The sequence below is a fragment of the Cytobacillus sp. Hm23 genome, assembly GCF_051842895.1.
GTDB lineage: Bacteria > Bacillota > Bacilli > Bacillales > SM2101 > Nanhaiella.
Map to the genome: position 1 here is coordinate 1 of NZ_JBPXRQ010000030.1, position 54234 is coordinate 54234.

Here is a 54234-nt window from a genome sequence, read left to right on the forward strand (position 1 = left end):
CGTATCCCCATTTCATACTTGTTTCTCGACAACTCAAGTATAAAAGAATGGGTGATATCGTGCTCTTTTTTATGCACTCAAATTGTGTATAAACCCCAACATTTATTATAGAACCTAAATAAAAAGGCAGAACGATCATTTTCTGATCGTTCTGCCCCTTGTATATGAAACTTTCGGTTGGCCCCTGCTAATTTTCAACAACGATTAAGCTCTTTGCTTACGAGTCATGACATCAAAGATAACGGCAAGAGCTAAAACGCCCCCACGGATAATATATTGAGGTGCAATTCCAACCCCCATTAAATTCATACCGTTTGTTAAGGAAGCCATAACGATTGCACCGATAATTGCACCTGTTACTTTTCCGACCCCACCTGCTGCAGATACACCTCCGACGTATGCCGCTGCAATGGCATCAAGCTCGAATAATGTACCAGCTGTTGTTGTAGCTGATTGTAGACGAGCGGTGAACAAAATTCCTGATAACGCTGAGAGCATACCCATTGAACCGAAGACGAGAAAAATAATTTTATTGACGTTAATTCCGCTAAGATGTGCAGCTTCTGGGTTACTACCAACCGCATAAATATGGCGTCCTAGCACTGTCTTAGTCGTAAAGAAATGATACAGAATAACAACAAGCAGCATAATGACAACCGTCCAAGAGAAGCCGTTATAGCCTGCTAAAATCCATGTAATATACGCAATAATAGCTGAAACAAAAATTAATTGTAAAATGAAGATTTCCTTAGAAACAACTTCAAAATTGTACTTAATTTTGTTTTTGCGGTTCGAAATAGCGCTATAAATATAAAATATGATACCTAAACCACCGACAAGTAATGAAAGAAAATGTAACCCGTTAATTTGCAAAATAGAGGGAATATATCCATTACCAATTGCATTAAAAGCATCATTTTGAACGATAATTGTACCAGATTTTTCAGTTACGAGTAGGATTGCCCCTCGGAAAATGAGCCATCCTGCTAATGTGGCAACAAAGGAAGGAATTCCTACTTTAGCTACTAGAAAACCTGTACTTAAGCCTGCTAAAATTCCAAGTACTAGAATAATAGGAATGACTACATATACTGGTAACCCAACTTCCATGAGGAGGATGGCTGCGATAGCACCAAGAAATCCCGCCAAGAAGCCGATCGATAAGTCAATGTGACGAATGACGATAACAAGCATAACACCGACAGCTAAAACAGCAATATAACCAGCTGAATCTAGTAGATTACTAATATTTCGAGATGACATAAATAAGCCATCTGTTAGAATGGTGAATGTTACCATAATTATAATTAAGGCAATATACATACCGTAATCACGAATGTTTTCTTTTATTAAATCCTTTGCTTCATGGAATAACTTCATACACTTAACCTCCTATTGCGTAGCAAGCTGCATAATTTTTTCTTGATCGGCTTCATTTGCTGGCAGCTCTCCTTTAATTTCTCCTTCTGCCATTACATAAATGCGATCACTCATTCCTAAAACCTCGCCGAGCTCAGAAGAAATCATAATAATACTCATTCCTTCCTTAATCAGTTCGTTCATGACGGAATAAATTTCAAATTTTGCTCCAACATCAATACCTCGTGTCGGTTCATCTAGAATAAGAAGCTTAGGACCAACAAACAACCATTTACCTAATGAAACCTTTTGTTGGTTACCACCGCTTAATTTACCGACAAGCTGTTGCACGGATGATGCTTTAATTCCTAAAGAATCTTTATATTTTTCTGAGACTTTAATTTCCTCGTTGTCATTGATAATACCTTTTGAAGAGATGCCTTTCATATTTGCCGCAGAGATATTATTCTTAATGTCCTGAAGTAAGAAAAGGCCATCACCCTTACGATCCTCAGTGACATATGCAATTCCTGCTTTGATTGCATCACTCGTGTGTTTAAAATTTTGTGGCACTTCGTCAACGATTAAATCCCCTTGTAGCTTATAAGATTTAGAGTTTCCGAAGATGCTAAGTGCTAGTTCAGTACGGCCGGATCCCATAAGACCTGCGATACCGATAATTTCCCCTTGTTTGACATGAAGGTTGACGTTTTTAGCAACATCTCGACCAATTTTCGGGTCATACGCAGACCAGTTTTGTAATTCGAGAATTTTCGTACCGAATTTTTGCTTACTTCTCTTCGGATAAATATCTGTAATCTCTCGACCGACCATGTTCTTAATAATAGTGTTTTCGTTCATTTCTCCCTTAGCTGCATCTAATGTACAAATTGTTTGTCCATCACGAATGACAGTTGCTTTATCTGCAATTGAAATGACTTCTTTTAACTTGTGTGAAATCATGATGCAAGTAATGCCCTGTCCCTTTAACTCTCGTAATAGATTCAGTAAGTTTTCGCTATCGTCCTCGTTAAGGGCAGCAGTTGGCTCATCTAAAATAAGAAGCTTTACTTCTTTACTTAACGCTTTTGCAATTTCAATTAACTGTTGTTTTCCTACGCCCAAATCTTTAATTAACGTTTCAGGATTAACTTTTAAATTTACCTTTTCTAGCATTTTTTTGGACTCGACAATTGTTTGATTCCAATCAATTACACTTCCACGGTCCACTTCGTTGCCAACGAATATATTTTCATAAACTGATAAATCAGGAAACAACGCAAGCTCTTGATAGATAATAGCGATTCCGGTATCGACACTATCGTTAATTTTGTTAAACTTTTGCACGTTACCATTAAAAACAATATCACCATCGTACGTTCCGTATGGATACACACCGCTAAGCACCTTCATCAGTGTCGATTTTCCCGCACCATTTTCACCGATTAAGCAGTGTATTTCCCCTTTTTCTACTTTAAAATTAACATCACTGAGCGCTTTGACCCCTGGAAATTCCTTCGTAATCTGATGCATTTCTAGAATATACTCGCTCATGATTAACCTCCCTTACGAAAACAACTAAAATAATTAGAAATAGTGACAGACGTATCTATCACTATTTCCATAAAGCATGCGCATTTTATTTTAGACCTTCAAATTCGCTCTCTTCATAGTAACCAGAATCAATGAGCTCACTCTTAACGTTAACGTCCTCAACGACGATTACATCAGTTTGTTTTGCATTTACTTCTTTCTTACCATTGTCGTAAGAACCAGTTGTATCAGGCGTACCACCGTCTAATATATCAACTGCCATTCCGATTGCATCTTTTACAAGTGTACGAACATCTTTAAATACAGTCATTGCTTGCTTACCATCAATAATATATTGAATAGAAGCTACTTCAGCATCTTGACCAGTTACTAAATAGCTTGAAACTTCAGGATCTGATTCAAATACATCAGCGATAGAGCGTGCTGTTCCATCATTTGGCGCAAGAACTGCAACATCACCCTTCATATCTGCTCCAACAGCTGTTAAATGTGTTTGAGCTTTGTTTTTCGCTTCATTTGGATCCCAGTTTGTCGTAACCTGTCCTAGTATTTTACCCATTTCATCACGTGAAAGCTCAGCTTTATCTTTTAAAGCTTCTGCTTCGCTAGAGTTTGCGATGACAAAAGTGCCATCAGCGATCTTTGGTTGAAGTACGCTCCATGCTCCTTCAAAGAACAAGAATGCGTTATTGTCAGAAGCAGCACCAGCATATAAATATAAAGGAGTGCCTGAGCCGTTAGCATTGTCAATTAAAAATTGTCCTTGAGCTGCACCTACCGATATGCTATCAAATGTAACGTAATAATCTACAGCCTCAGTTTCAGTAATTAAGCGGTCGTATGCAATAACTGTAACATCATCTTCTTTAGCCGCCTCAACTGCAGATCCTGCAGCTGCCCCATCGTGTGGAGCGATAATTAAGACATCGATTCCTTTGTTAAGTAATGTTTCAACATTTTCTTTTTCCTTAGCTGATGATCCTTGGCTAAATAAAATCTCTGTTGAATAGTCTGAATCTGCTAATGCATCTTTAAACCTTTGCTCATCTTGTACCCATCTAGGTTCATCTTTCGTAGGTAAAACAATACCGATACTTACATCGTTACCACTTCCTGTAGTAGCACTACCACAGCCTACAGCTACTAGTGCAAGCATCATGACAACGATGGCCGCTATAATTCTCTTTTTCATCAAAAATCCCCTTTCGAATTAAAGTTGTGTCTTAATAACTCCAATATAGCAGTCAGACATTATGATGAAAACGCTTTCTATTAGCACAATTTTAATATTATCTGTATTTTTTTAATATTAGTTTAGTAAGTTGCTAGCTTACTTATAAAAATGCGTATCTACTGGAAGTGTAAAAAACCGCCAGGATGCATCCAGGCGGTCTGTGAATAATAAATTCTTTTGTTATCTGTCGTATACCTCTTCAATAGAATGAAAATCGTCAGCGATAATTGTTTCATCGATATTATGCTTATTTACTGCAATTGGTGAAAGGAGAACAGAAGGCACCTCGAATTTCCCATTATTAATGGTAGTCTGAACATCAACAACTTGACCTTCTGCTAGCTTAACAGCAAGCTCAGCCGCTTGTTTTGTTAAATCAATAATTGGCTTATAAACAGTCATTGTTTGTGTTCCATCAACGATTCGTTGAACAGCAGCAAGCTCGGCATCTTGACCAGAAACTGGAATTTCACCTACAAGCCCTTGTTCAGCGAGTGCATGAATGACAGCTCCAGCGGTTGCATCATTAGCAGCAATGACAGCATCAATCTGATTATTATTCGCTATTAAAGCTGCTTTCATATTTTCATAGGCATTTTCAGGTAACCAATCTTTTGTCCACTGGTCATATACAATCGTAATATCTCCTCTGTCAATGAATGGCTTGAGGACGTTAAATGCACCTTTTCTAAATAAATGGGCGTTATTATCTGTTTCTGCTCCGCCGATATATACATAATTTCCTTTTGGAACCAATGATGTAATTGCTTTCGCTTGAAGCTCACCTACTTGTTCATTGTCATATGATACGTATAAATCAAGCTTAGCGTTTTTCACTAGTCGATCATAGGAAAGCACCTTAATACCAGCTAAATGGGCCTTTTCAACGATCATTGCTGTTGATTCTGCGTTGTGCGGAACAACGACGAGTATGTCGATGCCTAGACTAATTAGTTTTTCTGCTTGTGAGATTTGCAAAGCATCGTCACCATTTGAAGCAAAGATTTCTACTTCTGCGCCAAGTGCCTCTACTGCTTCTTTGAAGCGATCTCTATCCCTTAACCAACGCTCCTCTAATAATGTATCCATAGAAAAGCCAATTTTAAGCTTTTTTTCTTCGTCTGCAGAATCAAATGTCGTTTGTTCTTGTTCTGGCAGAGTTGAATTTGTGGTCGAATCTCTTTCATTTACGCATGCTGTAGTCAGTGCAAGCATAGCAAAAAAGAACAATAGTAGACTTCCTTGACAAAATAACCGTTTCATAGGAATAGTTCGCTCCTTTTCTACTGAAAGGAAAACTCTTATTAACAGTTTTAGCTCCCAGCGATACAGGTGGATATGTCAATCAGATGGAGCATACCTCCACCGATAAAGAAAATGTTGAAGTTTTTTAACGACTTGGTTATTCCTTCATTCCGATAAGTGATTTACGATATTCGGTCGGTGAAGCGCCACACAGCTTTTTAAACACTTTACTGAAATAGTTTGGGTCGTGATAACCGACTTCGAATGTAATCTCTTTTAAGCTTTTGTCAGGGTTAATCATCAGCTTCTTCGCCTTTTCGATGCGACATTCTGTTAGGAAGCTGATGTAGTTCACCCCAAGCTGTTCTTTAAACATTTTACTAATATAAATAGGGCTTAGCCCAACTTTGTGTGCGATTTTATCTAACGAAATTTCTTTATGGGAATGTTCAATAATGTACTGCTTAATTTGTTGAATCGTGTCATCTTCTAATTGACTACAATAATCTACGTAGGACTGCCACATATAATCAAGTAAATAACTTGTCTCAGCTTGAAGCTGTCGAAAATCATGTATTTGTGTCGAGAACAATGGGGTATATGGCTCAACTCCCAGTTCAGTTAACACGCGAGATGCAATCCAAAGCAACTCTAGTACACGTTGCTGTGATTGCATTACGTTTGTTTTTTCACTCTCATAGCGGTGGATTAAATTTATCACATATGAAGAGAATTCCTCCCATTTCCCATTTCGAACTTGATCAAATAGCTTCTTTTCCAGTTGTTTTAAATTTTGATCGTCTGAGTTCATATCATGTGATGGTAAATCGGCATAAAAACGGAATCTTACATGAGGCTTAGCCTCTTTAGTTGCTATTAGTGACTCCTGATAAGAATGGCGTATTTTGTCTAAAGAATGACATACATTTCCTATACCGATAAACCAACTACTGTTATTAGTAGATTTCGGAATAGATAGAATGGATTGAGCAAGAGAAACTGCTTGTAAACGAAATGATTTCTCTTGTTGTCTGAACACGATAATTGGCAATTGGCGACCATATAAGGCTCCAACCCAACCTCGTTCTGTCTTTCTTACCTTCTCTTTTATAGCCGAATAGAAACGTTCTGCTCCTTTTGGAAGCAGGACGCTCATTACAAATTTTTCGTTTGACATTTGAATGTCTAATAGCTGAATTAACTCGTCTAAATGTATGTCATGCATATGATCGAAGAGCAATTGTGTCACTACATCGGTTTCAACGATGGGTAATGTTTTTTGAAGAGCATGTTGTTGAAACGTACTTATTGCCATGGATTGTCTTTCTTGTTCGAGTAGGCTCAGTACTTTTCCGACCGTGTCTATAATTTCACTCGTCTTGCTTGGTTTCAGTAAATAGTCCTTCACTCCGAGCTTCATTGCTGTATGGGCATAATCAAACTTGGCGAAAGCAGTGATCATAATAAATTTAATATGTGGGTGATCTTTATTAATTCGCTCAATCGCTTCAAGTCCATTTATTCCTGGCATCTGAATATCCATTAAGACTAAATCTGGTGAAAATTCTTCTACCATCTCGATAGCCGCTTGTCCATTTTTTGCTTGCTCAATAACAAGACCTGAGAAGTTTTTTTCTAAAATGTATTTTAGACCTTCTCGTTCTACTTGTTCATCATCAACGATTAGGAGTTTCATCATGTTTTTCGATTCTCCTTTTCTTCGGAATTTTCAACACAACCTTTGTACCTATTCCAAGCGTACTTTCAATATCCATGATATTTTCATAGCCATAGAAAAGTCGTAACCGTTTACCAACATTACTCATGCCAATCCCAGTTGAGTGTCCTTCGGTATCGATACTGTTTCCCTCTAATATTTGCTTCCTTTTATGTTCGTTCATCCCAGGGCCATCGTCCTCAATTTCAATTGTCACTTCGTCAATACTGTTGATTGCACGGAACCAGATGATGCCACCTTCTTCTTTTGGCTCAATAGCATGTATTACCGCATTTTCAATGATTGGCTGTAACGTTAGCCTTGGAATTTGTAAATCTAGACATTTTTCGTCTATATTTATATGAAATTGTAAGCGATCGGTAAATCTTGCTTTTTGTATATCAATATATTGCTTAAGAATGTTAACCTCTTCAGCAAGAGTAGTAGATTTGTCTAAGCTTTTTAAATTATAGCGCAATAAGCTGGCAACGCTTACTATAAGGTCACTAGTCTCTTCAGAGCCTTCCATATATGCCTTCTTGGAAATTGTATTAAGGGTGTTATACAAGAAATGAGGGTTCATTTGGCTTTGTAAACTATGGAGCTGGCTTTCTTGTAGTAAGAGCTTGTTCTCCTTCAGTTCATTTTCGAGTTGTGCATTTTGTTGTACTTCCAGTAGAAAGTTATTAATATTTATTCGCATACGATCAAACATCTTAGCAAGAAACGAAATTTCATCATTGGAATCAACTTCAATTTTAGAATTGAATCGTCCTTTTGATAATTCAATAGCGGCTTGGGTCAACTTCTTTACTGGTCTAGTAATTCTCAAGGAGAACCAGTAAGTGAATTGAACGAGCAACAAGGTAATTAACAATAACAGCCAAATTCCAAGCTTTTTCAGTTCTTCTGATTGTTCAATAATTCCACGATAGAAACGATCATATGTGTTTAGCTCTTTGTCAATTAATGTGAGTGTCATCTCAGATATATATTTAGATATGTGTGTAGCCTCTGTTAATACTTCTAAATAATCTTCTGTTTCTTTCTCTGTACGAAACAGAAGTGAGCGTTCCGTTGCTTCAACGAGACTATCTATTAAATTTTCATAATTGGTTAAGGCAAAATCATTTTGGTTATTTCTAAATTTAGACACTTCATCTTTTTTATTTTGAAGTTTATTTATATTTAGTTGAAGCGCTTCCAAATTTGCTAATGAAGGATTGAGTAAATAGTTGTTCAAATCTGTGACCATTTGCTGACTGACACTTGACACCTCATTCATACTTAAATAGCGTTCAAGGATATCATTATATTGATTTTGGGTTTTTTGATTATAATAGGTGAGTGAAATCCAAATTGCTACCATGATGAATAGAATGACTGTGGCTAGTGCCCATATTTTCTTTTGTAGACTGTTCATCGCACATCCATTGCCTTTACAACTTTTATATCTGTGAAATAGCCATCTAAATTAAGTTGTTCTTTCTCATCCTTTAGCCATTGCGTAATAAGGCTTACACTCAGTTTTCCCATCTCGTGAGGTGATTGTTCTATCATTCCATCGAGCTTTCCTTCTTTAAGAAGTGATAACGACTCTCGGTCGTCATCAAAAGAATAGATATAGTAAGGTTCGACTTGAGATCTGCTCTCTATCTCAAGAACCATTGTTTCAGAAATATTGGCATTCACAGCAATAAAAGCATCGACATGAGGGAACTTATTCAACATATCTTTTGTTGTCGCATTAACGCTCTCCCTAGTTAGAGAGGTTTCTGCTTCGATAGCCTCTATGTGTGGAAACAAGCTTAAAATATCTTTAATACCTTCTAATCGTTGTTCCTGATAATACTGATGCTGACGGTCAAACATGAGTATCACTTCCCCTTTGTCTCCCATGTCTGATATTAACTGCTTAGCTATTAGCTGCCCTGCTAAGTATTGGTCAGAGCCGACATATGTCCGTCTTAGGCTCTCATTCATCGGAACGTCATTAGCAACTGTAATAACTGGAATGCCATACGATGCAGCTTTGATCTTCGTTAAATTCTTAAAATCATCTGTATCAAAGCCTTGAACAATGATGCCATCAACTTGTGAATAGATAGCAAGTTCAATTTGCTTCAAGAAATCCTCATTGTTATTACCATAACTGCCCCAAATCTCAAGACTTGCCTCTTCATTTTGTGCTTGTTCAAGCGCACCTTCTCCAACCTTAACCCAAAAAGGAGTATCTAGATCTTGGGTAATTAGAACTAGTCTATAGTCTGACTCTGCCTTAGCTAATGTCTCTGGTAATTGCCAATCAGTTCGAAACACTTTACTTGCCGAAAGAAATGTGAAATAGAATAGGACGACAGAAACAAAACTAAGTATGAAAACAACGATTTTCTGCAAGAGAATAATCTCCTTTGTTTCTTATTCTTTGGCTATTTTCGTAATAATTGTTGAGTTCATGGCACATTTTTTCTGTAACTTGAGGACTAACATAAAAAAGCACTTCTTATGGTACAAATTTGTTGATAAAGAAACAAAGTACGAAAAAAGCCTATTCTTTTAATCATCTTATCACAAGTAAGTAAAAATCTACTATGCTATTTTTCGTAATCTTATTGGAGGAATATGGTGATAAGGGATTATTCAGATGTAAAGATTTGTGTTATTGGGGTACATAAGTAAGTTATGCATGTAGATTACTTTACTTGATGGTAAGTGAGAATCGAATGTTTAAACAATCTATATAGGAAACTTAGATAGAGAGGTAATGAGAAAAAAATAAGAAATGAAGGTAAAAGCAGGGGACTAGCTGTAACAAAAAAGGGGGGCCATTTTTCCCCCTGTTGAGTCTTTCAATAAGTTGTGAGCACACTCTCCACATTTTACACGATTTTATTTCGATTATTTTAAGCTTACAACTTCTAATCCTTCATTAAGTAAATAACTGATTATACTTGGTAGAGCATCTATGACTGCTTGAGATTCATGCAGAAGAATAATAGATCCAGAAGGGTTCGAGTTTTGAATATAACTGATGATATCATTTGGGTTTTGTACCTTCCAATCCTTTGGATCCTTGTTCCAGAGCACCATTTTATTTTGATGTTTATTCATGAGCTCAATGGATGAATCATTTTTAGAACCGTAAGGAGGCCTAAATAGAGTTACGGGCTCTTTTGTTATCTCTTCAATGAGTAGATTTGCCTGAATAATTTCATTTTCTTGCTTGTGTAGAGAAAGATTTATAAGTTCTGTATGGTGCATCGAATGACTACCGATTGAGTAACTGTTAGCTTGTACGTATTTTACATGTTCAGGATATTTCTTAACATTCACACCTGTGAAAAAGAACGTACCACCAACATTATACTCCTTCAAAATGTCAATAATCTTAGTTGTATATGTAGAAGGACCGTCGTCAAACGTTAATGCAACTTTTCCATCCGGAATACTATAGGAAATTTCTTCATTAAGCTGTACGAATGGAATTTCGGATAAATCAGTATGGGTTTCCTTAATATGTTCTGTTACAGGAGGTTCATGAATTATAGGAAGCGATTCAATAGTTGCTTTGTCAACATTTTCTGCTAAAACAGGTGTTTTTTTAGATAATAAATTAATATTAAAATATGATTTGTCGGAAAAACCTAGCAATAGCGTCGAAATGAAAATAAATGCCACTGCAGTTATCCATGTAACCTTATGTAGTTTATGACTAAGATTTATGCCTTTTGGTTGTTGTGTGTTTTCTAGTAATCCTTCGTCAATGGCTGCGGGTATCAGTTTATCGTTAAAAACTTGCTTGATTTGTTTGGATTGTTTAATAGCTTTTAGCAATTGTACATATTCATTAGAGCAAGAAAAATAGACTTTATCACTATGATTTCTATACGTTCGTGTGATGTAGCTTATATGTTGCTGAATATTTGAATTCCAAGAGTTTTGAAAGGATAATCTATATTTGCAATTACCAGAAAAATCAGTTGATGATTTTAAGCTCATAGCTGTTTCATTATCAACTTCCCAAAGGAGTTCAATATCTTGTTCAAAGGAATATTTAACTCGTAAAAAAGATTTGTTCAGCTTGCTTTCTATTGATAATAACTCTAATAATTTACCGTGATAGACTGACATATTGTCCCCCTCTCTCCTAGCGATAAAGAGCTACATGCTCGCGTTTACTCTGTTGTATTAGATGTAGTTGCTTTTGGAGAGAACGAAAAAGACAGACGATCTGTAAAATCACTAATCGTTTGCATTAACTCTGCTTTTTCATCTTGGCTTTTCTTGTATTGCTCAACATACTTGTGGTTCTCTACTTCTAAATCTCTAATTTTTTCCTCAAGCTCTTTGATTAGCATCATTTGTTCATACTGCTTGTTAGTCGTTTCCTCTTTGAGCTTGTTGTACTTATTCATTTCTTTTTCTAGTTGATTTGTTATGTTGTCAAATTCTATTTTTGATGAATTTTGATAGTCTTTAAAATCTTCGAGGAGCTGATCATAACTCATTTGTTTATTCGTAAGGTTTGACTCTAACTCGCGAATTTCTTTATCTTTATCTAATAAAATTTGTTCCTTCTTTACTTGGCTATGTTTTAAACGACCTATCATTTCATTCGCTGAAAATAACTGGCTTTCAAGCCCTTTGTTTTTATAGACAGTTAATTGTCTGTCATGTAGCATGTTTTCCAAAGAAACAATTAAATCTAAAGCTACTTTGTCTTGCTCATCCTTCAATAGTAAATTATTCTTCTTTTTTTTGTCGTATTGCTCCAATTTATCGTCATTAAGTGATTTTTCAACCATTTCCTCTGATACATTTTCTTCTTTATCTTTATTATTTTGTTCAGGCTGGTTTTGATTAGATAGGACGCCTTTTAACCAACCTCTTGAATTGCTCTTTGTATCCTTGGCCATCATTTTCTCTCCTATCTCAATATATAAATGATTAGTATGGTATGAATACTGACTAGATTTGCATTTTATGATAATAATAACTAGAGTGGTAAATTCTAATCTTATTGTACGATTATGTAAAAGGATGTCAATGTATGGCGAAAAAATTTGACATTTGTAGAAGAAAAAGCTACTTAAGTTACGGGCTAAAAATACTATAGATAAAATAAAAATACGACTAATTAACTAATTTTATCGTGTTTAGTAACAAAATGATTCATGTTTTAATTGAAGGCTTTTTCATAAATTTGGTTACTAGTTAATAATATTTGAATAGGTAAAAAGGAGGTTGTGGTACTGTTTTTTTATTAGATTTTGATCTTTGTGGTTACGGATGAGGGTGTAACGAAGTTAGAAGGATTTGTTACATTAATGGTTCATAGTAGGGAACGAGCAGGTGTGAAGCCATGTTTCTTTACAACAGTGTTAAGATGCTAATTACATAAATATATTTATAGTAGAAAGATCCTCTTTATGGTAGACTAGTACTACATAAATTTCTTCAGAATTTTTGAAAAATAAGACTCTTTTTGTAAACTTTGTTGCTATTGTTCATAAACTTGAAATTAAGGATGTTGTTTTAATCAACAGTCATCGTTTGATGGAAGCAAAGGTGCGACGGAATCTAGTTTTATTCGTGTTTATTTATTAGTACGAAAAAAAATGCAAAAACAGCAAAAAAACACCGCTTTTCTATAATTTAACGGTGTTCAATTTCTTAACCTTATTATTTTGTACTAGTAATAGACAATACTGGTGGTAAATTCTCATCTTTTGGAGATGCTAGAGCTGTCGACCCTAACGCACCAACAATTATTAGACTCACAGAAAGTGTTAAAATGATTTTCTTCACACGTTTCATAACATATCCCACCTCTCAATAATTAATTATATTTTACTATAGACCGTCTAATGATAAATTTGTCATAAATGAGCATTATGAGAGATTAGGACTATCATGCTCGTAATTTCTTCAGAATTCGTCAATTGATATAAACATATTGATTTTTTTATGGAAAGGGGAATTTGTTTTCATGAATACAGAGAACCTATTACCAAAAATAGCATTAAACCTAAGAGAATTGAGAAAGTTTCAAAAAATTTCTCAAAAAAAGTTAGCTGAAGGTATATGTACTCAGTCTTATATTAGCATGATTGAAAAAGGCGAAATATCCCCATCTGCAACAATATTACATGCCTTCGCTATTCGATTAGGAGTTGATATTAATTATTTCTTTGATGTTCAGGAAAATTTAATGTACCAGTATCAAGACGAATTGATAAAGCTCATAAAAGAGGCAAGGGATAAAAATGATTATAAAGAAATACGTCAGTTACTAAAAAAACAGGAACAAAATCCGTTCATGGGTTCTACTAAAATGCAAAAATTTATGAATTATCATATAGGGTTGTGTTGTTATTTTCTTGACCATGACGCTAAAAAAGCTATAGAAATTTTAAATCAAACTTTATCTACAGATGAACATACTCAAGGATTATATCATTCAGAAGACATTGAAGCATTAGTTGCCATTGCAAGTATTCATACTGAAGAAGAAAAATGGTCCGAAGCAAAACCATATTTTCTACAAGCTTTTAATATTGTTAAGAGGTATCCAGCTGCGATAAAAGTTCAGACAATGCAAAAAATTTATTACAATTATATTCGATTGTTGTATCAGTCCGGGTCATATACAGAAATTATTCAACTAGCTAATAAAGGAATTAACCTTTGTAAGGAAAATGATAGCTTATATCTACATGGACAATTATTATATTATAAGGCTCTTACATTATATAAACTGGAGCGTTATGATGAGGCGATTACATATTTTGAAAAGGCTATTATGGTATTTAGCATTCAGGAAAATGAACAACTTGTCGATTATACTAGAACAATTATAACTAAATTTAAAGTCATAGAAAAAAGCAATAAGTAGCAAGCTACTCTTTGCTTTTTTCTATGTCTTTTTTTGTTTTGATTGTGTAGGAAAGGTTCAAAGTTCTTAGCTAGTCTATAATTATTATTTTCGAAATTATTTCGCGTGGGTAGTTATTTGTAATTTTATTTTTTCCGGTAAAATTACCTAGACTATAAAACACACACGAAAATTTTTTTACTATATTAGGGTTTCTAGGCATATTTTAAAGTGAATCCCATATGTTTTAAATTAATTACACGTTTTGAACATACGATTTCATGAAGCTCAGCGTTATAAATAGTGAATAGTTTCACGAAAAAATTCGTTCTTTAGCATTATTCGACAATTTATGACGAAAGTTGCATATACAAATATGGTGTATTTTGCAATGATATTCATGTAACGGTAATGCGTTTTTTAAACGGTGTAGTTTTTTATAGAGGGGGGGAAACTAGTAAACTTTGTGTTCACTTTAAAGTCTTGTAAATTAAATTTACGAAACATTTAGTAAGTTTAAACTCTTATGATTATTTCACTATATTCTATTAAACGGGGTGTGTTGAGTGAAATTTAAAAAAATATTATCTGTTTTGACAGCGGTTACAATTACTACGTCTATTGTGCTCCCATCTTTACCAGCTACAGCTGAAATTTCAGAAAATGATGTACCCGTTGGTGCAGGTGGATATTCTACAGTTGCCAAAGGGACGCAATTGTATGGGTGGGAACTTCACCCAAGAAGAACGCCACAGGATTTTGACTATTCGACGAGTAATTTAGATGGGAAGCCAATACCTACAAATGACTGGATTAGCTCAGTATTATGGTATCAATATTCAGGGGCATTATATGCACACCCTTTGTCATACCAAGCAACTCCAACTGGTTTTGAAATAAGTAACCCTCCTAAAACTGTTAATACATTATTGGATGGAGAAAATGAACTAGAAAGGGAGCATAGACCTGGACAAATAGATCTCGAGGTTCAAGCGACAACATTTTCTCCAGTAGATGCGCGAGCAGATAAACTTTCTGATTGGGCGGCTGACATTTTAATGGCAAGTCCAGACGGTAGTAAAAATATGAAAGCAACGATTGCTCATGGAAGTCCGTATGCATACTTCACATTTGAGGGTGGAGAGCCTAAAGTTGTTTTTAAAAATCCAACAACGATTTTAAAGCATGATAATGCATATTTACAGTTGTCCGTAGATAATAATGGTCAAACAAACTACTATGGGCTATATGCTCCAGCAGGTTCTACATGGACAGTTAATGGAACTGAAGTAGTTGCAGATTTACCAGATGGGAAAAATTACTTTACAGTTGCTGGCTTACCAGACGGTAGTGAAAATACGTTTAACTTCTATAAAGAGCGTGCTTTTGCGTTTATTACGGATACAAGAGTAGATTGGAATTATCATGAAGCAAGTAGTACGTTAACGACGGATTATACGATTACAACTACACCAATGGAAGGTGCCAATAGAGAGACAATTACAGCGTTATATCCACATCAATGGAGAAACAACCCTCTTATTCCAAACTCAGCGTATTTATACGAGTATGATTCAATTCGGGGAGATATGAAAGCGATTTCTGGAACGGCTTTTAGTACACAATACGTATACAATGGAATATTACCGACAATGCCAGAGCTTACAGATCCTGCTGATATTGCAAAATTAGAAGATTATGTAAGGCAATATTTTGATTATGGAATGTCTTTGAATCCAAATTTTGTTCAAGCTGGAGCAGATGGTGGTAATGGCGGCTATGATACGTATTGGATGGGGAAAAATTTAGGTCGTAATTCTAATATCATGCCAATTGCCGATCAACTAAACGATGAACATAAAAAGGGAGAATTTATTGACTCAATTAAATCAACACTAGAATGGTGGTTTACACCGACAAAATATAATGAAGCTGGGCAACCAATTGAAGACAATTATTTTTATTATGATGATCATTGGAAAACGTTAATTGGTTATAGTGCAAACTACTTTTCAGATACGGAATTAAATGACCACCATTTCCATTGGGGTTATTGGATTTATGCAGCAGCACAAGTTGCTCTACAGGAACCAAACACAGCAAACGCTTGGGATAGTAACTCGCAATGGGGAGGTATGGTTAATGAGTTAGTTGATGACATCGCTACAGTAGATCGGAATTCAACTGATTATCCATTTTTAAGAAATTTTGATCCATATGCCGGTCATTCTTGGGCAAATGGTATGGGGTTCATTGATGCAGATGATTGGAGGTACGGTGGGAACAACCATGAATCTTCATCTGAAGCGATGAATGCTTGGGCTTCGCTCATACTTTGGGGGGAAGCGACTGGAAATTCTGAAATAAGAGATGCTGGTATTTATATGTTCACAACTGAGCAGCAAGCTATTAATAATTACTGGTTTGACATTTATGGAGATGTATTTGAACCAGAGTTTTCAAATGATGATGCAGTAATGGTATGGGGAGGGAAATATAACCATACTACTTGGTGGACAGAGAACCCAATAGAAGCACATGGGATTCAGATGTTGCCGATTACACCTGCTTCACTATATCTAGGCACGGATCCAAATTATGTGAAGCGTAACTACGATAATACGTATGCAGAGTTTCCAAACTACTTACAGAAAAAAGCTCAATATGGTTGGCCTGGTCTAGATAATCCAGATACGTGGCAGGACATTTTAGTGTCATACTATGCATTGTATGATCCAGCGGAAGCGTTAGCAAAATGGAAGGATGAGGATTCAGAAGTAGACCCAGCGGTTGGAGTAGAGTTTGGCGAAACGAGGGCACATACGTATCATTGGATAAGATCTTTAGATGTGTATGGCTTACCAAACTTTGATATTACAGCGAATAGCCCATTATATTCTGTATTCTCCAAAGGTGGGAATAACACATACGTATCTTATAATGCATCAGATGTTGAGCAAACAGTAACATTCTCTGATTGCTTTGAATTAGTAGTTCCAGCTAACGAAATGGCTCAAGAAACTGCAGTTAGCCCAGGTGGTAGCTGCTCTGCAACACCTCCTGGAGGAAATATTGATCCTGACTTAGAAGCCCCTAGCAGACCAGAGAATTTACAGCTAGTTGAAAAAACTGCAAGCACTGTAGATCTAACTTGGACAGAGGCTACTGACGATATAGGTGTAATAGCATATGACGTTTATCAAGATGGGTCTGAAATTGCGAGCACTATTAATACGACATATCAGGTTACTGAGTTGACAGGAGATACTTCATATACATTTGAGGTTTTAGCTAGAGATGCAGCAGGTAATTTGTCTAATCCAAGTATTAGTTTAATCGTAACAACAGATCCTGCTATTGATGATAATGAAGCACCAACGGCGCCAACAAATGTGGACTCTACGAGTAAGAGTGAGACGACAGTTGATTTAACATGGACAGCTTCAACAGATAATATAGCGGTAGAAGACTACGATATATATCAAGATGGTGTATATGTTGGATCGACAGCAGCGACAGCGTATCAAGTAACTGGATTAACAGCAAATACAACCTATACATTTGAGATCATTGCAAAAGACGCAGTAGGGAATGAATCTGTAGCTAGTAATCAATTAATAATAACAACTGATGCAACACCAGGCAGTGGTGGGGATAATGAGATTGTTACAGATAATTATACGATTAATATAATTGATCAAGGAACAGATATCACTTTTAAGTTTACACCAACTGGTAATGTGTCAAATTTCGTTGATTTACATTACAAAATTAATAATGGTGCACAGCAAAACGTACGGATGGTCGAAAATGGTGTGACATGGGAATATACAATTCAAGGATTGAGCGAAGGTGATATAGTAGATCATTCATATACTTACACATTAGGTCAACCTGCATATGAGTCTGGAGAATACAGTTATGTTGTAGGAGCGGATACAGGAAGTTTACCAAATGATGAAGAATCACCAACCGCTCCTCAGAACCTTATTAGCACTGCACAAAGCGAAACGACAATTACAATTACTTGGGATGCTTCTTCTGATAATGTAGGAGTAGTAGGTTATGATATATACCAAGACGGAGTGTACGTTGACAATACAGCATTAACTACCTATCAAATGACAGGACTATTAGGAGACACGGCTTATTCTTTAGAAGTCATTGCAAAAGATGCTGCTGGCAATGAATCAGTTGGAAGTACTATAGATGTTACAACAGAGGCACCACCAATAGATGGTAATCCAGATAACGGAACAATTAGCCATGAAGATTTTACAATCGACATTGAAAACAATGGTGATAGTGCGACATTTCACTTTACACCAACAGGAGAAGATTCTAATTTTGTAGACTTACATTATACGATTAATGGTGGTGCACAGCAAAATGTAAGTACGACAAATATTGCTGGGACGTGGAAGTATACAATTAATGGCTTAACAACTGGTGATATCATTGAATTTTCCTACACATATACGATTGGGATGCCAGCAACTGACTCAGATTGGTATGAATATACACATTAATTGTTGTTTTCCTTGGGATCTGACCGTTATAAACCTTTTATACTGTGAAATAATGTAGATTAGATAAGAGTTGTAATTATTCAATATAGAAGTATGTTGTAGATCTTACATTTCTACGACATGCTTTTTGTTTTGTGGTAGGATAAGATGGCAAAACTTTATTAGCATAAGGATCATAAAAATTTGAAGATAGGATGACACGATGGCTGCTGAGATACGTTTAAAGGTAAAACCAAAATATATAAACAAATTTAAAAATGGTTATCCGCTTATTATGAAAGAAGCAATTGTCAATATCAATGATTTGAAAGAAGAGGGCACAATTGTTAAGGTTGTCGATGATCGAAACTCATTTATCGGAAGAGGTTATTATGGCAAACAAAACAAAGGATATGGCTGGATTTTAACCCGAAATAGTCGTGAACAGCTTAATCAACAGTTTTTTAAGGAAAAAATTAAAGTAGCGCTACATGCAAGAAGTCATTTTTTCGGTAATGAAGATACAACAGCATTTAGGGTTGTTAATGGGGAAGGTGACGGCTTAGGTGGTATAACAATTGACTATTTCGATGGCTACTATGTCATTAATTGGTATAGTGAAGGCATATATACATTTCGTGAATATGTCATTAAAGCGTTAAGCGAGCTTGTTGACTATAAAGCGATATACCAGAAAAAAAGGTTTGCAACAGACGGAAAATATATTGAAGAGGCTGGCTTTGTAACAGGTGAAAGAAGTAAGTTCCCAATTTTAGTAAAGGAAAATGGTGTTCATTTTGCTGTTTACTTAGATGATGGAGCGATGGTTGGTGTTTTTTTAGACCAAAGAGAAGTGAGGAAAACGATTAGAGATAAATATGTAGAAGGCAAATCAGTGTTAAATTTGTTCTCCTACACTGGTGCATTTTCGATCTTTGCGGCTTCTGGTGGTGCATCAAAAACGACGAGTGTTGATTTAGCTAATAGAAGCTTAAGTAAAACAATAGAACAATTTGAAGTGAATGGAATTAACTATAAAGACCACGACATCATCGTAGAGGATGTTTTTAAATACTTTAAGTATGCTGTGAAAAAGGAGAAAAAGTTTGATCTAGTCATACTAGACCCTCCTAGTTTTGCCAGATCAAAGAAATTTACTTTTAGCGCAGCGAAGGATTATACAGATTTAATAAAACAAGCTATTTTAATCACCGAACATAACGGGATTATCGTTGCTTCAACGAATTCAAGTGCCTTCAATATGAATAAATTTAAGAAATTTATTGAAATTGCTTTTAAAGAAATGGGGAGGCGTTACAAAATAATTGAACAATTTTCTCTCCCAGAAGACTTTAGAACGTTGAAAGAGTTTGAAGAAGGTAACTACTTGAAGGTAGTGTTTATTCAAATTACTGGTGAATAACAAAAGGGATGCCGAGGCACCCCTTCGCTTATGTGATATTTTCTCTGTTATATTCTTCTACATATTCATCGTAGTCTAATACTTCAATAGCATTCGACCAATGTAAAACAGTTCCAATAAAATCCCTGGCATTTCATATGTTTCATCCGTATTAACAGTTCCAGTGGCATTTTCAATAAATGTCACTTTTTATCCTCTATCAAAGGCAGCAATAGCCGTAAACATACAACAAAACTCAGTATTAAAGCCAGTTATATACACCTAAGTCATCTAATGTTTTGGAGAGTTCAGTATTGAAGATTGAGCTTGGCGTATGCTTCTCCAAACATAGTCAGCATAGTGATTTAATGAACCGTGTAGTTCAGCACCTTCAGAAAGTCGATATAACGGACTTTCTTTTGCATCATCTAAATGTCTCATAAATATGACAAGATGATTATTATCTTTGAAGTCTTGAATAACATTTTTCATCAATGACAGTTCTTTCTTAAAATTACCGAAGTTAACAATACCGTTTTGTACAGGGATCTTTTCTACATAAAATGATGTCTTTCAGACAAACATCTCTTCTAACTGAGTATTATTTAGTAACTAAGGTGACGAAAAGAGCTTTTTGTTTAAATTACTGTGCAACTTGTTGCTTTAATTTACCTTTTTGAGAAGCTGGCTCTTGTTGCTCTTTAATTTTTTTAATATCCATTCGGATAAGGAAAGAAGTAATTAACGCGATTGTTAAAAATGCTGCGAATATATAAAATGTAGCATTATAACTGTTTGTTGTATCTTTAATATATGAAACGAGCATTGGTCCAAACACGCCTGCCATAGACCAAGATGTTAATAAATACCCATGAATTGCACCTAATTGCTTTGTACCGAATAAGTCTCCAATAAATGCTGGTAAAGAGGCAAATCCTCCGCCATAAATGGTTAAAATAAGGAAAATTAATGTAACAAATATCGCCTGGCTTGAAACTGTTGGTAAGATTAAAAATGCTACGAGTTGAATTGAGAAAAATATCGTAAACACATTTGTTCTACCTACATAATCTGATGCAGTAGCCCAGCCGATACGTCCACCACCGTTAAAGAAGCCCATAATACCAACCATACTTGCAGCTGCTACAGCTGTCATACCTACTTTTTCTTGAGCCATTGGTGAAGCAACTGAAATGAGCATGATTCCTGAAGATATGTTAATAAACATCATTAACCATAACATCCAAAATCGTTTTGTTTTTACTGCCTCGTTAGCTGTAAGCTGAGCAAGGTCAGCTTTGATTTTTACTTTTCCTTTTTCTGACGCTTCCTTCATCCCAGCTGGTACCCATCCTTCTTCAGGTCGAGCTATATATAATGCTCCTGAAATCATGAGGATAAAATATGTGATGCCTAGAATGAAAAATGTTTGTGATAATCCAACGTTCTCAATTAAATAGTTCGCTACTGGGCTACAAATTAATGCACCTGCACCAAACCCCATAACTGCCATGCCGGTAGCTAAACCACGGCGATCTGGGAACCATTTAACTAATGTAGATACCGGTGCTATATAACCTATTCCCAATCCCATTCCACTAATTAATCCATACGTTAAATAGTAGCCATATAATGATTCAAGTTGAATAGCAAATCCAGTCCCTATAAGACCTGTTGAAAATAAAATGGCTGCAACGATAGCTGAAAAACGAGGGCCTTTCTTCTCAACTAGCTTGCCAAAAAATGCTGCAGATGTTCCTAAACAAAAGATAGCGATTGTAAATGCTAGGGCAGTTTCAGTACTGCTCCACCCTAATTCATCATGAATTGGTTTTTTATATACACTGTATGCGTATACAGAACCGATTGAAATATGGATGGCAATCGCTGATAAAGCAATTAACCAACGGTTTTTTTGTTTCATTCGAAACCTCTCCTTTTGTTATGTTAATTGTAAATGAATAAGTTAAGTTTGTGAAAACTATCACAAACTTAATGTAATTTAATTATACTGTGTAAAAAAACGATTGGTATAAAATTATTATGACGACTTTGTGAAACATTGAGCATGATAGCTATTACATTAGGTTTTGCACTAATTGTTGCTTTATCGACTGACAACCTATGCAAGTATACAGCTGGCATGCTTGGTATTTCTTCATTGTTAAAGATGACAAACGTATATAAGTAAGCAACAAAGTTTACTCATAGAGCTAATTACTTTTCTGTTAGAGGGTTATCATGATATGACATTTCAACCTATTATAAGTAGTATGGGGGATATGTTGGTAGGAACTTTTTTTGAGAAAAATAATATGATATAAACGAATGCCTATATAACATAATTCTTTGATTTTTTGTCCATTTTGCTTTAGCACTCTCAATTAAATGGAGGCGATCATTTGTATCCGCAATACCCATATTACGGGTTTAAGCAAGTAACACAACAGGTTCCTATTGCATTTCCGCCACAGCATCAAGAAGTTCATCCTGGGCTTGAATATGAAATGATACCGAGGCCAATTTCCGAAGATCCTCATTATCGAAGTGGCAATAAGCTACACAATAAAGTTGCTATCATCACAGGTGGAGATAGTGGAATTGGTAGAGCTACTGCCATAGCTTTTGCCAAAGAAGGTGCCAACATAACGATAGTTTACTTAAATGAACACCAGGATGCAGCTGAAACGAGGGAAAGGGTAGAGAGCTTAGGAGGAAAATGTTTAGTCATAAGTGCGGACTTACGTAAGGAAGAAACGTCACAGCAAGTAGTCAAGCAAACGATTGAAACGTTCGGAAAGTTAGATATTCTCATCAATAATGCTGCTGTTCAATACGTGCAATCAAGCATTCTTGATATATCATCTGAACAGCTTGAAAATACATTTCGAACGAATGTCTTTGCAATATTTTATATGACAAAAGCAGCACTTCCGTATTTAAAAAATGGAAGCTCAATCATTAATACGGCATCTATTACAGCCTTTCAAGGTCAAAAATTCTTAATTGATTATTCTGCTACGAAAGGGGCTGTCACTACTTTTACACGCTCGCTATCTTTATCATTAGTTGAACATGGAATTAGAGTAAATAATGTCGCTCCTGGCTACATTTGGACCCCGCTAATTCCTTCGAGCTTTTCGGCAGAGCAAGTAACACAATTTGGTTTAGAAACACCGATGAAACGTGCTGGGCAGCCCTTTGAGCTTGCACCAGCCTTTGTATATTTAGCTTCTGATGATTCTAGATATGTGACAGGGCAAACAATACATGTAAATGGGGGAGTGATTTTAAACACATAGCTGCTATATTGTTGGTCAAGGATCGTTATTGGAAAGAGAAGGTCAGCCTTCATATAGCAAAGAGGGGCTTGACCTTTTGTATGTTCTAACAGGCAGATTAATAGAAAATTAGATATAATAAAAACACTATAGTTTTTTTGGGGGGGGAGTAAAAATAAGAGTCTTAGAGGTTCTCATGTTACTATTTGTTTTATTAACAATAGTAGCTATCATATTTAAAAGCTTTGGGAATATGAAAATAGCAAAATTAATACCTTTTCTAGCAATACTTGCGTTTATTCCACATGTGTTATTTGAAGGAATAAGATGGCAGCTTTATCCTGTTTACATTATTATTTTGTTTCAATTTTTAATTACAATATTATTTCGAGTAGGATTATTAAAGAAGCGAAGGTTGGAAAATGACAAAAGACTGATACGAATGAGTATGCCTATTGTCATAAGCGGATTCCTATTAACAGTGTTATTTTCCTATGCATTCCCTGTATACAAAATTCCTACACCATCAGGACCACATGAAATTGGTACGATATCATTTGACTTAATAGATGATAGTCGGGAGGCTATTTATAGTGAAGATATAACCAACAATAGAAAGATAAAGCTACAAGTTTGGTATCCTGCACAAAATGTAGGTTCGTATGAGCAAGTCCCGTGGCTACAGGACGGTAAAATAGTGGCCGAGGGTGTCTCGAAATTAATGGGATTTCCGGACTTTGTTCTTAGTCACACGTCTTTAGTGAAGTCGAATTCCTACCTTAATGCCCCTATTAGTGATGAAAAGGAACAATACCCAGTCATTATTCTGTCCCATGGCTGGACAGGATTCAGAAATGTTCATACAGATGTTGCAGAACTATTAGCGAGTAATGGGTTTGTTGTAGTAGCAATTGATCATACGTACGGGTCAGCTGTCACTGCTTTTAATGATGGTGAAGTAGCTTATGTTAATGATGGAGCATTACCAGATCGTGAAGAAACTCCTAACTTTTTAACTTATGCTAATACGTTAGTAAAAACATTTGCAGGAGATATTCAAGCTACACTTGATCAGTTAGAAATGATGAACACAGAGCAAAATAGTTCTCCTTTGAAAGGTAAATTAGATTTAGCCAATATTGGTGTGATCGGTCACTCTACTGGGGGAGGGGCTGCTGTAGCGACTGCACTACATGATAAACGAATAAAGGCGTTAATTGGATTGGATGCATGGGTTGAACCTATAGAAGAACAAGAGTTGGATAGCGGATTACAAATTCCATCTCTGTTTTTAAGAAGTCATGAATGGGAGCAAGGCTATAATAATGAGCATTTGTATTTATTGTTAAACAGTAGTATGGCTCCTGAGTTATATCAAATTAACAATACAGGTCATCAAGATTTCTCTATGATTTATATGTATTCACCATTAAGCAAGTATTTTAACATAACAGGAAAGCTCGACGGGAGAGAGGGTGCCAGCATTCAACACGACTTTATTCTTACCTTTTTTGAAAAAAATATTTATCGTCAAGTAACTAGCACAATCGCAGATGTGGCAAAGCAATATGAGGATGTACAAATCATAACTTCATATCGTAACGAATAACCTCTGTTAATTAATTTAGCTATTATTCCAAAGACTGTTTTCGCATTGGTTGTTTTTCGTACAAAATTATAGTTTCGTAGCATCATTTCTTCTATATTATGATGATAATCACAAAAGGCTTCTTTTTTACTGTGGTAATTTTGTATAAATAACAACAAAGTTTACGAAATAAATATTCATTTTTGACCTAGGTATACATATAGTGAAGGTGACAAAAACGAGGTATTTGTGTAGTTGGGATAATGTGATAAGAGTCTTTTCTAACCTTGTGGTGGAGAAGACTCTTATTCGTTCCTTTAAAATGTGGTTAGTTTTTCTTCTTCTTTATAAAAGTTAGTATGAAAACTGAAATAATAATTAGTATGCCGAGTGCAACATAGTTAATGTTACTCAATGGGCTGTCAAGATTAACCTGGTCAAGATTATCTGCTGTTGTAGGCTGTTGTATACTATTTAAAGTCGCAATATCGTCTTGCGCAGATCCCATTGATTTTGTTGGACTGCAAATGGATGATACAAGTTTGTTATCTGCATCCAAGTGTGCATACACTAAATAGTCTTGTTGTAATGAAAAGTTAATACCACAGCTTGCTGAGTCTATTGCTGTAAAAACCTTCACTTGTGATTGTTCAATGCCCTTCCAGCTACTAGTTACTTCGAACAATACCTCGACATCGGAAAAATGAGATTGGAGAAATGATTTACTTTTAGAAACATTGATGACTTTTCCTGAAAATATGGCGCCATACTGATCGTAGGCTTCTTCAACTGGGGGTGATGGGACACAAGAGCAGGCATAAGCTTTTGTATATAACATTGGTGTTAATAACATAAAAGCTAGTAACGTTGTGAGACATAGTCTAACGTATTTCATCAACTACCCTCCCCTCAAACTTTAAGTACTATTCACATATATTTGACGATTAAACGAATCAATTTGTTACAAAGGATGCTCTGTTTGGGCGCGCCTTTCTTAATTACATCTTGCAATAGAACATATTAGAGTTGAGATAAATGTCAATGATGCTATATGAATCCATTTTATGAGGATAAATATGTCGAATTGAATAAAACTAATGCTAATAAACGAAATTATGATAGAGAGATGGAGATTGGGGCTGAGTAGTTATGAAAAATGTTGAATGTGATTTTTCACCTATGAAACAACAGTTGAAGGCAGATATGAAGCAGGTAATAACTAACTTAGAGGAAAGTTTAAAGTCAATTGATGATGATAAAAAATGTTTGTTAGGAGAGTTAGAAGATATTAAAAAAAGTTTTGTACAGATTGAAATGAACGCAGCATCATTTTATTTAAATTGTTATTTATCCTCTTATACTGATAAATATGAAGATATTTCACTTAGTATTCAACATATGTCGGACCGTCGACATGGCGGCTTAATTGTTGTACAGCGCCAAGATCCTCTTAGTTCGTTTATTCAATCTAATATACCAATTGAGGCTCAACTGACCTCCTCGTTATTAGAATCTATTTTCTTTCCAGGAAATCCACTTCATGACGGTGCTGTAATTATTCATGGAAATCAAATTGTTTCGGCAGCCAATGTTCTCCCGCTTTCAAATCACTATATAGGCAAAAGCAAATTAGGGACACGCCATAGGGCAGCGCTTGGTTTAACGGAGAGGTGTGATGCGTTAGTTTTAATTGTTTCTGAAGAATCAGGGAACATATCATTTACTATTGGAGGACATCTCTATCCTATCGCTAATGCGAAATCACTGTAGCAGGATATTGCTTTTATTTGTTATTATTATGATTTAATTTACACCTATCATCTCTTAAAATGAAGAGTAGGGATACGATGCTACGAATAACGATGAAATTGAAAAAAATTAGCGAAAAATATATGGCTCTTTTAGTAAAATTTTCAGCATTTTTATTAATAATGGAAAATATGGTGAGTTTTATTAGAGCTTAATAAGGAAAGATACCCAGGTCACTATATGTATACGTGCTTATATTTTGGAACGTATAACAACAATCAATGCGAAAATAGCCAATATAAAGACCCCAGCTCAAGAAGAAACTGGGGTTTTAAAAATGTGTCTTTACATTTAGCCGTGCTCTTTTACACCTTCATTAGCAGTAATTGTTGTTTGTTCCCTGTCAAACTTAGGTAATGTAACCGCGTAATAAATTCCTACTACTAAGACACAAATACCAACGAGCCAATATAAACCTTCAACGGTAATAATTGCTGGGAAAGTTACAGCAATAACACCCAAAGTAATCGTTTGAGAAAACATCATTAATGGGTCAATCCAGCCCTGCACCCTTCCCATCATCTTTGGATCTACAATTTTAGGAAGCCAACCACCCATTGCTATATTAATCATTGGTATATTTAAGGCTACAATGAACATAATTGAGAAAAACAGTACAAGGTTTGTTGCATATGCTGCCATGACAATAAATAAACCACCAAATAACAATCCAAAGATCATCATCTGATATAGCTTGAATTTTTGCGCTGCAATGGAGGCGACGACACTTCCAATTAAAACCCCAACGCCAAATACAATTCCTGAGATTACGGCCATTTCTTCGTACGTGTCAGGTGCTAATTTATATTTAAGTATAAATACTTGCATAACGGAAAAGCCACCATTAATGATCCCAAAGATGAGAAAGCCAATTACTAAGGAAACTAGTAGTCGATTCCCAAAAATATAGCGTAAGCCTGAATTGAAGTCTTTAACAATCATTTTAATTTGCAAGTCTTTAATCGTATGCTTTCCATTAGGTAATCGTACTGATTCTGGAATATTACATGTGTGAAGAAGTATTGCACTTATGATGAACGATATACAGTCAACGATAATTGCACCTTCAATTCCTACTGTCCAATAAGCTATAGCTCCAAGTCCATTTCCAAATAACATAAATAAGCTACCGAGCATTTGATTTAATCCAGCAGCCGTTGTATATTCATCCTCTTGTAAAATTCCTTGAATAATAGCCGTTTCTGCAGGTATAAAGAATTTTGATACAGCACTTCTTAAAAATAGTATTGAAAAAATAAGTGGCATCCACCCCACCCATATTGAAGCCAGGAAAAAAACTGATAATATAGCTCGAATCCAATCACTGTATATGGCTATTTTTTTCCGATCCATGCGATCAGCTAATACACCAACGAAAAAAAATACTACTAATGTTGGAAGAGAATACATCATTTCATTGATTGTGGCATAGGCAGGTTGATTTGAGAAGCGATCTAATAAGTAAAATAGAAAAGCTGTCAAACCAATTACCGAACCCATTTGAGAAGTAAGGTGTGCAAAAAACACTTTCGTATAATTACGGTTTTTAAAAACGGCAAAAGTCTTTTTCATTTTTTTCTCCTTATCGTTTTTTCTTTAGGATCAGTATATTTGATAAAAGGACGTATTGTAACAGTCTGTTGATTGGTTGTAGCTCAGTCCCTAGACCGAGACGGTGAGAAACAAATAAAAGGCTCTTATTAAGTAGAAAAGAAGCCAAAAGCGTTAAATGTATATGTGTTTATATTCTTATTGTGAACTCTATGTAAAAGGTAAAGTATGAATAGTGTTTTTCCTAAAATAAGGATATCATGTTGTAACTTATACATGGAAGTATAACATGAAGACTTGGAGATGATTGAGCTATAAATTGAAATATTTACTAACATATTAGTAGATTTAATAAGGTAACGGATCTAGTAAATTTGGTTTATGATCAGAAAATGAGTTGGTATGAAACTTTTATCTTCTTAGAAGTCTGTTAAAACGAAAGTGTTTCGCTAAACCATGTATTACTAAACTAATCAAATGTTTTGAAAAACAGTAAGATAATGCAAAAAAAGTAGGTCTTTTTATCTGTATGTATGCTAGTCCAGTGTTACAATTCTGTTACAATAAATACATGTATATTCCTATTGTAGTAGTAATTTTTCTCGTTTATTCTAAACATATCCCCATTACGAAACAGGGATAAATTTATTCGAAAAGGAGAAAAAGTATGAAAAAGTTGCTTACAATTGCTTCAGTAACACTCCTTACAGGTTCTTTATTTTCCCCATCTACGAAAGCGTTTTCAGGGGAAGTTAATGCTGGTGCGGGAAGCTATTCGACCGTCAAGCCTAGTAATGTATCTGATGTACAAGAAACGATTTATAAGACTTCAAACATAACTGGAGCGATGCCAACAAATGATTGGTGGAGCTCAACTGCATGGGTGCAATATTCTGACGCGCAATATCCTCATCCGTTAGCCATGATTAATGAATCAGCTGGACTTCGAATCTATAACCCTAGCAATAATATAGAAGGCTTAGGAGGATTTACGAAAGGTTGGATGAATGATATAGATGATTTTGTTCTTGGGCATTCTGGAACAAGCTCATTTGGAGATACGAAAGTTGATGGTTTTAGTGATTGGTTTGTCACGAATGAATCCAAAAGTGGATCAAACGTTTTAAACGTTACGTATGGTCATGGTTCACCGTTTGTTTATGCGACCTATGAAGGGGGCGACCCGAAAATTACACTCCCTTCTATTCCGCCAACCGTTTGGTATGGTGATGCAAATAGTAATGTGCTAGGAATTACAACTGAAAAAGGTAGTCATTATGCCCTATTTGGTCCAACTGGTTCAACGTGGTCAGGTTTAGACACAAAGACGTTAACAAATCATCTAAATGGTAAGAATTACTTTTCTATAGCTGTTTTACCTGATAATTCTTTAGAAACTTTAAAGAAATTTGAACAGTATGCATACTCTCATGTTGTAGATACAAAGGTTGACTGGTCTTATAATGAGTCAACAAGTGAGGTAGAAACAACGTACAACTTTGTAACAGAGGCAAAAGAAGGTTCTAATGAGGGGACGATATTCGCTTTATACCCACACCAATGGAAAAATACAAATCAACCATTGTTAGACTATACATTTGATTCAGTTCGTGGGACGATGAAGGTTGCAGAAGGTAGTTCATTCAAGACAACAATGGCTTTTAATGGTGTATTACCATCATTACCTGATCTAGGGACATATGATAAGGCAACATTAGCAAGTTATATAGATGAGGCACAAACTGAAGTTGACTCGTCAACTGATACGTATTGGTATGGTAAACGTTTAGGTGAACTTGCAACACTTGCGCCAATTGCTGAGCAAGTTGGTGATACAGATGCTGCTAATCAATTCCGCCAAGAAATGAAAACTGGCTTAGAGGATTGGTTAACAGCAAGTGATCAAAGTGGCAATTTAAACAACGAGCGCCTATTTTATTACAATGATAATTGGGGTACGCTGTTAGGATATCCAGACAGTTTTGGGTCAGTTGAAGAAATGAATGATCACCATTTCCATTACGGATATTTTATTAAAGCTGCTGCAGAAATAGCACGTGTTGATAAAAACTGGGCTAGTAATAGCCAGTGGGGACAAATGATCGAGCTGTTAATTAGAGATATTGCAAACGCGGATCGCAATGATGAAACGTTTCCATTTTTAAGAAATTTTGATATGTATGCGGGGCATACTTGGGCTTCTGGTCATGCTAAATTCTTTGATGGTAACAACAATGAATCATCATCAGAAGCGATGAATGCTTGGGCTGGTCTCATTCTTTGGGGAGAAGCTACAGACAATAAGGAATTACGTGATTTAGGTATTTACTTATTTACGACTGAAATGAATGCCATTAATGAATATTGGTTTGATGTTACAGGAGAAAATCATGACCCAGGATTTACTAGAGAAACAGCTAGTATGGTTTGGGGAGGAAAAACTGTCGGTGATGCAGTATGGTGGACGAATAATCCAGAGGAAGTTCACGGTATTAACTGGCTACCTATTACAGGAGCTTCATTATATTTGACACAATATCCAGAATATACGAAACGAAATTACGATGCACTAGTAGCTGAAAATGGCGGCGAAGATTGGAATGTTTGGGAAGATCTTATTTGGATGTATCGTGCCATTGAGAACCCTGATGATGCAATAAGACAGTTTAATGCTAGAGAGGATATATTTGAACCAGAGGCTGGAAATTCTAAGGCAAATACGTATCACTGGATTCACAATTTAAATGCATTAGGAAATGCAGACCCTACCATTACAGCAGATTATCCAATCTATGCAGTCTTTACGAAAGGTAATGTAAAAACGTATGTCGTTTATAATATGACAGATTCAGTAAAAACAGTGACATTCTCAGATGGAGCGACAGTAACTGTGGAACCACATCAATTTAATGTTGGTAACGGAACAGGAACTACAGATCCAGGGGATAACCCAGGGGACGATCCAGTTATTAATGCTTTTGACCAAATTGAAGCAGAGCAATTCACTTCAATGAGTGGCATTGAAACTGAGCAGACGACTGATGTAGGGGGCGGCTTAAACGTAGGTTGGATTGATAATGGAGACTATCTAGTATTTAATCGTGTTGATTTTGGGAATGGTGCTACTGGTGTAGAAGCAAGGGTAGCTACAGAATCAACTGGAGGAACGATTGAATTAAGGCTTGATAGTGTAGATGGAGAGTTAATAGGTACAGTAGGCATTACACCTACAGGTGGATGGCAAAACTGGGTAACAAACACTGATGTTATTACAAATGCTACAGGTATCCATGACTTATATGTAGTATTCAAAGGTGAAACTGATGCAGGAATAGGTAACTTAAATTGGTTGACATTCACTAATGATCCTGTTGATCCTACTGATCCTGTTGATGATAGTAATGTCATTACCGCAGATGATTATACAATTGAAATGATTAATGATGGGCAAAATGCTAAGTTTATTTTTACACCTAACGCAGGATCATCTGCATTTGTAGATTTCCATTACAAGGTTAATGATGAGGTACAACAAAATGTAAGAGCCGTGAAAAACGGAGAAAATTGGGAGTACACTGTTAGTGGATTACAAGCAGGAGACTCAATCAACTTCTTTTATACGTACGAAAAAAGCCAATTAGCGTATGATTCTCCTTGGTATGAGTATACACATTAAAAAATAATATTTTCTTGAAGGGGGGATCAGTCAAATTTAGACTGATCCCCCTTTCTAATAGCAAAAAGTTAACATACGCATCATTTTATTGGATGAAATACTTACTTAATTAATCAAGCTGCTTCCATTTTTTCTTCAATATTGGTCTTGTATAGTTTTGCATCGTATCGATTAACGTTTCAGCATTCGCTGATTTAATCATTAAGTCTAAATGTGAGTCATTAGAAAACCCTTCCTGAACACTGTGCTTGACCATTTCGACTAATGGATCAAAATAGCCGTTTACATTATATAAACCTATAGGTTTTTCGTGTATACCTATTTGCGCCCAGCATAGAACTTCAAATAATTCTTCAAAAGTACCGAGTCCACCTGGTAATGCGATATATCCGTCAGCTAGTTCTCCCATTTTTGCTTTTCGTTCATGCATGCTATCTACTTCAATGAACTCTGTTAATTGTTGATGCACCATCTCACCTCTGAATAAACCAGATGGCATAATTCCAACAACTTCTCCCCCATGGGATAATGCTGCATTTGCAACCTCACCCATTAAGCCGATTTTAGAGCCACCATATATAAGTCTGTAGCCATTTTGGCCTATTATTTTACCTAAAGTTTGTGCCTTTTGTAAATATTCATCACTTCCACCAACATTCGAACCTGCAAATACACAAATCGATTTCATTTTTTCAACTCCAACTCCAAAATAGAAACTATTGTAATTCTACTATACTACATCTAAATAATATTTGTTTGGAATGAATAAGTATAAAATTCTAAACATACTATTGGAAATAAGATGAAAAATGCCTTTTATAGCCAGTATGTTGTCGTATGAAGGTATACAGCCAAAGAGTAGGACAAGCGTAGCGGTAAGTGGTTGATAGAAAAAAATAAAAATTGAGGAGAGGTACAATGAGAAAGCGTTATATTGTATTAATGTTGCTTTTAGTAGTGATATTTTCTACAGCTTGTGGAACGAACGAAACTACCAACAGCAGTGGTGTAGATCATAATTTTGACTTAGTGGAAAAAGGAAAACTAACGTGGGCTAGTAGCGGCTTGTATAAACCTTTTAACTACTCAGAAAATGGAGAATTAAAAGGATTTGATGTTGAGATTGGTTATGTGCTAGCAGAAAAGCTTGGACTTGAGCCAAATCCTGTTACAACACCATGGGAAACAATATTGCAAGGTTTAAAAGGAGAAAAATTTGACATTATTTTAGGAAGTATGGCTATTACAGATGATCGATTAAAACAAGTTAACTTTACAGACCCATATTATTATTCTGGTGGTACAGTTTTTGTGTCAGTAGACAATAATGAAATTAAATCAGCGGATGATTTAATAGGGAAGCGTATAGGGGTAGTGGCACAAAGCACATATGATGAAGCTGCTCAGCAGTATACTGATGATATAAAGTATTATAACAGTGACGTTACAGCGCTCAATGATTTAACAGTGAAAGGTCGTCTTGATGCGGTTATTACTGATTCAATCGTTGGCTTTGAAGCTCAAGCAGCAGGTTTAACTATTAAAGAGGCTGGAGACCGGTTGTGGGTGGAACGCATCGGTATTGCGGTTCGTAAAGATGACGAAGAATTGTTGGAAGCTTTAAATGAAGTGTTAGAAGAAATTGTTGTGGACGGAACGTATGTAGACATTTCAAATGATTTTTTTGGTACGAATCTATTAGATGTCAATCTTGAAGGAGTTGAAATATATAAATAATAGTAGATTTATGATGTGGAAAGGGGATGTGGACAATCGATATTATTGATATGTTTCTAAGAACATTTTCGGGATTTATTGAAGCTAGCTGGATGACTATACGTTTAACAGTCGTTGGTCTTACACTAGGCTCATTGCTAGGTATCGTTTTTGCTTTCTTTAAAATCTCTCAATCTAAGATATTGCAAACAATTGCTTCAATATATATTACACTTATTCGAGGCACCCCTTTAATTGTGCAAATCTCTTTTTTATATTTTGGTATCTCTTCACTTATTGTTTTATCAGGATTTTGGGCAGGGTCAATCGCACTAGCTATTCATAATGGTGCGTATATAGCTGAAATATTTCGGGGAGCCATTCAAAGCATTGATAAAGGGCAACGCGAAGCAAGTAGCTCTTTAGGGATGACAAGAACGCAAAGTATGTATCGAATTATTTTTCCTCAAGCATTTAAGCGATCGATACCACCACTTGGAAATCAATTTATTATTTGTCTAAAAGATTCCTCACTAGTATATGTCATTGGAGTTGCTGAGATCTATTCTTTAGCAAATATGGAGGCAGCACAATCATTCCAACAGTTTGAAGCATTCTTTGTTGCCGGGTTGTATTATTTAGTGTTAGTTATGATTTTTACTTATTTATTACATGTTGTCGAAAACAAAGTCGACGTTGAAAAAGTGAGGTGAATGATAAACAATGCTAATGGCCAAAAATGTGTATAAATCATTTGGTGATCTTCAAGTGTTGCAAGGTATTGATCTATACATTAAGCCTCAAGAGGTAGTAGTTTTAGTTGGAATTAGTGGTTCTGGAAAAAGTACATTACTTAGGTGTTTTAATTTCTTGGAGACAATTGATAGTGGAGAAATATTAATTGATAATAAGAAAATATTTCCCGAAAAAGACAATTTGTCTAAGGTGAGAGAGAAGGTAGGGATGGTTTTTCAGCATTTTAATTTATTTCCACATAAAACAGTTATCGAAAATATTATTGAAGCACCTATAATTGTAAAAAAAGTTGATAAAAGCGAAGCTATACAAGAAGGTTTAGCGTTGTTAGAAAAAGTTGGACTACAGGACAAAGCCCATGCGTATCCTCACATGCTTTCAGGTGGTCAAAAGCAACGTGTCGCAATTGCAAGGTCACTTGCTATGAAACCAAAGGCAATGTTGTTTGATGAGCCCACTTCTGCACTCGATCCTGAGCTCGTGGGAGAAGTACTCCAAGTAATAAAAAACCTTGCCAAAGAAGGAATGACAATGGTGATTGTAACCCATGAAATGAATTTTGCACGAGACGTAGCAGACAGAATTGTTATGCTACACGAAGGAACAATAATTGAGGCGGCTGATCCAAAAGATTTCTTTGAAAATCCAACACATGAGCGCACGAAGCAATTTTTAAAGCTTGTAAATAGATAATGACCATACTACAAGGGTTATCCCTTGTAGTATTTTAATTTGAAGGACTAATATTTTCATGATATTGCATAACAACTGTTACGGTAAATTATGTTACGTAGATGTGAGAGTGTCATATTTGTTAAGAAGCTGTTAATGTTTTTCTTAAAGCTCGGATCATTAACTTTGTGCTATGGACAGCACATAGAGCAGCACGAGGGGTTTTTAAAACGAAGAAATGGTGTTGGGAGGCTAGTTTTTCGGGCTTTTTTCAATGCGAAAGTATCCTCAAGAAAAAACATGAAAGAACCTACGCCATATAATCTCTTGTATGAAAAAGACTATTTCTTACCAATATATATATTGTCAGGTATATGTCAATAAGAACGTCGTTGTCGGTCGCAACTATGTTGCAATTTTACTATCTATTGGAGTAATGAGAGGCTTTATTCAAGCCGCATTACTGAATATTGTAAAAAAGATGAAATGCATAATAAACTGAGTTTTTTTATTAGAAGGCTGTTTTCGCACGAATTGTTCCTTTTCGTACTAAGATATAAGCACGTATACATCTAGTGTACGTGGCGTCTTTTCTACTTTTTATTATCTTTTTATGATCAGGCCCTATCTTACTTTCCATTTTTAATAACAAAGTTTACAAAAAGAGCCTAGCAGAACAAGAATAACTAATGTGAAAACGACGAAAAAGAAAAATAATTTTTAGAATTTGTCCATGATATATAAACATATAATATAATGTATGATAGAATATCAATTAAATAACCCTGTTTTATAACGTTTCAAAAAATATATATGTATTTTTCACAAGGACAACTGTTTTTCTTTAGATGACAACTTACCACAAATATGAAATGGAAACAAGATAACATATTGGAGGGATTGAGCCATGTCAAGTCATGTTTTAGCTTCTTTTTTACAAAATAACTTAGAGGATTTAAAAAACAACGGACTATATAATGTCATAGATCCAATAGAAAGTCCGAATGGGCCGATCATCAAAATTGCTGGAAGAGAATTGATTAACTTATCTTCTAATAATTATTTAGGCTTAGCGACTGATGAACGATTGAAGGAAGTTGCTATAAAAACGATTGAAGAGTATGGCGTAGGTGCAGGTGCAGTCAGAACGATAAATGGAACGATGGATTTGCACGTTAAGCTGGAAGAAGAGTTAGCACAATTTAAACATACAGAAGCAGCAATTGCTTACCAGTCCGGGTTTAATTGTAATATGGCAGCAATTTCAGCTGTAATGGATAAGAATGATGCGATTTTGTCTGATGAGCTAAATCATGCATCTATTATTGACGGATGCCGTCTTTCAAAAGCAAAAATTATTCGTTTTAATCATTCTGACATGGATGATTTGCGTCAAAAGGCAAAGGAAGCGAAAGAATCTGGACTTTATAACAAAATTATGGTCATTACAGATGGCGTATTTTCGATGGACGGAGATATTGCAAAATTACCTGAAATAGTTGAAATAGCTGAAGAATTTGACCTGATTACATATGTAGATGATGCCCATGGCTCTGGTGTTCTAGGGAAAGGTGCGGGAACAGTTAAGCATTTTGGTTTATCTGATAAAGTAGATTTTCAAATTGGTACGCTGTCAAAGGCCATTGGTGTTGTAGGTGGTTACGTAGCAGGGAAAAGAGATTTAATCGATTGGCTAAAAGTAAGAAGTAGACCATTTCTATTCTCAACTGCTTTAACTCCAGCTGATGTAGCAGCATGTACGAAAGCCATTGATATATTAATGAGTAATACGGAATTACAGGATAAACTATGGGAAAATGGAGATTATTTGAAAGAAGGTCTTAGCAACTTAGGGTTTGATATTGGTCATAGTGAAACACCAATAACCCCAGTAATCATCGGCGATGAAGTGAAAACTCAACAATTTAGTAAGAGATTAAATGAAGAAGGTGTATATGCTAAGTCAATTGTTTTTCCGACAGTACCAAAGGGAACGGGAAGGATTCGTAATATGCCTACAGCAGCACATTCGAAGGAAATGTTAGATCAAGCGATTAGTATATTTGAAAAAGTAGGAAAAGAATTAGCTGTTCTCTAATAGTTCGGTACAAAAGGCGGAGAAGAACAAGGGAGAGTAGCTATAGCATGATACCCTTGAGAAACTCCATATCAAAACGATTTGGGGGATGTAAGATGAAAAAAATCATGGTTACTGGTGCATTAGGTCAAATCGGTTCCGAGTTAGTTATGAAAATGCGCGATATTTATGGGGCGAACAACGTCATTGCAACCGATATAAGAAACATTGATAGTGAAGTAGTACACTTAGGTCCATTTGAGATTCTTGATGTAACAGACGATAAGAAAATGTATGATTTAGCTAAAGGATATGAAGTAGATACGATTATTCACTTGGCAGCTTTGCTGTCAGCTACTGCTGAATCAAAGCCATTACTTGCATGGAATCTTAATATGGGTGGGCTTGTTAATGCTTTAGAAGTAGCTAGGGAACTAGGGTGTCAATTTTTTACTCCAAGCTCAATTGGTGCTTTCGGACCGAACACGCCAAAAGAACAAACACCACAGGACACCATTCAAAGACCAACAACAATGTATGGTGTAAATAAAGTATCTGGTGAATTATTATGTGATTATTATTATCATAAGTTTGCAGTTGATACGAGAGGTCTACGTTTTCCAGGGTTAGTTTCTTATATGACTCCACCTGGGGGAGGAACAACTGATTATGCAGTCGATATTTACTATCAAGCAATTGAAAAGAAGCAATATACTTCATTTATTAATAAAGGAACATATATGGATATGATGTATATGGCAGATGCTGTTCATGCAATTATTGCATTAATGGAGGCCGATCCAACACGTCTTAAGCATCGAAATTCTTTTAATGTATCTGCAATGAGCATTGCACCTGAGGATCTAGAGGTAGCTATTCAACAACATATTCCAGAATTCAAGCTATACTACGATGTTGATCCTGTCAGACAATCAATAGCAGATAGTTGGCCTAATGCCATTGATTGCTCGGCTGCTAAGGATGAATGGGATTTTAGTGTGAATTATGACTTAGAAAAAATGACAGTAGATATGTTGGAAAAGCTAAAAAAAAAGCAATTAGTTAACGTATAAGATTCGTATTAAAAAACAAAAGTATGAAAACTGGACATCTTAACATAAATGAGATGTCTATTTTTATTTTTTCTTATTTGCGGGAATAGCCTTTTTTAAAGAATTAGCTAAGGTGCATTTGCTATTTCACTTTGATAGGTTCTGTTAGTAAACTTTGTTGTAATTTTTACTTAAAACGAACAGAATGGTGAGTATTTCGAAACAGGGAAGATACCGACGTGCTTATAAGTTAGAACGAAAAGCAACAATTAAGGCAAAACAGCCTGTTGAAAAGATCATCAGCTGCCACGATACTCTTACTCAAAAAAGAAAACTTTTAAATCTATTTATCAACCATTACTTCACTTTAAATTCTTCGTCTACTAGAACGATAAAGAACTTTAATAGTCATCATGGCTTTTTATCCGTATTTTCCCCCATCATTATACACAAAATCTTTCCATATACTGTTTTAGGACATAATGAAGCTGTGTCTATGGAACTATACTAGCATCAATGCTTCTATCTATGTTTTTACATAAGTTAATGAGATATATATAGCATAAACTAATTAACAATTAAATATAATCTTATATATTAATTTAGTCACTATTATTTCCATACCATTTCTTAATGGATAATTTATTTTAAGGGGGAATCTATTAGCAAGATATTTAACAAAATATAAAAGTCTAATGTGATGCATTTTACTATATTCCTCATTAAAGGAATTTCGTGTCTTCGAAATTAATCATGTCTACGGTCACTTTTATAGGCCATTTAAAATCTACTAAACTACATTCGACTTGAACATTACTTACTTTGAAAATAATAGATAAAGTTAAATTCACTTTATCACTATTATTACTGTTAAAACAGTCTATCTATTAATTAAAACAGTCATGAATATACAATTAATTCTAATTATGTGGGCATAATTACCACTACAAGACATATATTGTATTAGTAGATTTGAATTATATAAATCTGGGGGGATTTGTGTGGAAGAGGTTGTCATGAAAGAGGAAGCAAATGAAATAATTGATAATATGCCTGTTGTTGATATTGCAGGAATAGGTTTTGGGCCATCAAACCTTGCTTTAGCTATAGCACTTGAGGAATCTGATAGCAATTTTTCTAGTGTGTTTTTTGAAGGTAAAGATCATTTTGCATGGCACCCTAATATGTTAATAGACGGAATGCAGTTACAAGTTTCTTTTTTAAAGGATCTAGTAACCTTAAGAAACCCACAAAGTTATTTTTCATTTTTAAACTATTTAAAAGTACAAAATCGTTTAAATGATTTTATTAATTTACGAGATTTTTACCCAACAAGGTTAGAATATAATGATTATTTTCGTTGGGTAGCAGGTCACTTTGCTAGTCAAGTACACTATGGAACAAATGTCAGTAGAATTGAGCCGTATGGTGAAGAAAAAAATCATAGAATTAAATATATTAAAATGACTACAGAAAACTTAAAGACTGGAGATGTTACAGAGTTTTTAGCAAAAAATATTATAGTTGCTACTGGTGGTAAACCAAACATTCCAGAACATCTCGAACTAAACACTCATAAAGTTATTCATTCAAACCAGTTTCTTTATAAACTAAAAGAAAACTATCCAGATACAAATAAGCCATATCGTTTTGTAGTAGTGGGATCTGGTCAAAGTGCAGCAGAAATCTTTTATTATTTAATGAATCATTATAAAAATGCCCATGTAACTGCTGCTTTTAAAAACTATGCATATAGGCAAACAGATGATAGCCCTTTTGTAAACGAGTTATACCATCATTCAATGGTAGATTTTCTTAACAATTTAACACCTGAGCAAAGATCATCTTTTTTAGAAGAACATCAAAATACGAATTATGCTGTAGTAGATGCGCAATTAATTAAGGATATTTATAAAATGATATATATTCAAAAATTATCTGGTTCAAACAGATGTGAAATAAAACCATTTATGGATTTGAAAAATATTGTTGAAAAAGGCGAGGATCTAGTTGGTGAGTTTTTAAATATGAAAAATGAATTTGAAGAGATATCAGCTGATGGCATATTTTTAGCAACTGGCTATCAAAGAAAAATTCCATCACTAATAGATGGTATTACTGAATATATTGAAAAAGACGAGAAAGGCCAAGTCATGGTAGATAGAGACCATAAATTAGTTGTTAAAGACTCCTTGTCACCATCAATTTATGTGCAGGGTTTTAATGAACAAAATAATGGTTTAAGTGACACATTATTATCAATTTTACCTTTTAGAACTGGTGAAATATTAAATAGTTTACAGCTTAATAGTTTTGTAGAATAACAATAATCCGATTATGAAGCAGGAAAACTAAAATAATTGGGAGGCAACAAATTTGAATATACAAAAGCTTAACGAAAATGAGTTTGCTCACGAGTATGGCATACTTTGTAAAAGAATTGCTGCTTGGGAGAATGTTCCTGACCCTCCTTTTGGTTCTTCATATTGTGTTATTAAACCAGGCCATTCTTCTGAACCACATAATCACCATGAAGGCGAATTATTTTATATATTAGATGGTTGCGGAGTTATTGAAGTTGATGATGAGATAGCAGAAGTTGAGAGTGGGGACGTCATTTATTTAAATGCTTTTAGTACGCACTCTTTAAGAAATAATACGAAATATAAAGATTTAACATTTTTGGCAGTATGGTGGGAAGATAGTAAACTACTAGAGGAAGCGTTCGATACAGGTCCTCAAAATAATGCGCATAAGACGTTAATTACTGCCCCTCCACCAACACCTAATGGTGATTTACACCTTGGTCATCTATCTGGTCCGTATTTAGGAGCAGATATTTATAATCGATTTTTGAAACTACAAGAACTTAAGAGCCATTATATAAGCGGGACAGATGATTTTCAAAGTTATGTTCCCCTTAAAGCAGATCAGCTCAAAAGATCCCCAAAAGAAGTAGCTGATTCTTTTGGGAAGGTTATAGAAGATACTTTTTCTTTAGCATCGATAAAAATGGATAATTTTTACCGACCAAACCATTCTGTTGAATATAAAAACTTTATCCAACAATTTTTTATGAAACTATATAACCAAGGTAAGTTAATTGAAAAGGAAGTACCATCCTTATTTTGTGAATTTTGTAATTGTTATTTATATGGTGCTCATGTCAAGGGGAATTGTCCTCATTGTTTAGAAAGCAGTGATGGAAATGGGTGTGAAAAGTGTGGTCAACCGAATGATTGTACAGATATGGTTGATGTAAAGTGTAAGCAGTGTGATCATACTCCATCAATAAAAATGACAAAGCATTTATACTTTCCTCTTCAAAATTATAATAATCAGCTACGTGAGTACTATCAAAAAGTTACGATGGGTTCACATCTACGTTCGCTTTGTGAAAAGCTAATATTAGAGGGGTTACCTGACATTCGAATTACCCATATTTCAGATTGGGGAATACCAGTACCGTTAGATACGTATAATGATCAAATATTGTACGTTTGGTTTGAAATGGCACCAGGTTATTTGGCTGCAACCGATCAGTGCTTAAAGGAATATGAGACAAATGACAGTTGGAAAACGATATGGAAAAATGATCAATCGAAAAATATACAATTTTTTGGTTTTGATAATGGTTTCTATTATGCAGTTCTTATTCCAGCGTTATATATGGCATTTGATTCTGACATGCATTTACCTGATGTTTTTGTAACGAATGAATTTTTACAATTAGATAATTTAAAGTTTTCTACGAGTAGGGGTCACGCTATTTGGGGTCAGGAAATTTTTAGGGGAATTCCAACTGACCAAGTCCGTTTTTTTCTTTCTTACATTCGTCCAGAAAATAGACAAACAAATTTCTCTTTATCAGAATTTGAGCACACGAATGAACAAGTGTTAATGAATGAATGGCAAAATTGGTTGCAACACTTATTAGATAAAGTAAATCACCAATACGGGGGAGTAACTCCACACGTAGGTAATTGGTCAGATAGGCATCTATCTTTTTATGAAATGATAAAAGCCACTGTCGCTGAAGTAACAAAGGCATATGAAGCAGAAAGCTTTTCACCACAGCAAGTAACTAGATTATTAAATGAGTTTGTTCGTAAATCCTCAGCTTTTGGGGAATCCGAGCAATATTTAGGTGATATTACCTCACTAATTGATGATTATCGAACAAGTATATCGCTAGAACTGACATCGGCTAAACAATTAGCAATATTAGTTGCGCCAATTATGCCACAGTTTTCACAGCTACTTTGGAAGTGTCTAGGAATAAACGAACCAATCAAATGGGAATATAAGCCAACTTTAATAGAAGGTAATTTACGAATCTCTAGTTCTCAGGAAACATTTTTTCTTCCTATTAAAGATTGCCTAAGAGAATTAGAGGTGAAGTAATTTGATGGAAAGAGACGTAGTTATAATTGGTGGAGGAGTCATTGGTGCATCGATATTATATTATTTATCGAAAAATGGATATAATAATGCTGCGTTAATAGAGAAAAATCATTTTGCTTGCGGTTCAACTGCAAAATCTGGTGGATTCATAAGAGTCTACCACTCTAATCCACTTTTAACGGAGATGTCGATGGAAAGCTTTTCATCTTTTAAAAACTTTGAAAAAGAAATAGGTAGGTCCTGTGGTTACGTAAAAACAGGATTGCTACATTTAATACCTGACAATCAAGTTACCTACATGTTAGATGAAGTAAAAAAGTTACAACAACAATATGAATATTCAATTGAAGCTTTAACAATAAATGAAGCCAAAAAGCTGTTCCCCTCTCTTGCGTTTGATGGAGTCGGGGCAGTTGCCTATGAACCAGAAGGTGGATTCGCAGATCCAGTTCTAACAACAAAAGCTTGGATTGATGAGGCTAGATCTTTAGGAGCAATAGCAATGGAAGGCACAGAAGTCACAGATATAGTACTTGATAATAAGAAAGTTGTAGGAGTCAACACGACAGCGGGTTTTATCCAAGCTAAGGCAGTTATTCTAGCTACTGGTGCTTGGAGTTCAACTTTTATACATCAGCTTCAACTAAACTATCGAATTCGGAGTAAAAGTATCCAAATCCAATTTGTTAAGAGACCTGAAGAAGCATTGATACAACCAGCTTTCATTGATAATACGACAGAGTTATTTAGTAGACCAGATACTCATGATCTTGTACTAGTTGGTTATCCAACAAATCAGTGGGATATAAACCCCGATGATGTACATGCAATGGATTATGATGAAACATTAAAGGTAAATCAGATCGCTAAGAAGCGTTTTCAATGGTTTGACAACAGCACCTTTTCTGGTGGAAGGTTAAGTTTTGATGGTTATACAAATAATGAAGTTGGAATTTTGGAGGAAGTATCTGGGTTAAAAGGCTTAATAATATCAGCTGGATGGAGTGGGGGAGGGTATAAACTTTCCCCAGCAGTAGGACAAAGAACAGTTGAACTCATTAAAGAAATGGAACAATAAATATTTTATAGTTCTTAGGGAAGAAAAGGTGCTTCGAACATTAGATGTATACGTATTTGTATCTTTGAGCGAAAAGCAACAAATAAATATTATAAAATACTAACTACTTATAAAGAAGGAAGGTCAGTAGATGAAAACTGTAAAAAAAGCAATTATTCCTGCCGCAGGCTTAGGTACTAGGTTTCTACCAGCAACAAAAGCAATGCCTAAAGAAATGCTTCCAATTGTAGATAAGCCTACTATCCAATACATTGTGGAAGAGGCAGTTGCTTCAGGTATTGAGGATATTATGATTGTCACTGGAAAGGGTAAACGTGCAATTGAAGATCATTTTGATACTGCTTTTGAGTTAGAACAGAGCTTAATAGAGAAGGAAAAATATGACCTGCTTCATAAAGTTCAAGCAGCATCTAATATAGCTAATATTCATTACATTAGGCAAAAAGAACCAAAGGGTTTAGGACATGCTATTTGGAGTGCAAGGAAGTTTATTAATGATGAACCATTTGCTGTTTTGTTAGGTGATGACATAGTCGTATCAGATCCACCTTGCTTAAGGCAGTTAATTAATGAATATGAGGAAACAGAAGCACCAATTATAGGGGTACAACAAGTACAAGAGCATGAGACTGAAAAATATGGAATTATAAATCCTATAGAAAAAAATGGACGACGTTATCAAGTTAGTGAATTTATTGAAAAACCAAAGCAAGGTACAGCTCCGTCAAATTTAGCAATAATGGGTCGCTATATATTAACACCACAAATATTTCGATTTTTGGATAAGCAGGAAGTAGGGGCTGGGGGCGAAATTCAGTTGACTGATGCCATTCAAAAGTTAAATGAAATACAACGTGTTTTTGCTTATGATTTTGATGGTGTGAGATATGATGTAGGTGAAAAATTAGGTTTTATTCAAACGACGTTAGAGTTTTCTATGAAAAATGAAGAGATAAAGTCCTCCGTTATTCGTATAATGGAAGATTTACTTCAGAGGGAAAAAGTAAAACCTCAAGCCTAAAGAATACAAAGAACAAGTAATGTAGATCAGTAATATATAGCATAAATAATGTTAATGGTGCGCTGGAATTATTGATTATCTAATATATTCAATGTGACTAAGAAGGTGACATCATATTAAACAAGCAGAAAGACAAAAGAGGCAACCGACAAGCAATATACGAATTCGAAAGTGCTATTTTGAATAAAATATAGGTTAATATGTGTGGTCGGGACTTCCACTTTGACCATAGAATTATATATACTTAAAGTAATGAATACTAATTGAAGAAGGTGGAAGTAATGGAAAGGTTATATGAACTTCTTAAAAATCATTATGATGAGATGGTGGAAATCCGGAGACATTTACATCAGCACCCTGAGCTTTCTTTTAAAGAAGTAACAACGCCTGCATACATTGCCAATTATCATAAGCTCTTAGGCCATGAGGTTAGAACAGAAGTAGGAGGACGTGGAGTTGTTGCTACGTTACGAGGTGGTCAACCTGGCAAGACAGTAGCACTTCGAGCTGATTTTGATGCATTAGCAATCCATGAAGAAAATGATGTGGAATATAAGTCTAAGGTTGATGGAGTAATGCATGCTTGCGGACATGATGGTCATACTGCGACATTGTTAGTATTAGCTAAGGTGTTTAATATGATGAAGGAAGAGTTGCAAGGAAATATCGTCTTTATTCATCAACACGCAGAAGAGGTAGCTCCAGGAGGGGCGATTGACATGATTAATGATGGCTGCCTTGATGGTGTTGACGTAATTTTTGGAACACACTTATGGGCAACTGCACCTGTCGGACAGATTTCATGTAGGGAAGGTGCACTCATGGCTGCGGCTGATAGATTTGAAATTACTGTACAAGGTAAAGGAGGTCATGGGGCAGAGCCTCACCTTACAAAAGACTCAGTAGTTATAGGAGCACAACTTGTTACAAATCTACAGCAAATTGTTTCTAGAAGAGTAGACCCTTTACAATCAGCAGTAATTTCTGTAGGGTCTTTTGAGGCGAGTAATCCATTTAACGTCATTTCAGATTCTGCTGTTCTAATTGGTACAGCTCGATCATTTGATGAGACAGTGAGAGATCTAATTGAACAAGAGTTAGAGAGGGTCGTCAAAGGAACATGCCTTTCTTCTGGTGCAGATTATACATTTAACTTTACAAGAGGTTACCCTCCTGTAATTAATCATCAAGCTGAAGCTCAGTATTTAATGGATATTGCGAAAAATATACCTGGTGTAGATGAAGTTATTACGTGTGAACCTTCTATGGGAGGAGAGGACTTCGCGTATTATCTTCAACATGTACAAGGCGCATTCTTTTTCACAGGAGCAAAGAGCCCTACATGGGAAAAAGCTTATCCTCATCACCACCCTAAGTTTAATATTGATGAAGAGGCTATGTTAATTGCTGCCAAAACACTAGGAGCAGTGACTGTATCTTACCTTGAGCAATATGCTACCATAAACGTATAAGGAAAGTTGTTTAATATTTTTTGAAATTATTAGATTCTAGTTTGATATAAAGAAAAATGGCTACAACATGTTTAACATGTTGTGGCCATTTCTTCGTTCTATTTTTCTAGCTCTAGCGCCTATCCCCTCGAGTCGCTTCACCATTTCTCATGAAGTCAAAAAGCGACTTCAAGTGAAATGCTTCCAGCGCTTGTCAGGGATGATCAAGGCGCTACCGCTTTTCTTAATAAGTTAGGGCTTTGGAGATGACCCAGCCTATTGCTAATGACATTAATAATAAGAATGTACCAACCGCACGGTTATCTTTATCAATGGCTTCTTTAATACTAAATCGAATCGTCACAACTTCAGCTAAAATGGAAGCAATGATTTGTGCAAGTATTCCGATTGAACCCCAAATGATCATGTCAATGATAGAGATCGAGTATTCCATTGCCGACCCAATGACGAAGGCAATACCAAGGAGTTTACCACCAATGACCATAGCTGCGGCTCTGTTCCCCTGTCCTATCATTTTGAATTTTTCATTCTTTGTCGTTAGTTCAAAAACAATAAGTCCAATAATTAACATCAATAGTGCAGTACCAGCATAAGCTAGAAAATTTAAATATAAATTCATTATTGTTCTCCTTTCAACATTTTCATCTTTTAATACCGATTGGCAAATAGTAAGATAGATTATCAGTTATTTTGTTTCCGACACGATAGCCAATGGCACTTGCGCTCCCTTGGAGTAAAAAAGAACCTATAATAATATGGCCTTCTTTCATTCCGTTCACTGTTTTAAAGCTAGTCGTTGGTAACTCGACTAATTGCTGGTACACAGGCAAAGAGCTCGTATAGGACTTATTCTTATCCTCTAGTATTTTTTCTCCTTTTGATGAGAATATTTCAACAGTATCTCCTTCTCGTCCGAAAGAAGGTTTTTTGACATAGTTTAATCCATTTGCTATTAAAGGGTCTGCCTCTAAATAAGTAGGGAGAAAATATTTTGATATTCGATTATGCTCGATTTTTGAAAAAAAGTCACTCTTATCCTCATGTAGCCCCCAAATTGCTGCAAGAATCGCTTTGGACTGTAATAAAAATGCTGAGGGTGGATTGATAATTGCAAGCTTTTGATCACGAACAAGGTCAAGTAACATGACCCCAATATTATTGTTAAACTCATCTTTATCACATACCAAATGCTCTAAAGGATATGTTTGACGATATAACACATCGATTTTACGTCCATTTTCATCGTATAATCCTTCTGATTTTTTTATTTGTAGCTTATGAAGCGGCACGAATCTTGAAGGAATATTTGCTAAGTGTTGAAGGTAAAGTGAGGTGTTTAAATCTTCATCACTTTCTTCATGGGATGTAAATACGACATACGGGTTGCTTATCTCCTGTACATATTTAATACTAGAGAAAATCGCCTGTCGCACAGAATTTGCTAATTGTTCTTCTTCATGTTGATTAGGGTTTTGATACCCGAATGTATCACATACCTTACCGTTGATAGAGAATAGCTCTTTAATAAAGGTAGGTGTATCAGCATTAAATTCTAAAACCTTATAAGTGCTACCTACTTTTACTAGATCAAGTCGTGCAATGATGGTTTCTACGTCGATGGTTTGTAGACGAAGATAAGGAATTGACTCATTGGGGAACCCAAGTTGCTGCAGTGTTTCGTTATTAACGTGCCTTAATAGTCGAGCAACCTTAAAAAAGATGCTCCCAATGTGACTTGTAGCAAGGCGGATGTTTTCCACTTCATCCATAGTGAGAGGATGAATATCATATAATGCGTATTCTTGACCGTACATGTCAGGCCAAAACTTAGGTATACGATCGTAAAATTCTCTTCTGCGAATTTCCCATTCCTTCATCGTAGTAGTTATTACCCTCCGTATGATCCACTGCTACTCTTACCAAATCCAGATGAACTACTTGAACTTGATTGTGACTTTTGAGTGGAAGTTGTTGGTTGTTCAGAATTGTTTGACACAGAATTATTTGAAGATTTAGATTGTGACTGGTTTGATTGAGAGGTGGAATTGTTAGTATTATTGTTTACAGCATTCGTTGAAGTTGAAACAAAACTTTTACTATACTTTCCACTTTTTATGTCAGCTTTTGTTTTGAATAGCTTATTTTGATAAAAGTAATGACCGCGATAATCTGAATCATCATCATCACATTCATACATTTCATCATCAACATCCCAGTCCCATTCATCACAGCCAACTACCGATGGCTCGATTGGAATGGTTCTTGTATCTCCATCTCCAATATCAGTTGTTTCATAAGTATACTCATTCGCCGCACTTGAACAACCAGATAACCCAGTTGCAATCACAGCCGCTGATAAACCTTTAATTAATTTTGTAGTTTTGCTCATAGTACACCTGCTTTCAAAAAATCACATTCATATCGTACCATAGAAACCTAATGTTGTAATTAGGTATATATGGTAAAAAATGATTAATTCGTACTGTCACTATAAAAAGTATTATACGATCATATTTTCTCCCCCTTATCTCTTTTACGTGTAGCGTAAAAAAAAGTTTCATACAGGATGCTTCCTGTTGTTAATTATGTAGCTACTGTAATCGAATTAGCATAGCTTTTTCTATAGTCATCTCTATGTGGAAGGTAGTACGCTACTAACGGTAAATGTAAACATATAATATTTTTTAGAGAGAAAAACATGGTAAAGCATCTATATAAAAAGTTGACAATTACTTTAAAATCTTTATAGTAGGTAGTATAATAACTACTAGAGGGAGTAAGAAGTGGAAGAAATTTATAATGAACTTCAAAAGTTGGGTTTTTCTAAATATGAATGTAAAGCTTATATAAGCTTGCTAAAGAAATCTCCTAGTACAGGATATGAAATTAGTAAGCTTTCAGGAGTTCCACGATCGATGATATATGAAGTGATAGGTAAATTGTTGGATAAGGGTGCGGTATATAAAGTGCCTTCTGATCCAGTGAAATATACTCCTGTACCTGCTAAGGAATTAATTACAAGGTTTAGGAGTCAATTTGAACAGTCATTTGATTACCTAGAAAAAAATTTAATGACATTAGAAGGCGAACGCGAAGCAGATGTTATTTGGCATATCCGTAGTGACGAACTAGTTATAGCGGAAATAGTTGATTTAATTGGCAATGCTGAAGAAGAACTATGGTTATCAGTATGGGAGCCACAAACTCCTATGATACAAGAAGCTGTCGATCAGCGTCATGAAGAAGGCGTTAAAATCTTTACTATTTTATTCGGTAATCAACATTTACAATTAGGTTCCACTTATCATCATAACTACATGCCACCAGAAGTTGTGAAAGAAAGAACAGGTGGTCATTTAACAATTGCTGCTAGAGATGGAGAAGAGGTAATCATAGCAAATTTTTCTGAAGAAACACCTGCTTGGGCAGTCAAATCGAAAGATCCTGCACTTATATTAGTCGCAACTGAATATATTAGGCATGATATTATGATTGAAGAAATCACGCGTAAATTTGGGGAGGATAAATTAGATTCACTATGGAGAAAGGACAATGACCTTCTGCATGTTGTAACAGGAAAGCGGTTCAAATGAATTGGGCCGCCTTTTTTACACACGAATTATTAGTAGTTAGGAAGATAACAGCTAATATTAAGTTGTTATATAAACTTGTGAAAGGAGAAATGTGATGCCTAGCATAAATGTTGAACAAAAAAACATATCCCAGAGAAAAAAACTCCAAAATAGTAACTTGTTCTTAAAAGGGTCAAGGGTTGCTCTACCAATAGCGATTGGTTATTTTCCGATAGCAGTTACATTCGGAATGATTGCTGTTCAATCAGGTTTGTCGCTATGGCATTCAACCTTTATGTCAATCGCAGTCTTTGCTGGTGCGAGTCAATTTATGGCAGCCAGTATGGTGATGGTTAATGCAACTGTAATCGAAATTATTGTAGCTACATTTGTCCTTAATTTTCGTCATTTCATTATGAGTATGTCATTCATAAATAGACTGAACCATATTCCTATTAAGTGGAAAGCTTTGTTATCTTTCGGTATAACAGATGAAACATTTTCAGTATTTTCATTACAAGGGAAAGAAAAAGATGCCACAAATCAATTTTTTATTCTAGGCATATTTGCAACAGCGTATTTATCATGGATAGCAGGGACTCTAGTTGGTGGACTTTTTTCAAGCATTTTTCCACCGGTTATTAGTCAAGGTATGTCCGTCGGTCTCTATGCAATGTTCATTGCGCTAGTAGTACCAGTAGCGCGGAAATCAAGGTTAGTATTAAGCATCGTTGTAATAAGTATGGTCATTTGTACATTTGCGTCAATGATTGTAAGCTCAGGTTGGGCTATTGTCATAGCTACACTTATAAGTAGCCTCATAGGTGTATTTTTCAAAGAACGAGAATCTATACAACAAAATAGCTAGTAAACTAGTATTGATCAAAGCATACCCAATCACAATAGGGTAGGTTTATTAATGTTATCAATGATAGAAATGAGGTTTGTAGATGATATGGAGATATTATTAATCATTATTGGTATGGCAATTGTTACATTTATACCTCGTGTTATCCCAGCATTTGTAATTAATTTTGTTACATTTCCCGATTGGGTTAATCGTTGGTTATCATATATCCCATATGCAGCATTGGGGGCATTGATTTTCCCAGGAATTTTAACAATTCAAGAAGATAATATATTTATTGGCTTAACCGGAGGAATTGTTGCTGTATTATTGTCGTTATTACGTTTACACATTTTGTTAGTGTTAACAGGTTCAATCATAGCTGTCGTTTTCATGTTAATAATGATGTAGTCTCATTTCGGAAGTTTTGTGGCTAATTGGCAGGGTGATGAGGTTTTATCCGAGCCCTATAATTTAAAAGTAAAATCATAGTAAGACAACGCAAAAAAGGTGGATACAATCTTGTTCCACCTTTTTGTCGTTTTCAAGTAGTTATTTTACAACACGTAATACTACATCTATATTACCACGAGTAGCTTTTGAATATGGGCAAACGTGATGAGCTTCTTGAATTAATTCCTTCGCCACATCAACTTCTACACCAGGAATCTTCACATCAAGTTGAACTGCTAATTTAAATCCGCCAGCTGGATCGTTTCCAATGGATACTTGTGCAGTTACTTGAGTATCTCCAATCGCCATCTTTTTATTACGAGCAACTAATTTTAATGCACTTTCATAACAAGCTGCGTATCCTGCTGCAAATAATTGCTCTGGGTTAGTTCCACTTCCACCAGGACCTTGAAGTTCTTTCGGCATGCTTAAATCTAATTGAATAGCACCATCACTTGAAGAAACCTTTCCTTCTCTTCCACCTTGAACTGTAGCTTTTGCTGTATAAATTGCTTCCATTTTTCATTCTCCTTTATATTAAGTGTCGCACAATTTAGTTGTGTACAATTTAATTTTGTAATACTAATATAACTGTAAAAATTTTATTTGTCAACAGTTTTTATTTATATTTTGGAAAGGGTTAGTGTGTCATCAAGAATCATTATGTGCTGTTCAACATGTAAATATTCAATATGTTTCTAAGATATAAAATAAGTAAGTTATTCTGAGTAGTTGACAATTAATGTTTAAAAAGATAATTTTATTTGTAAGAAATAAATTGTGCACAACTTTTTTGAAATGTAGGTGGGAAAAAATGAACAATGATGATTTACTTAAATTAGATAATCAACTCTGTTTCTCTGTTTATGCCTTATCTAGAGAAATTACTAAAATGTACCGACCATTATTAGATGAGCTTGGCATAACATATCCTCAATATCTTGTTTTACTTGTACTGTGGGAAAGTGGAGAGAGCACAGTGAAAGAGTTAGGTGAACAGTTGTTTTTAGATTCTGGGACTTTAACTCCCCTATTAAAAAGAATGCAAGATGGAGGGTTGATCGTTAGAGAAAGGTCAAGTGTAGATGAAAGAAGAGTGTTAATTAAATTAACCGAGGACGGGAAACTTTTGCAAGAAAAAGCTATTTGTATACCAATGTCATTAATTGACAATGGTGAGATGTCTTCTAATGAATTGGTTAGTATGAGGAAACTAGTTCAACAGCTACTTAATCAAGTACATCAAATAAATACAAAAAAGTAGTAATCACTAAACACACAATTTTATGAAATGTTTAAATTAAAATGTAATGATATTTAACCACTTGCATTAATGTAGATTTTTGATAAAATAATTTTCAAACTTATATATTTATTAAACGATGAAGGATCAATAGTAACTGATAATGTTTTAAGCGAATCAGGGATGGTGGAAGCCTGATAAAAAATCAGTGAAACGGCAATCTGGAGTTAATTTTCCAAAGAGGGTACTTAATTATTAGTATCAACTAGGGTGGAACCGCGGGAGACAAACTCTCGTCCCTAGGCGCTATTCGCCGAGGGATGGGGGTTTTTTGTTTTTTCTCTATCTACAGGAGGAATAGTAATGATATAAAATATGGGCGTTATGAAGTGTAAAAGCTTATTAATTTCCATAGAAAAACACATTTTTTGAAGGAGTGTCTAACTATGTCTGTAACAATGGATCAAGTTGTAGCACATGCAAAGCATCGGGGGTTTGTTTTTCCAGGTTCAGAAATATACGGAGGTTTAGCTAATACATGGGATTATGGACCACTAGGTACAGAGTTGAAAAATAATATTAAAAAAGCTTGGTGGAATAAATTTGTTCAGCAGTCACCTTATAATGTAGGACTTGATGCTGCCATCTTAATGAACACAAAAACATGGGAAGCATCTGGTCATTTAGGAAATTTCAATGATCCGATGATTGATTGTAAAAAATGTAAAGCAAGACATCGTGCCGATAAGTTAATTGAAAATGCACTTGAAGACAAAGGGATTGAGTTGGTAGTTGATGGGCTTCCATTTGAAAAAATGGAAGAATTGATGACTGAGCATCAAATTACATGTCCAGATTGTGGAAGTGATGATTTTACTGATATTCGTCAATTCAACCTTATGTTTAAAACACATCAAGGGGTTACTGAATCAAGTACCAATGAGATTTATCTACGGCCTGAAACCGCTCAAGGGATCTTTGTTAACTTTAAAAACGTTCAGCGGACAATGAGAAAAAAGTTACCTTTCGGTATCGCTCAAATAGGAAAAAGTTTTCGTAATGAAATTACGCCTGGTAACTTCACGTTCCGTACAAGAGAATTTGAACAAATGGAAATTGAGTTTTTCTGTAAGCCGGGTGAAGAAATTGATTGGTTTGACTATTGGAAGGAACAGGCTGAACAGTGGCTACTTTCTTTAGGAATGACGAAGGACCACATTCGTTTGCGAGATCATTCTGATGAAGAATTATCTCACTACAGTAATGCTACAACTGATTTTGAATATAAATTCCCATTTGGCTGGGGTGAGTTATGGGGAATTGCATCTCGTACGGACTACGATCTTAAGCAGCATATGGAACACTCAGGTGAGGACTTCAATTATATTGATCAGACGACAAATGAACGCTATATTCCATATTGTATTGAGCCTTCACTTGGTGCGGACCGTGTAACATTAGCATTTTTAATTGATGCTTATGAAGAAGAAGCATTGGAAGATGGGACTTCTCGAACAGTGATGCATTTTCATCCGGCTTTAGCACCTATTAAGGCTGCAATTTTGCCATTATCAAAAAAACTATCCGATGAAGCAAAACAAGTATTCCAAGACCTTGCTAAAGACTTTATGGTTGATTACGATGATGCTGGCTCCATTGGGAAACGTTATCGTCGACATGATGAAATTGGAACACCATACTGTATCACATATGATTTCGATTCGAAGGATGATAACATGGTGACCGTTCGTGATCGCGATACAATGGAACAACAGCGTTTACCGATTAATGAATTAAAAAGCTTCCTAGAAGCAAAAGTTAGATTTTAATAGAAAAGCGAAGCCGACTGACCAGCCTCGACAAGCACTGGAGGTATTTCATTAGAAGTCGCTCTTTGACTTTTGATGAAATGGCGAAGTGACCTAGAGAGGCTAGGAGGCGTAGCTAGACAGTTAGAAAAGCGAAGCCGACTGACCAGCCTCGACAAGCACTGGAGGTATTTCATTAGAAGTCGCTCTTTGACTTTTGATGAAATGGCGAAGTGACCTAGAGAGGCTAGGAGGCGTAGCTAGA

The 54234-nt window shown here is 35.4% G+C and carries 40 protein-coding genes and 1 pseudogene; 22 read left to right on the forward strand and 19 right to left on the reverse strand.

Going from position 1 to position 54234, the window contains the following annotated elements; genetic code table 11:
- Positions 1-204: 204 nt before the first annotated feature.
- The 10 genes from ACSVDA_RS17200 to ACSVDA_RS17245 all read right to left on the reverse strand — a co-directional run bounded on the left by ACSVDA_RS17200 (position 205) and on the right by ACSVDA_RS17245 (position 12926).
- Positions 205-1380, reverse strand: a complete 1176-nt coding sequence (locus ACSVDA_RS17200; RefSeq protein ID WP_320207309.1) for a sugar ABC transporter permease — start codon at positions 1378-1380, stop codon at positions 205-207.
- Between the two features lie 12 nt (positions 1381-1392).
- Positions 1393-2913 carry an ATP-binding cassette domain-containing protein gene (locus ACSVDA_RS17205; RefSeq protein WP_485884659.1) on the reverse strand — a complete coding sequence of 507 codons (1521 nt, stop codon included), beginning with the start codon at positions 2911-2913 and terminating at the stop codon, positions 1393-1395.
- Positions 2914-2998: 85 nt separating this feature from the next.
- The gene (locus ACSVDA_RS17210) at positions 2999-4105 is read right to left on the reverse strand and encodes a sugar ABC transporter substrate-binding protein (RefSeq protein ID WP_485884661.1); all 1107 of its coding nucleotides are present in this window, start codon (positions 4103-4105) and stop codon (positions 2999-3001) included.
- Between the two features lie 222 nt (positions 4106-4327).
- Positions 4328-5410 carry a D-xylose ABC transporter substrate-binding protein gene (xylF, locus tag ACSVDA_RS17215; RefSeq protein ID WP_485884663.1) on the reverse strand — a complete coding sequence of 361 codons (1083 nt, stop codon included), beginning with the start codon at positions 5408-5410 and terminating at the stop codon, positions 4328-4330.
- A 139-nt stretch (positions 5411-5549) separates the two neighbouring features.
- Positions 5550-7091 (reverse strand): response regulator, encoded by a 1542-nt coding sequence (locus tag ACSVDA_RS17220; protein ID WP_485884665.1) that lies wholly within the window; start codon positions 7089-7091, stop codon positions 5550-5552.
- The gene (locus ACSVDA_RS17225) at positions 7069-8532 is read right to left on the reverse strand and encodes a sensor histidine kinase (protein ID WP_485884667.1); all 1464 of its coding nucleotides are present in this window, start codon (positions 8530-8532) and stop codon (positions 7069-7071) included. Before ACSVDA_RS17225 ends, ACSVDA_RS17220 begins: the two co-directional genes overlap by 23 nt.
- Entirely contained in the window at positions 8529-9506 is a 978-nt protein-coding gene (locus ACSVDA_RS17230; RefSeq protein WP_485884669.1) for a sugar ABC transporter substrate-binding protein, read from the reverse strand. The genes ACSVDA_RS17225 and ACSVDA_RS17230 overlap by 4 nt, the downstream gene beginning before the upstream one ends.
- A 501-nt stretch (positions 9507-10007) precedes the next feature.
- Complete coding sequence (locus ACSVDA_RS17235) at positions 10008-11240, reverse strand: polysaccharide deacetylase family protein (RefSeq protein WP_485884671.1); 1233 nt, start codon at positions 11238-11240, stop codon at positions 10008-10010.
- Positions 11241-11284: 44 nt separating this feature from the next.
- Positions 11285-12025 (reverse strand): hypothetical protein, encoded by a 741-nt coding sequence (locus tag ACSVDA_RS17240; RefSeq protein ID WP_485884673.1) that lies wholly within the window; start codon positions 12023-12025, stop codon positions 11285-11287.
- Between the two features lie 766 nt (positions 12026-12791).
- Positions 12792-12926, reverse strand: coding sequence for a hypothetical protein (locus ACSVDA_RS17245; protein WP_485884675.1), 135 nt, complete (start codon positions 12924-12926; stop codon positions 12792-12794).
- Between the two features lie 172 nt (positions 12927-13098).
- On the opposite strand from ACSVDA_RS17245, the gene ACSVDA_RS17250 reads away from it, so the two are divergent.
- From ACSVDA_RS17250 to ACSVDA_RS17260, 3 genes are all read left to right on the forward strand, one after another.
- Positions 13099-14004: a helix-turn-helix domain-containing protein gene (locus ACSVDA_RS17250; protein WP_485884677.1), complete on the forward strand. Its 906-nt coding sequence runs from the start codon at positions 13099-13101 to the stop codon at positions 14002-14004.
- A 545-nt stretch (positions 14005-14549) separates the two neighbouring features.
- On the forward strand, positions 14550-18512 hold the full coding sequence (locus ACSVDA_RS17255) for a glycosyl hydrolase (protein ID WP_485884679.1): 3963 nt from the start codon (positions 14550-14552) through the stop codon (positions 18510-18512).
- Between the two features lie 202 nt (positions 18513-18714).
- Positions 18715-19914, forward strand: a complete 1200-nt coding sequence (locus ACSVDA_RS17260) for a class I SAM-dependent rRNA methyltransferase (protein ID WP_485884681.1) — start codon at positions 18715-18717, stop codon at positions 19912-19914.
- A 28-nt stretch (positions 19915-19942) separates the two neighbouring features.
- On the opposite strand, the pseudogene ACSVDA_RS17265 reads toward ACSVDA_RS17260, so the two are convergent.
- Together ACSVDA_RS17265 and ACSVDA_RS17270 are read right to left on the reverse strand one after the other, a co-directional pair.
- Positions 19943-20385 (reverse strand): annotated as a pseudogene (locus tag ACSVDA_RS17265) (isochorismatase family protein).
- A gap of 151 nt (positions 20386-20536) precedes the next feature.
- Positions 20537-21817, reverse strand: a complete 1281-nt coding sequence (locus ACSVDA_RS17270) for an L-lactate MFS transporter (protein WP_485884683.1) — start codon at positions 21815-21817, stop codon at positions 20537-20539.
- Positions 21818-22295: 478 nt separating this feature from the next.
- Between ACSVDA_RS17270 and ACSVDA_RS17275 the strand changes: the two genes are divergently transcribed.
- Both ACSVDA_RS17275 and ACSVDA_RS17280 read left to right on the forward strand, forming a co-directional pair.
- On the forward strand, positions 22296-23195 hold the full coding sequence (locus tag ACSVDA_RS17275; RefSeq protein ID WP_485884685.1) for an SDR family oxidoreductase: 900 nt from the start codon (positions 22296-22298) through the stop codon (positions 23193-23195).
- 175 nt (positions 23196-23370) lie between these two features.
- On the forward strand, positions 23371-24783 hold the full coding sequence (locus ACSVDA_RS17280) for an alpha/beta fold hydrolase (protein ID WP_485884687.1): 1413 nt from the start codon (positions 23371-23373) through the stop codon (positions 24781-24783).
- A 307-nt stretch (positions 24784-25090) separates the two neighbouring features.
- Here the strand turns inward: ACSVDA_RS17280 and ACSVDA_RS17285 are convergent, their stop codons facing one another.
- Entirely contained in the window at positions 25091-25657 is a 567-nt protein-coding gene (locus ACSVDA_RS17285) for a hypothetical protein (RefSeq protein ID WP_485884689.1), read from the reverse strand.
- 254 nt (positions 25658-25911) lie between these two features.
- On the opposite strand from ACSVDA_RS17285, the gene cdaS reads away from it, so the two are divergent.
- Positions 25912-26532: a sporulation-specific diadenylate cyclase CdaS gene (gene cdaS / locus ACSVDA_RS17290; RefSeq protein ID WP_485884691.1), complete on the forward strand. Its 621-nt coding sequence runs from the start codon at positions 25912-25914 to the stop codon at positions 26530-26532.
- A gap of 330 nt (positions 26533-26862) precedes the next feature.
- Here the strand turns inward: cdaS and ACSVDA_RS17295 are convergent, their stop codons facing one another.
- A complete protein-coding gene (locus tag ACSVDA_RS17295; RefSeq protein ID WP_485884693.1) occupies positions 26863-28143 on the reverse strand; it encodes an MFS transporter in 1281 nt (426 codons plus the stop codon).
- Positions 28144-28789: 646 nt separating this feature from the next.
- Here ACSVDA_RS17295 and ACSVDA_RS17300 point away from each other — a divergent pair.
- Entirely contained in the window at positions 28790-31798 is a 3009-nt protein-coding gene (locus ACSVDA_RS17300; protein WP_485884695.1) for a glycosyl hydrolase, read from the forward strand.
- A 109-nt stretch (positions 31799-31907) separates the two neighbouring features.
- On the opposite strand, the gene ACSVDA_RS17305 is transcribed toward ACSVDA_RS17300, so the two are convergent.
- Complete coding sequence (locus ACSVDA_RS17305) at positions 31908-32486, reverse strand: LOG family protein (RefSeq protein ID WP_485884697.1); 579 nt, start codon at positions 32484-32486, stop codon at positions 31908-31910.
- 230 nt (positions 32487-32716) lie between these two features.
- On the opposite strand from ACSVDA_RS17305, the gene ACSVDA_RS17310 reads away from it, so the two are divergent.
- From ACSVDA_RS17310 to ACSVDA_RS17355, 10 genes are all read left to right on the forward strand, one after another.
- Positions 32717-33535 (forward strand): transporter substrate-binding domain-containing protein, encoded by an 819-nt coding sequence (locus ACSVDA_RS17310; RefSeq protein ID WP_485884699.1) that lies wholly within the window; start codon positions 32717-32719, stop codon positions 33533-33535.
- Between the two features lie 26 nt (positions 33536-33561).
- On the forward strand, positions 33562-34227 hold the full coding sequence (locus tag ACSVDA_RS17315; RefSeq protein ID WP_485884701.1) for an amino acid ABC transporter permease: 666 nt from the start codon (positions 33562-33564) through the stop codon (positions 34225-34227).
- Between the two features lie 10 nt (positions 34228-34237).
- Positions 34238-34963, forward strand: coding sequence for an amino acid ABC transporter ATP-binding protein (locus ACSVDA_RS17320; protein ID WP_485884703.1), 726 nt, complete (start codon positions 34238-34240; stop codon positions 34961-34963).
- An 886-nt stretch (positions 34964-35849) separates the two neighbouring features.
- The gene (locus tag ACSVDA_RS17325; RefSeq protein ID WP_485884705.1) at positions 35850-37040 is read left to right on the forward strand and encodes a glycine C-acetyltransferase; all 1191 of its coding nucleotides are present in this window, start codon (positions 35850-35852) and stop codon (positions 37038-37040) included.
- 95 nt (positions 37041-37135) lie between these two features.
- A complete protein-coding gene (locus tag ACSVDA_RS17330) occupies positions 37136-38092 on the forward strand; it encodes an L-threonine 3-dehydrogenase (RefSeq protein WP_485884706.1) in 957 nt (318 codons plus the stop codon).
- A 980-nt stretch (positions 38093-39072) separates the two neighbouring features.
- Positions 39073-40395, forward strand: coding sequence for a lysine N(6)-hydroxylase/L-ornithine N(5)-oxygenase family protein (locus ACSVDA_RS17335; protein ID WP_485884708.1), 1323 nt, complete (start codon positions 39073-39075; stop codon positions 40393-40395).
- Positions 40396-40447: 52 nt separating this feature from the next.
- On the forward strand, positions 40448-42475 hold the full coding sequence (locus tag ACSVDA_RS17340) for a class I tRNA ligase family protein (protein WP_485884710.1): 2028 nt from the start codon (positions 40448-40450) through the stop codon (positions 42473-42475).
- Positions 42476-42479: 4 nt separating this feature from the next.
- Entirely contained in the window at positions 42480-43553 is a 1074-nt protein-coding gene (locus tag ACSVDA_RS17345; protein WP_485884712.1) for an NAD(P)/FAD-dependent oxidoreductase, read from the forward strand.
- A gap of 130 nt (positions 43554-43683) precedes the next feature.
- The gene (gene galU / locus ACSVDA_RS17350) at positions 43684-44574 is read left to right on the forward strand and encodes a UTP--glucose-1-phosphate uridylyltransferase GalU (RefSeq protein WP_485884714.1); all 891 of its coding nucleotides are present in this window, start codon (positions 43684-43686) and stop codon (positions 44572-44574) included.
- A 281-nt stretch (positions 44575-44855) separates the two neighbouring features.
- On the forward strand, positions 44856-46046 hold the full coding sequence (locus ACSVDA_RS17355; protein WP_485884716.1) for a M20 family metallopeptidase: 1191 nt from the start codon (positions 44856-44858) through the stop codon (positions 46044-46046).
- Between the two features lie 223 nt (positions 46047-46269).
- On the opposite strand, the gene ACSVDA_RS17360 is transcribed toward ACSVDA_RS17355, so the two are convergent.
- The 3 genes from ACSVDA_RS17360 to ACSVDA_RS17370 are packed head-to-tail and all read right to left on the reverse strand — an operon-like array spanning position 46270 to position 48435.
- Positions 46270-46665 carry a DUF350 domain-containing protein gene (locus ACSVDA_RS17360; RefSeq protein WP_214482890.1) on the reverse strand — a complete coding sequence of 132 codons (396 nt, stop codon included), beginning with the start codon at positions 46663-46665 and terminating at the stop codon, positions 46270-46272.
- A 22-nt stretch (positions 46666-46687) separates the two neighbouring features.
- Positions 46688-47923 carry a glutathionylspermidine synthase family protein gene (locus tag ACSVDA_RS17365; RefSeq protein ID WP_485884719.1) on the reverse strand — a complete coding sequence of 412 codons (1236 nt, stop codon included), beginning with the start codon at positions 47921-47923 and terminating at the stop codon, positions 46688-46690.
- 11 nt (positions 47924-47934) lie between these two features.
- Positions 47935-48435, reverse strand: coding sequence for a hypothetical protein (locus ACSVDA_RS17370; RefSeq protein WP_485884721.1), 501 nt, complete (start codon positions 48433-48435; stop codon positions 47935-47937).
- A gap of 394 nt (positions 48436-48829) precedes the next feature.
- Between ACSVDA_RS17370 and ACSVDA_RS17375 the strand changes: the two genes are divergently transcribed.
- The 3 genes from ACSVDA_RS17375 to ACSVDA_RS17385 all read left to right on the forward strand — a co-directional run bounded on the left by ACSVDA_RS17375 (position 48830) and on the right by ACSVDA_RS17385 (position 50876).
- The gene (locus ACSVDA_RS17375; protein ID WP_485884723.1) at positions 48830-49639 is read left to right on the forward strand and encodes a TrmB family transcriptional regulator; all 810 of its coding nucleotides are present in this window, start codon (positions 48830-48832) and stop codon (positions 49637-49639) included.
- A 94-nt stretch (positions 49640-49733) separates the two neighbouring features.
- On the forward strand, positions 49734-50486 hold the full coding sequence (locus tag ACSVDA_RS17380; protein ID WP_485884725.1) for an AzlC family ABC transporter permease: 753 nt from the start codon (positions 49734-49736) through the stop codon (positions 50484-50486).
- A 60-nt stretch (positions 50487-50546) separates the two neighbouring features.
- On the forward strand, positions 50547-50876 hold the full coding sequence (locus ACSVDA_RS17385) for an AzlD domain-containing protein (protein WP_485884727.1): 330 nt from the start codon (positions 50547-50549) through the stop codon (positions 50874-50876).
- 141 nt (positions 50877-51017) lie between these two features.
- On the opposite strand, the gene ACSVDA_RS17390 is transcribed toward ACSVDA_RS17385, so the two are convergent.
- Positions 51018-51437, reverse strand: a complete 420-nt coding sequence (locus ACSVDA_RS17390) for an organic hydroperoxide resistance protein (protein ID WP_214482895.1) — start codon at positions 51435-51437, stop codon at positions 51018-51020.
- A gap of 295 nt (positions 51438-51732) precedes the next feature.
- On the opposite strand from ACSVDA_RS17390, the gene ACSVDA_RS17395 reads away from it, so the two are divergent.
- Both ACSVDA_RS17395 and ACSVDA_RS17400 read left to right on the forward strand, forming a co-directional pair.
- On the forward strand, positions 51733-52182 hold the full coding sequence (locus ACSVDA_RS17395) for a MarR family winged helix-turn-helix transcriptional regulator (protein WP_485884730.1): 450 nt from the start codon (positions 51733-51735) through the stop codon (positions 52180-52182).
- 425 nt (positions 52183-52607) lie between these two features.
- Positions 52608-53990: a glycine--tRNA ligase gene (locus tag ACSVDA_RS17400; protein ID WP_485884732.1), complete on the forward strand. Its 1383-nt coding sequence runs from the start codon at positions 52608-52610 to the stop codon at positions 53988-53990.
- The last annotated feature ends 244 nt before the right edge of the window (positions 53991-54234 follow it).

Excerpts from the sequence above, each read along its gene's own strand:
- ACSVDA_RS17345 (WP_485884712.1), top strand. The coding sequence starts at position 42,480 with ATGGAAAGAGACGTAGTTATAATTGGTGGAGGAGTCATTGGTGCATCG.
- ACSVDA_RS17245 (WP_485884675.1), bottom strand. The coding sequence starts at position 12,926 with ATGAAACGTGTGAAGAAAATCATTTTAACACTTTCTGTGAGTCTAATA.
- ACSVDA_RS17385 (WP_485884727.1), top strand. The coding sequence starts at position 50,547 with ATGATAGAAATGAGGTTTGTAGATGATATGGAGATATTATTAATCATT.
- ACSVDA_RS17260 (WP_485884681.1), top strand. The coding sequence starts at position 18,715 with ATGGCTGCTGAGATACGTTTAAAGGTAAAACCAAAATATATAAACAAA.
- ACSVDA_RS17280 (WP_485884687.1), top strand. The coding sequence starts at position 23,371 with ATGTTACTATTTGTTTTATTAACAATAGTAGCTATCATATTTAAAAGC.
- ACSVDA_RS17285 (WP_485884689.1), bottom strand. The coding sequence starts at position 25,657 with ATGAAATACGTTAGACTATGTCTCACAACGTTACTAGCTTTTATGTTA.
- xylF (WP_485884663.1), bottom strand. The coding sequence starts at position 5,410 with ATGAAACGGTTATTTTGTCAAGGAAGTCTACTATTGTTCTTTTTTGCT.
- ACSVDA_RS17395 (WP_485884730.1), top strand. The coding sequence starts at position 51,733 with ATGAACAATGATGATTTACTTAAATTAGATAATCAACTCTGTTTCTCT.
- cdaS (WP_485884691.1), top strand. The coding sequence starts at position 25,912 with ATGAAAAATGTTGAATGTGATTTTTCACCTATGAAACAACAGTTGAAG.
- ACSVDA_RS17250 (WP_485884677.1), top strand. The coding sequence starts at position 13,099 with ATGAATACAGAGAACCTATTACCAAAAATAGCATTAAACCTAAGAGAA.
- ACSVDA_RS17400 (WP_485884732.1), top strand. The coding sequence starts at position 52,608 with ATGTCTGTAACAATGGATCAAGTTGTAGCACATGCAAAGCATCGGGGG.
- ACSVDA_RS17325 (WP_485884705.1), top strand. The coding sequence starts at position 35,850 with ATGTCAAGTCATGTTTTAGCTTCTTTTTTACAAAATAACTTAGAGGAT.
- ACSVDA_RS17270 (WP_485884683.1), bottom strand. The coding sequence starts at position 21,817 with ATGAAACAAAAAAACCGTTGGTTAATTGCTTTATCAGCGATTGCCATC.
- ACSVDA_RS17390 (WP_214482895.1), bottom strand. The coding sequence starts at position 51,437 with ATGGAAGCAATTTATACAGCAAAAGCTACAGTTCAAGGTGGAAGAGAA.
- ACSVDA_RS17200 (WP_320207309.1), bottom strand. The coding sequence starts at position 1,380 with ATGAAGTTATTCCATGAAGCAAAGGATTTAATAAAAGAAAACATTCGT.
- ACSVDA_RS17235 (WP_485884671.1), bottom strand. The coding sequence starts at position 11,240 with ATGTCAGTCTATCACGGTAAATTATTAGAGTTATTATCAATAGAAAGC.
- ACSVDA_RS17370 (WP_485884721.1), bottom strand. The coding sequence starts at position 48,435 with ATGAGCAAAACTACAAAATTAATTAAAGGTTTATCAGCGGCTGTGATT.
- ACSVDA_RS17210 (WP_485884661.1), bottom strand. The coding sequence starts at position 4,105 with ATGAAAAAGAGAATTATAGCGGCCATCGTTGTCATGATGCTTGCACTA.
- ACSVDA_RS17355 (WP_485884716.1), top strand. The coding sequence starts at position 44,856 with ATGGAAAGGTTATATGAACTTCTTAAAAATCATTATGATGAGATGGTG.
- ACSVDA_RS17310 (WP_485884699.1), top strand. The coding sequence starts at position 32,717 with ATGAGAAAGCGTTATATTGTATTAATGTTGCTTTTAGTAGTGATATTT.
- ACSVDA_RS17300 (WP_485884695.1), top strand. The coding sequence starts at position 28,790 with ATGAAAAAGTTGCTTACAATTGCTTCAGTAACACTCCTTACAGGTTCT.
- ACSVDA_RS17225 (WP_485884667.1), bottom strand. The coding sequence starts at position 8,532 with ATGAACAGTCTACAAAAGAAAATATGGGCACTAGCCACAGTCATTCTA.
- ACSVDA_RS17295 (WP_485884693.1), bottom strand. The coding sequence starts at position 28,143 with ATGAAAAAGACTTTTGCCGTTTTTAAAAACCGTAATTATACGAAAGTG.
- ACSVDA_RS17380 (WP_485884725.1), top strand. The coding sequence starts at position 49,734 with ATGCCTAGCATAAATGTTGAACAAAAAAACATATCCCAGAGAAAAAAA.
- ACSVDA_RS17365 (WP_485884719.1), bottom strand. The coding sequence starts at position 47,923 with ATGAAGGAATGGGAAATTCGCAGAAGAGAATTTTACGATCGTATACCT.
- ACSVDA_RS17205 (WP_485884659.1), bottom strand. The coding sequence starts at position 2,913 with ATGAGCGAGTATATTCTAGAAATGCATCAGATTACGAAGGAATTTCCA.
- galU (WP_485884714.1), top strand. The coding sequence starts at position 43,684 with ATGAAAACTGTAAAAAAAGCAATTATTCCTGCCGCAGGCTTAGGTACT.
- ACSVDA_RS17320 (WP_485884703.1), top strand. The coding sequence starts at position 34,238 with ATGCTAATGGCCAAAAATGTGTATAAATCATTTGGTGATCTTCAAGTG.
- ACSVDA_RS17305 (WP_485884697.1), bottom strand. The coding sequence starts at position 32,486 with ATGAAATCGATTTGTGTATTTGCAGGTTCGAATGTTGGTGGAAGTGAT.
- ACSVDA_RS17330 (WP_485884706.1), top strand. The coding sequence starts at position 37,136 with ATGAAAAAAATCATGGTTACTGGTGCATTAGGTCAAATCGGTTCCGAG.
- ACSVDA_RS17360 (WP_214482890.1), bottom strand. The coding sequence starts at position 46,665 with ATGAATTTATATTTAAATTTTCTAGCTTATGCTGGTACTGCACTATTG.
- ACSVDA_RS17220 (WP_485884665.1), bottom strand. The coding sequence starts at position 7,091 with ATGATGAAACTCCTAATCGTTGATGATGAACAAGTAGAACGAGAAGGT.
- ACSVDA_RS17240 (WP_485884673.1), bottom strand. The coding sequence starts at position 12,025 with ATGGCCAAGGATACAAAGAGCAATTCAAGAGGTTGGTTAAAAGGCGTC.
- ACSVDA_RS17315 (WP_485884701.1), top strand. The coding sequence starts at position 33,562 with ATGTGGACAATCGATATTATTGATATGTTTCTAAGAACATTTTCGGGA.